Annotated in this window: 61 protein-coding genes (2 of these 61 cut by a window edge); 31 read left to right on the forward strand and 30 right to left on the reverse strand. The window is 51.9% G+C overall.

All coding sequences use genetic code 11. From position 1 onward, the window contains the following. The 3 genes from fliD to OGV79_RS10640 all read right to left on the reverse strand — a co-directional run. Nucleotides 1–952: the 5' portion of a flagellar filament capping protein FliD gene (gene fliD / locus OGV79_RS10630; RefSeq protein ID WP_286468305.1), read on the reverse strand. Its footprint begins 377 nt before the window's first position; 952 of the gene's 1,329 nt are visible here — the first part of the coding sequence; its start codon is at nt 950–952; its stop codon lies beyond the left edge, outside the window. 204 nt (nt 953–1,156) lie between these two features. Then, nucleotides 1,157–2,050, reverse strand: coding sequence for a flagellin N-terminal helical domain-containing protein (locus OGV79_RS10635; RefSeq protein WP_058668671.1), 894 nt, complete (start codon nt 2,048–2,050; stop codon nt 1,157–1,159). A 246-nt stretch (nt 2,051–2,296) separates the two neighbouring features. After that, nucleotides 2,297–3,175: a flagellin N-terminal helical domain-containing protein gene (locus OGV79_RS10640; protein WP_024130628.1), complete on the reverse strand. Its 879-nt coding sequence runs from the start codon at nt 3,173–3,175 to the stop codon at nt 2,297–2,299. Nucleotides 3,176–3,918: 743 nt separating this feature from the next. Between OGV79_RS10640 and OGV79_RS10645 the strand changes: the two genes are divergently transcribed. Together OGV79_RS10645 and OGV79_RS10650 are read left to right on the forward strand one after the other, a co-directional pair. After that, nucleotides 3,919–4,872, forward strand: a complete 954-nt coding sequence (locus tag OGV79_RS10645; protein WP_012133688.1) for a winged helix-turn-helix domain-containing protein — start codon at nt 3,919–3,921, stop codon at nt 4,870–4,872. Then, nucleotides 4,844–5,314 (forward strand): hypothetical protein, encoded by a 471-nt coding sequence (locus tag OGV79_RS10650; RefSeq protein ID WP_012133689.1) that lies wholly within the window; start codon nt 4,844–4,846, stop codon nt 5,312–5,314. Before OGV79_RS10645 ends, OGV79_RS10650 begins: the two co-directional genes overlap by 29 nt. Nucleotides 5,315–5,354: 40 nt before the next feature. Here OGV79_RS10650 and OGV79_RS10655 read toward each other — a convergent pair whose 3' ends face one another. From OGV79_RS10655 to flgB, 12 genes are read right to left on the reverse strand one after another with little or no spacing between them, the layout of a single operon-like run. Then, the gene (locus OGV79_RS10655; RefSeq protein ID WP_049011795.1) at nt 5,355–6,359 is read right to left on the reverse strand and encodes a hypothetical protein; all 1,005 of its coding nucleotides are present in this window, start codon (nt 6,357–6,359) and stop codon (nt 5,355–5,357) included. A 5-nt stretch (nt 6,360–6,364) separates the two neighbouring features. Then, complete coding sequence (gene flgL / locus OGV79_RS10660) at nt 6,365–7,282, reverse strand: flagellar hook-associated protein FlgL (RefSeq protein WP_071818870.1); 918 nt, start codon at nt 7,280–7,282, stop codon at nt 6,365–6,367. Between the two features lie 22 nt (nt 7,283–7,304). Further along, nucleotides 7,305–8,690, reverse strand: a complete 1,386-nt coding sequence (gene flgK / locus OGV79_RS10665) for a flagellar hook-associated protein FlgK (RefSeq protein ID WP_012133692.1) — start codon at nt 8,688–8,690, stop codon at nt 7,305–7,307. Nucleotides 8,691–8,693: 3 nt separating this feature from the next. Further along, nucleotides 8,694–9,083, reverse strand: coding sequence for a rod-binding protein (locus tag OGV79_RS10670; RefSeq protein WP_012133693.1), 390 nt, complete (start codon nt 9,081–9,083; stop codon nt 8,694–8,696). A 9-nt stretch (nt 9,084–9,092) separates the two neighbouring features. Then, nucleotides 9,093–10,196 (reverse strand): flagellar basal body P-ring protein FlgI, encoded by a 1,104-nt coding sequence (locus tag OGV79_RS10675; protein ID WP_012133694.1) that lies wholly within the window; start codon nt 10,194–10,196, stop codon nt 9,093–9,095. Beyond that, entirely contained in the window at nt 10,196–10,861 is a 666-nt protein-coding gene (flgH, locus tag OGV79_RS10680) for a flagellar basal body L-ring protein FlgH (RefSeq protein ID WP_012133695.1), read from the reverse strand. The genes OGV79_RS10675 and flgH overlap by 1 nt, the downstream gene beginning before the upstream one ends. Nucleotides 10,862–10,887: 26 nt before the next feature. Beyond that, on the reverse strand, nt 10,888–11,673 hold the full coding sequence (gene flgG / locus OGV79_RS10685; protein ID WP_012133696.1) for a flagellar basal-body rod protein FlgG: 786 nt from the start codon (nt 11,671–11,673) through the stop codon (nt 10,888–10,890). Nucleotides 11,674–11,694: 21 nt separating this feature from the next. Further along, nucleotides 11,695–12,426 carry a flagellar basal body rod protein FlgF gene (locus OGV79_RS10690; RefSeq protein WP_012133697.1) on the reverse strand — a complete coding sequence of 244 codons (732 nt, stop codon included), beginning with the start codon at nt 12,424–12,426 and terminating at the stop codon, nt 11,695–11,697. Then, nucleotides 12,426–13,616 carry a flagellar hook protein FlgE gene (gene flgE, locus OGV79_RS10695; RefSeq protein ID WP_012133698.1) on the reverse strand — a complete coding sequence of 397 codons (1,191 nt, stop codon included), beginning with the start codon at nt 13,614–13,616 and terminating at the stop codon, nt 12,426–12,428. The genes OGV79_RS10690 and flgE overlap by 1 nt, the downstream gene beginning before the upstream one ends. Before the next feature lie 34 nt (nt 13,617–13,650). Continuing rightward, nucleotides 13,651–14,334, reverse strand: coding sequence for a flagellar hook assembly protein FlgD (flgD, locus tag OGV79_RS10700; protein ID WP_012133699.1), 684 nt, complete (start codon nt 14,332–14,334; stop codon nt 13,651–13,653). Nucleotides 14,335–14,336: 2 nt separating this feature from the next. Then, nucleotides 14,337–14,762 carry a flagellar basal body rod protein FlgC gene (flgC, locus tag OGV79_RS10705; protein ID WP_012133700.1) on the reverse strand — a complete coding sequence of 142 codons (426 nt, stop codon included), beginning with the start codon at nt 14,760–14,762 and terminating at the stop codon, nt 14,337–14,339. A 23-nt stretch (nt 14,763–14,785) separates the two neighbouring features. Beyond that, the gene (flgB, locus tag OGV79_RS10710) at nt 14,786–15,136 is read right to left on the reverse strand and encodes a flagellar basal body rod protein FlgB (protein WP_286463128.1); all 351 of its coding nucleotides are present in this window, start codon (nt 15,134–15,136) and stop codon (nt 14,786–14,788) included. Nucleotides 15,137–15,214: 78 nt separating this feature from the next. Here flgB and flgA point away from each other — a divergent pair, with 78 nt between their 5' ends. The 5 genes from flgA to OGV79_RS10735 all read left to right on the forward strand — a co-directional run bounded on the left by flgA (nt 15,215) and on the right by OGV79_RS10735 (nt 19,263). Beyond that, nucleotides 15,215–16,006, forward strand: a complete 792-nt coding sequence (gene flgA, locus OGV79_RS10715; protein ID WP_047458630.1) for a flagellar basal body P-ring formation chaperone FlgA — start codon at nt 15,215–15,217, stop codon at nt 16,004–16,006. A gap of 131 nt (nt 16,007–16,137) precedes the next feature. After that, nucleotides 16,138–16,410, forward strand: coding sequence for a flagellar biosynthesis anti-sigma factor FlgM (gene flgM, locus OGV79_RS10720; protein ID WP_286468306.1), 273 nt, complete (start codon nt 16,138–16,140; stop codon nt 16,408–16,410). A 2-nt stretch (nt 16,411–16,412) separates the two neighbouring features. Continuing rightward, nucleotides 16,413–16,850: a flagella synthesis protein FlgN gene (locus tag OGV79_RS10725; RefSeq protein WP_286468307.1), complete on the forward strand. Its 438-nt coding sequence runs from the start codon at nt 16,413–16,415 to the stop codon at nt 16,848–16,850. A 73-nt stretch (nt 16,851–16,923) separates the two neighbouring features. Then, the gene (locus OGV79_RS10730) at nt 16,924–18,171 is read left to right on the forward strand and encodes a class I SAM-dependent methyltransferase (protein WP_012133707.1); all 1,248 of its coding nucleotides are present in this window, start codon (nt 16,924–16,926) and stop codon (nt 18,169–18,171) included. An 18-nt stretch (nt 18,172–18,189) separates the two neighbouring features. Further along, on the forward strand, nt 18,190–19,263 hold the full coding sequence (locus OGV79_RS10735; RefSeq protein WP_219935917.1) for a glycosyltransferase family 2 protein: 1,074 nt from the start codon (nt 18,190–18,192) through the stop codon (nt 19,261–19,263). A 99-nt stretch (nt 19,264–19,362) separates the two neighbouring features. Here OGV79_RS10735 and OGV79_RS10740 read toward each other — a convergent pair whose 3' ends face one another. The 10 genes from OGV79_RS10740 to OGV79_RS10785 all read right to left on the reverse strand — a co-directional run bounded on the left by OGV79_RS10740 (nt 19,363) and on the right by OGV79_RS10785 (nt 29,423). Then, nucleotides 19,363–20,250: a glycosyltransferase family 9 protein gene (locus OGV79_RS10740; RefSeq protein WP_193757409.1), complete on the reverse strand. Its 888-nt coding sequence runs from the start codon at nt 20,248–20,250 to the stop codon at nt 19,363–19,365. A gap of 110 nt (nt 20,251–20,360) precedes the next feature. Continuing rightward, nucleotides 20,361–21,302 carry a hypothetical protein gene (locus OGV79_RS10745; protein WP_047458636.1) on the reverse strand — a complete coding sequence of 314 codons (942 nt, stop codon included), beginning with the start codon at nt 21,300–21,302 and terminating at the stop codon, nt 20,361–20,363. Between the two features lie 33 nt (nt 21,303–21,335). Further along, entirely contained in the window at nt 21,336–22,769 is a 1,434-nt protein-coding gene (locus tag OGV79_RS10750; RefSeq protein WP_286468308.1) for a glycosyltransferase family 2 protein, read from the reverse strand. A 5-nt stretch (nt 22,770–22,774) separates the two neighbouring features. Further along, nucleotides 22,775–23,218, reverse strand: a complete 444-nt coding sequence (gene fliJ / locus OGV79_RS10755; protein ID WP_012133712.1) for a flagellar export protein FliJ — start codon at nt 23,216–23,218, stop codon at nt 22,775–22,777. 6 nt (nt 23,219–23,224) lie between these two features. Next, the gene (fliI, locus tag OGV79_RS10760; protein ID WP_058668664.1) at nt 23,225–24,544 is read right to left on the reverse strand and encodes a flagellar protein export ATPase FliI; all 1,320 of its coding nucleotides are present in this window, start codon (nt 24,542–24,544) and stop codon (nt 23,225–23,227) included. Further along, nucleotides 24,531–25,289: a flagellar assembly protein FliH gene (gene fliH, locus OGV79_RS10765; RefSeq protein ID WP_049009546.1), complete on the reverse strand. Its 759-nt coding sequence runs from the start codon at nt 25,287–25,289 to the stop codon at nt 24,531–24,533. Before fliH ends, fliI begins: the two co-directional genes overlap by 14 nt. Before the next feature lie 3 nt (nt 25,290–25,292). Beyond that, nucleotides 25,293–26,330, reverse strand: coding sequence for a flagellar motor switch protein FliG (locus OGV79_RS10770; RefSeq protein WP_012133715.1), 1,038 nt, complete (start codon nt 26,328–26,330; stop codon nt 25,293–25,295). Continuing rightward, nucleotides 26,302–27,993, reverse strand: coding sequence for a flagellar basal-body MS-ring/collar protein FliF (fliF, locus tag OGV79_RS10775; protein WP_286468309.1), 1,692 nt, complete (start codon nt 27,991–27,993; stop codon nt 26,302–26,304). Before fliF ends, OGV79_RS10770 begins: the two co-directional genes overlap by 29 nt. A gap of 10 nt (nt 27,994–28,003) precedes the next feature. After that, nucleotides 28,004–28,372, reverse strand: coding sequence for a flagellar hook-basal body complex protein FliE (gene fliE / locus OGV79_RS10780; protein ID WP_012133717.1), 369 nt, complete (start codon nt 28,370–28,372; stop codon nt 28,004–28,006). Nucleotides 28,373–28,391: 19 nt separating this feature from the next. Then, a complete protein-coding gene (locus tag OGV79_RS10785) occupies nt 28,392–29,423 on the reverse strand; it encodes a sigma-54 interaction domain-containing protein (protein WP_101743927.1) in 1,032 nt (343 codons plus the stop codon). A gap of 510 nt (nt 29,424–29,933) precedes the next feature. Between OGV79_RS10785 and OGV79_RS10790 the strand changes: the two genes are divergently transcribed. The 7 genes from OGV79_RS10790 to OGV79_RS10820 are packed head-to-tail and all read left to right on the forward strand — an operon-like array spanning nt 29,934 to nt 36,229. After that, complete coding sequence (locus OGV79_RS10790; RefSeq protein WP_047458648.1) at nt 29,934–30,818, forward strand: FliM/FliN family flagellar motor switch protein; 885 nt, start codon at nt 29,934–29,936, stop codon at nt 30,816–30,818. Further along, nucleotides 30,811–31,209 (forward strand): flagellar motor switch protein FliN, encoded by a 399-nt coding sequence (gene fliN / locus OGV79_RS10795; protein WP_012133720.1) that lies wholly within the window; start codon nt 30,811–30,813, stop codon nt 31,207–31,209. The genes OGV79_RS10790 and fliN overlap by 8 nt, the downstream gene beginning before the upstream one ends. Continuing rightward, nucleotides 31,206–31,958 carry a flagellar type III secretion system pore protein FliP gene (fliP, locus tag OGV79_RS10800; RefSeq protein ID WP_047458650.1) on the forward strand — a complete coding sequence of 251 codons (753 nt, stop codon included), beginning with the start codon at nt 31,206–31,208 and terminating at the stop codon, nt 31,956–31,958. The genes fliN and fliP overlap by 4 nt, the downstream gene beginning before the upstream one ends. Before the next feature lie 2 nt (nt 31,959–31,960). After that, a complete protein-coding gene (fliQ, locus tag OGV79_RS10805) occupies nt 31,961–32,233 on the forward strand; it encodes a flagellar biosynthesis protein FliQ (protein WP_012133722.1) in 273 nt (90 codons plus the stop codon). A gap of 6 nt (nt 32,234–32,239) precedes the next feature. Further along, a complete protein-coding gene (gene fliR, locus OGV79_RS10810) occupies nt 32,240–33,013 on the forward strand; it encodes a flagellar biosynthetic protein FliR (protein ID WP_012133723.1) in 774 nt (257 codons plus the stop codon). Next, entirely contained in the window at nt 33,013–34,146 is a 1,134-nt protein-coding gene (flhB, locus tag OGV79_RS10815) for a flagellar biosynthesis protein FlhB (protein WP_115181945.1), read from the forward strand. Before fliR ends, flhB begins: the two co-directional genes overlap by 1 nt. Then, the gene (locus OGV79_RS10820; protein WP_110494623.1) at nt 34,133–36,229 is read left to right on the forward strand and encodes a flagellar biosynthesis protein FlhA; all 2,097 of its coding nucleotides are present in this window, start codon (nt 34,133–34,135) and stop codon (nt 36,227–36,229) included. Before flhB ends, OGV79_RS10820 begins: the two co-directional genes overlap by 14 nt. Before the next feature lie 60 nt (nt 36,230–36,289). Here OGV79_RS10820 and OGV79_RS10825 read toward each other — a convergent pair whose 3' ends face one another. Next, nucleotides 36,290–37,279, reverse strand: a complete 990-nt coding sequence (locus OGV79_RS10825) for a lysozyme inhibitor LprI family protein (protein WP_012133726.1) — start codon at nt 37,277–37,279, stop codon at nt 36,290–36,292. 168 nt (nt 37,280–37,447) lie between these two features. Here OGV79_RS10825 and OGV79_RS10830 point away from each other — a divergent pair, with 168 nt between their 5' ends. Further along, complete coding sequence (locus OGV79_RS10830; protein WP_024130634.1) at nt 37,448–37,705, forward strand: hypothetical protein; 258 nt, start codon at nt 37,448–37,450, stop codon at nt 37,703–37,705. Nucleotides 37,706–37,831: 126 nt separating this feature from the next. On the opposite strand, the gene OGV79_RS10835 is transcribed toward OGV79_RS10830, so the two are convergent. Together OGV79_RS10835 and OGV79_RS10840 are read right to left on the reverse strand one after the other, a co-directional pair. Then, nucleotides 37,832–39,292 carry an EAL domain-containing protein gene (locus OGV79_RS10835; protein ID WP_158661222.1) on the reverse strand — a complete coding sequence of 487 codons (1,461 nt, stop codon included), beginning with the start codon at nt 39,290–39,292 and terminating at the stop codon, nt 37,832–37,834. A 232-nt stretch (nt 39,293–39,524) separates the two neighbouring features. Then, nucleotides 39,525–39,869 (reverse strand): anti-adapter protein IraM, encoded by a 345-nt coding sequence (locus OGV79_RS10840; protein WP_286468310.1) that lies wholly within the window; start codon nt 39,867–39,869, stop codon nt 39,525–39,527. Nucleotides 39,870–40,180: 311 nt separating this feature from the next. Between OGV79_RS10840 and OGV79_RS10845 the strand changes: the two genes are divergently transcribed. Continuing rightward, nucleotides 40,181–40,711, forward strand: a complete 531-nt coding sequence (locus OGV79_RS10845) for a hypothetical protein (RefSeq protein WP_012133729.1) — start codon at nt 40,181–40,183, stop codon at nt 40,709–40,711. A 115-nt stretch (nt 40,712–40,826) separates the two neighbouring features. Here OGV79_RS10845 and cueP read toward each other — a convergent pair whose 3' ends face one another. Next, nucleotides 40,827–41,375 (reverse strand): copper-binding periplasmic metallochaperone CueP, encoded by a 549-nt coding sequence (gene cueP / locus OGV79_RS10850; RefSeq protein WP_049009532.1) that lies wholly within the window; start codon nt 41,373–41,375, stop codon nt 40,827–40,829. A gap of 423 nt (nt 41,376–41,798) precedes the next feature. Here cueP and OGV79_RS10855 point away from each other — a divergent pair, with 423 nt between their 5' ends. Beyond that, entirely contained in the window at nt 41,799–41,990 is a 192-nt protein-coding gene (locus tag OGV79_RS10855) for a hypothetical protein (RefSeq protein WP_012133731.1), read from the forward strand. Nucleotides 41,991–42,066: 76 nt separating this feature from the next. On the opposite strand, the gene OGV79_RS10860 is transcribed toward OGV79_RS10855, so the two are convergent. Then, nucleotides 42,067–42,822 carry a helix-turn-helix domain-containing protein gene (locus tag OGV79_RS10860; RefSeq protein ID WP_286468311.1) on the reverse strand — a complete coding sequence of 252 codons (756 nt, stop codon included), beginning with the start codon at nt 42,820–42,822 and terminating at the stop codon, nt 42,067–42,069. A gap of 106 nt (nt 42,823–42,928) precedes the next feature. On the opposite strand from OGV79_RS10860, the gene OGV79_RS10865 reads away from it, so the two are divergent. The 14 genes from OGV79_RS10865 to OGV79_RS10930 form a co-directional block, all read left to right on the forward strand. Beyond that, entirely contained in the window at nt 42,929–43,312 is a 384-nt protein-coding gene (locus OGV79_RS10865; protein ID WP_233599478.1) for a nuclear transport factor 2 family protein, read from the forward strand. A gap of 773 nt (nt 43,313–44,085) precedes the next feature. After that, nucleotides 44,086–44,664, forward strand: coding sequence for a fimbrial protein (locus OGV79_RS10870; protein WP_286468312.1), 579 nt, complete (start codon nt 44,086–44,088; stop codon nt 44,662–44,664). Nucleotides 44,665–44,845: 181 nt separating this feature from the next. Then, the gene (locus tag OGV79_RS10875) at nt 44,846–45,544 is read left to right on the forward strand and encodes a fimbrial biogenesis chaperone (protein ID WP_012133736.1); all 699 of its coding nucleotides are present in this window, start codon (nt 44,846–44,848) and stop codon (nt 45,542–45,544) included. Nucleotides 45,545–45,575: 31 nt separating this feature from the next. Continuing rightward, entirely contained in the window at nt 45,576–48,014 is a 2,439-nt protein-coding gene (locus tag OGV79_RS10880) for a fimbria/pilus outer membrane usher protein (RefSeq protein ID WP_286468313.1), read from the forward strand. A 15-nt stretch (nt 48,015–48,029) separates the two neighbouring features. Then, entirely contained in the window at nt 48,030–49,121 is a 1,092-nt protein-coding gene (locus tag OGV79_RS10885) for a fimbrial protein (protein WP_104869039.1), read from the forward strand. 317 nt (nt 49,122–49,438) lie between these two features. Then, nucleotides 49,439–50,221, forward strand: a complete 783-nt coding sequence (locus OGV79_RS10890) for a hypothetical protein (protein ID WP_286468314.1) — start codon at nt 49,439–49,441, stop codon at nt 50,219–50,221. 52 nt (nt 50,222–50,273) lie between these two features. Then, nucleotides 50,274–50,939 (forward strand): EAL domain-containing protein, encoded by a 666-nt coding sequence (locus tag OGV79_RS10895; protein ID WP_286468315.1) that lies wholly within the window; start codon nt 50,274–50,276, stop codon nt 50,937–50,939. 45 nt (nt 50,940–50,984) lie between these two features. Further along, nucleotides 50,985–51,572: a LuxR C-terminal-related transcriptional regulator gene (locus OGV79_RS10900; protein WP_115609580.1), complete on the forward strand. Its 588-nt coding sequence runs from the start codon at nt 50,985–50,987 to the stop codon at nt 51,570–51,572. 179 nt (nt 51,573–51,751) lie between these two features. Further along, complete coding sequence (locus tag OGV79_RS10905) at nt 51,752–52,633, forward strand: glycine betaine ABC transporter substrate-binding protein (protein WP_012133744.1); 882 nt, start codon at nt 51,752–51,754, stop codon at nt 52,631–52,633. Nucleotides 52,634–52,642: 9 nt separating this feature from the next. Next, on the forward strand, nt 52,643–54,187 hold the full coding sequence (locus OGV79_RS10910; RefSeq protein WP_286468316.1) for an HAL/PAL/TAL family ammonia-lyase: 1,545 nt from the start codon (nt 52,643–52,645) through the stop codon (nt 54,185–54,187). Then, nucleotides 54,187–54,810 carry an ABC transporter permease gene (locus OGV79_RS10915; protein WP_110494632.1) on the forward strand — a complete coding sequence of 208 codons (624 nt, stop codon included), beginning with the start codon at nt 54,187–54,189 and terminating at the stop codon, nt 54,808–54,810. Before OGV79_RS10910 ends, OGV79_RS10915 begins: the two co-directional genes overlap by 1 nt. Beyond that, entirely contained in the window at nt 54,807–55,439 is a 633-nt protein-coding gene (locus tag OGV79_RS10920) for an ABC transporter permease (protein ID WP_153258141.1), read from the forward strand. The genes OGV79_RS10915 and OGV79_RS10920 overlap by 4 nt, the downstream gene beginning before the upstream one ends. A gap of 12 nt (nt 55,440–55,451) precedes the next feature. After that, nucleotides 55,452–56,423: an ABC transporter ATP-binding protein gene (locus OGV79_RS10925; protein ID WP_286468317.1), complete on the forward strand. Its 972-nt coding sequence runs from the start codon at nt 55,452–55,454 to the stop codon at nt 56,421–56,423. Further along, nucleotides 56,420–56,518, forward strand: partial view of an ornithine cyclodeaminase family protein gene (locus OGV79_RS10930; protein ID WP_071260029.1) — the 5' end (the start) only. It continues 906 nt past the right edge of the window; only the first 99 of its 1,005 coding nucleotides appear in the window; its start codon is at nt 56,420–56,422; its stop codon lies off the right edge, out of view. The genes OGV79_RS10925 and OGV79_RS10930 overlap by 4 nt, the downstream gene beginning before the upstream one ends.

Raw genomic sequence — 56,518 nt, forward strand, 5'->3', positions numbered from 1 at the left:
TGTTGCTCAGATCGTTGGTTAACGAGGAGATACTGGCATCACCGGCAAACGCGCCGCGCGAATCAGAGCTGCTGCCGGTCGCCGTCAGCCCGGAGATGGTGTCCTGCAACGTGTTATAGGCATCGATAAAGGCCTGGATTTGCTCCTTTGTCCCCGCTGTATCCGTGTCGACTGAAATAACCAGCGGCTTGTTGGCTTCGGTGGTGCCGGTCAGTTTGATCGAAACGCCGTCTACCAGGTTATCCAGGGTATTGGAGCTGCTGGAGTAAACGGTGCTGGAATCGCCAACGGTGAATTTGGCATCTTTACCGGCGGTAATCACATTCTCGCCATTAAAGATATCCTGACCGTTGGTCATGCCGCTGGTATCCAGCTGAATATCGTATTTCTCGCCGCTCTGATCGCTGCTCATCATCAGCGTCACCTTGCCATCAATACGCATCAGCGAAGCGGTAACGCCGTTCTGACCGTCGTCAGAGGTCGCGGTGTCAGACGCGCTCGGGAAATCCGCATTATTGATGGCGTCGGCAAAATCAGCGAGGCTGTCTAAATCATCCATCTCAATTTCAAGGCTCTCGCCGTTGAGATTGATCTTCAGCGTACCGCTGGCGTTTTTAATCGCCTCATCATCAAGCCCGTCAAACCCTTTCTGCTGCGCAGAAGCCAGTTGGGTGACGTTCAGGCTGTATGTCCCTTTACGGGCAGACGCGCTGGCGGTGATGGTCGCGATCCCTTCCTGGTTCATGGTCGCGGTATTTTTCAGCACGCTGGTGCTGGAGGAATTCAGCCCGGTGATTGCCGAACGGAAATCCGACAGGGCGGTACGCAGCGAGGAAAGCGCTTTTTTCTGCGCTTCCAGCGTGGAAGTCTGTGATTTCAGCGAGGTTTGCAGCGCAAGAATGTCATAGCCTGCCAACTGTGTGGCCAGTGTCGTTGGATCAAAATCAGACATAGTGGGTTTCTCCGGGCACGCGCGCCGCTTTCAACATACAGTAGATAAAGCAACTATCGTGCCAATTTTTTAATAAGTATTTATCAATGAGTTACGTAAGAGGAGGAATGTCCCCTTCCGCAATTTCCGGCAGAAGGAAGCGCATTGCCGGATACAAAAACACCGCCATACAGCGGTGTTTTAGGGGCAGATATCCGCGAAGGATTAACCCAGCAGAGACATCACCATGCTGGACATGCTGTTGGACTGTTTCAGCATGGACATGCTGGTTTGCGCCAGCATCTGGTTACGGGTCATAGAGGAGGCTTCGCTGGCGAAGTCCGCATCCTGAATGTTGCTCAGAGCCAGATCGGTGTTGTCTTTCATGTTCGCCAGGTTAGCCGCGGTGTGGCCCAGGCGGTTAATGCTCGCACCCATTTTGGAACGCACGGCGCCGACGTCATTCAGCGTAGTTTCCAGGTTGTTCATCAGATCTTTCGCGCCGGCAGCGTCAGTAATGTTGATGCCGCTGGCCGAGTAGTAGCTGCTGCCTGTATCGCTAATCGTGCCAAAACCGCCGCTGGCATCAATCAGCGAGTCGGTGCCAGAACCTTTCAGCTCTTTAGACAGATCAACCTGCATGGTTTCATCGGTGGAAGAGCCAATCTGGAAGTTCATCGCTTCGCCAAACTTACCGGAAGCGCCGAACAGTTTGTCACCTGCATAGGAGGTGTTGTTCATGATGTTCTGCAACTCAGAGTTCAGGTCGTTCAGCTCGGCGTTGATGGCATCGCGGTCTTTGGTGGTGTTGGTGTCGTTCGCTGCCTGGGTGGCAAGGTCTTTCATGCGGTACATGATGTTGCTCACTTCGTCGAACGCACCTTCGGAGGTCTGTAGCAGCGCAGTGGCATCAGAGATGTTGCGCTGTGCAACGGCCATGCCGTTGGTCTGGCCCTGCAAACGGGTGGCAATCTGTAGACCCGCCGCATCGTCCGCTGCGGAGTTAATACGCTTGCCAGTACCCAGACGTTCCATTGCGGTGGACAGCAGATTGTTGGATTTATTCAGGGCATTGGTGGATGCCATGGAAGAAGCGCTGGTGAAAATAGAAAGCGACATAGATATTCCTTATTCATTCAGGTCATTCATTCGTTGTACTGACTCAAAACGACACATCCATTTCGAAAATTAAATCCGACGACGTTCGAATGACCATTTTTCAGGCAACCCGGGGAAAAAATGGCGAAGAAAGACGGCAAAAAGGAGCTGCACTGCAACAGCAGACACAAAAAAGCCGCACCCCGTGCAGGATGCAGCGTCATAAGAACACATCGCCTGCCTTTCCAGGCAAGCGGCGGCTTACTGTTAACCCAGCAGAGACATCACCATGCTGGACATGCTGTTGGACTGTTTCAGCATGGACATGCTGGTCTGCGCCAGCATCTGGTTACGCGTCATGGAGGAGGCTTCGCTGGCGAAGTCCGCATCCTGAATATTGCTCAACGCCAGATCGGTGTTGTCTTTCATGTTTGCCAGGTTGGCCGCGGTGTGGCCCAGACGGTTAATGCTCGCACCCATTTTGGAGCGCACGGCACCGACGTCATTCAGCGCCGTTTCCAGAGAGTTCATCATCGCCGTAGCGTCGGAGGCGCTCCCGATGTTGATACCGGAAGCGGTGTTGTTCCAGTCACCGATACCCGAGAAACCAGAAGCGCTAAACAGGCCACTCGCTGTACCGCCCAGTTCATCACCCAGGCTCACGGTCATGGTTTCTCCAGAGGAAGAACCAATCTGGAAGTTCAGGGAATCGGCAAATTTACCGCCGGTACCGAATAATTTATCGCCTGCATAAGACGTGTTGCCCATGATGTTTTTCAGTTCGGCATTCAGGTCGTTCATTTCAGCGTTGATGGCATCACGGTCTTTGGTGGTGTTGGTGTCGTTCGCTGCCTGGGTGGCGAGATCTTTCATGCGGTACATGATGTTGCTCACTTCGTCGAACGCGCCTTCTGCGGTTTGCAGCAGTGCGGTGGCATCAGAGATGTTACGCTGCGCAACGGCCATGCCGTTGGTCTGCCCCTGAAGGCGAGTGGCAATCTGCAAGCCGGCCGCATCGTCCGCTGCGGAGTTGATGCGTTTGCCGGTGCCCAGACGCTCCATTGCGGTAGACAGCAGATTGTTGGATTTATTCAGGGCATTGGTGGATGCCATAGAAGAAGCACTGGTGAAAATCGAAAGCGACATAATATATTTCTCCTTGGATTACCTGTCTGTTTTATCAGGTTCTTGTCGTTGCTGAATGATAAAAACGACCCACCACAACGAAAAATTAAATTCATTTAATGAAAATTTATTTAAAGATTTGTCACCCTCTTTTTTCAAGACGAAAAATATCCAATTAATTATTCTTATTATACCATCCTCAATAAACCACCTTTAGCCCGGCAATAAAACCAACCCCATAATTATGCAATCAAGCGACACAAACGATAAAAAAATTAACTCCGCTCCTTTATTTTTTCTTGTTTATTGTTTTAATCTACCAAAAAATATACCCACACCCCATGAAAGGAGATTGATGAACACAAATTTTTCACATTCGCAGGGCCTGATTTTACATAAGGATCTTTTAACTATTTCGATTAACTTTTAATCAGAAGAATTAATAATAAGGCGAATCTTTCACTGCAAATGAGGTTGCACATCACATTTTTATCGCGTAAAAAGAGCGCCAGGAAAAGATGATTCCGCGATAATCAGAACAACAGCAGGCCGCTGGTGTCTTGTTTCTGAGTGCTGTTCAGGCTGAAAAACAAACTCAGTCATCGGCAAAAGCGCTTTTCGTTTCCTCACCTCCCGCAGGCAAGCGGCATTCATTAAGAATTTCAAATGGAATTAACAGATAGTCAACATCCGTGTTCAGGCTATATTTTCTTGCGATATTTAGCCGTTGCATTTACTGGGGTGGTATATCCATCGATGAATAAATGAATAAACGCTATTACTCCGTTAATAACTGGCTGGTTGATATCCCCTCGGGATCTATTCTCCATTTAACAACAGGGGAACGTAAACGTCTGGGAGAATATCAACTCAAGCTCCTTGAAACGCTCATGCAAGATGCGGGAAAGATCTTTACGCGTGAAGAACTCACCACGCTGGTCTGGGAACGCCGCGTCATCGGTAATAACAGTCTGCCCAATGCCATCCACGCGCTGCGTACGGCACTGGAAGACGACGGCAAAAAGCAAAAAATCATCAAAACTATCCCTAAAAAAGGGTATTTGCTTGAGCCTGATTATTGCTGCTTTATCGAAAAAGAAGAGAGCGAGGTTCGCGATCCCGAAGAAAATCATCTTCCGCTGGAAGAAAACGCCCCCTCCGATTTAGCCGGGGAATATGAGGTTGTCGACGAGACGTCACTTCCTGTCGCGGAACAAGCGAACGATATCGTCCGCGTCACGCCGCCTGCAACGACCAGGCCAGTGAAAAAATCCATCCACTGGACCACCGTGTTTTTACTGCTCGCGCTGACGGCGATCGGCAGCATACTCTTTACCGGCTGGTACATGAAACTGAAAGGTCATGAGCATCTGGTCGCCCAGGAGATACAGCCTAACGTTTACAGCAACATCAACCTGTATTCCATTGGGACGAGCAGCGAGCCGTCTTATGACGCCAATAACTTGTACACCAAGCTGAAAGACACTTTTTATACCATTAATCAGCAGATCAAAATGCAGTCAGTCAGGATGAGCGTCTACTTTAGCATCACCAATTCATCGCTGAACTACACGTTCGCCCTTACCAGCCAGTGCGACAAAAAGCAGTTAGCGATGACGATTTATCACTGGCGTATCGATCCGACACGGCTGAACAACCTGATTATGCGTGAAACCCGGAGAAAACTGAATGAAATGGCAACATGCAAAGAAAGTTAATCTTGTGATTTTGTTGAGTATTTCCGTGCTTCTCGCCATCGCATTCGGCACCAGCACCCTCACAGGCGGCGCAGAGCGACCCAATACGGATGTGGAAGGGACTTTCCAGCTTGGTTTCTATGACCTGATGTCGCAGACGAAAGAAATTTATAATTCGCGGATGAAAACAACGAAAGGCACCATTCTGGCGACCATTACCAGCCCTGATGACAATCGTTTCGTACTAAAGGAAAAATTTACGCCGACGTCAGGGAAAAACGGCAAACTCTATTTTTACCTGACGCCCATCTACTACACCACCACGCACAAGGGGCTGATGATAGATGGTCTGGTCGATATGCTGATGAACACCAATTTCTGGATGGAGCCGCTGGCATTTAACGGGCAACCGTTAGTGGTAGGGCAAAGCGGGTCGATTTTTCTCTACCCTATCCAGCAGTAAGTCAAAACCGGAGGCGGAGGCCCGCTTCCGGTTACGATAATCACCCCAGCAAATTTTTTACCGTCGCCAGCCTGACGTTTGCCTGCGCGCCCAGCGCCCTGGAGAGGGTGCTGTAGCTGCTGGCGCTGCTCGCCAGCGCTTCCCCCAGGCCGCGCGCGGTTTCCCGGGCCTGCGCCGGGCTGTATACCGTCGCCATATCATTGATGCGCGACGCCACGCGCTCCTGCTGTTGGCGAAGCCTGCTGCGCTGGGTGGTAATGTGCTCCAGCGTATTTTGCAGCTTTACCTGGCTTTCCCTTTCCCGACGCGTCGCCAGCGAAACAACCTCATCACTGCTTGCCGTTTCCGCCTGTGGCGTGAGCAACGTAAACGCATCGGCGGGGAAATGCCTGCCCTCTCCGCGCACGGTGAGCTGTTGGCTGACCCGCTCCCAACGGCTTTCATCCACGCTGAACATCAGTTGCCCGTTTGCCGTCTGACGCGCATGAATCCCCAGACGGCCCAGCCCCACATTCAACTGGGTCAACGTCTGACGCGGCGTCGCCTCTTCCGGCAACGAAATGGCGGTCATCTCACGCTGCCGCCCGCCCAGTGAAAATACCAGCGTTTCTCCCCCCGGCTGGCTGAGAAGTTTCTCACTGCCGGGAAGCGTAAAGTTAACCGTGCTTTTTTGCTCCAGCGACGCGGTCAGATGGCGATCGACAGTGCCGCCGGAAAGCTGCGTCCGACGCATCAAATGTTTTTGCAGCGTATTCGCCGGCTGCGTCGCATCGCCGCGAAGCGACGACTGACGCACCTGCAACAATTGCGTTTCCGTCTGCGCCAGATAGCTGTCAGCCTGCTGCACTGCCGTGAGTTGTTGATTTAGCTGTACGTTGTAGCGCATCGGACGGCGGGACAACAGCGCCGATTCGGGGAACGCATTGCGGGTCGCGGTGATTTCTGGCGCGTTGACGCGGCCGACCGTTTGCGGCGCATCAATGCTTCCGCGCCCGGTTGCGGGCGCAGAAGTCGTAAGGGACGTTGTTTTTAAACCTACCTGCATAACAATTACAACAGACTAAACAAGTTAAGCTGACTCACCATACTGTAAGCCTTATTAGTGATCTGCACCGACTGCGTATACAGTTGCAGGTTGATACTGGTGGTCGCCCAGTCCGTTTCGGACAGGTCCCGTACAACCTGATCGTTCGCAAGGCTGACATCGCTGTGCGCATCGCTGAGCAGCGTCAGGCGGTTCTGACGGCCGCCAAGATCGGTGAAGAGGCTGGAGATGTTATCGCTGGTATTTTGCGCGACACCGATCATCTCCTCCAGTTCGTCTTTATAGTCAGCGTAATTCGCGTTCGGGTCCTGCATTTTGTCGCTGAGCGCTTTCAATTTATTCAGCATCTCAAGGTCGTTTCCTGAACCGGAGAATGCCTGAGCGACCTGGGTGTTTTCCGTAATAGAGACGCCGTTCGCGACAATCGTTTCGCGGCTGCTGTCATTGCCGCCGTACACATACTGCCCTTTCGCCTCGTCCCACGTTACCGTCTGGCTGTCAGTCTGCGTGCCGGAAAACAGATAGCTGCCGTTTTCATTTTTAGCGTTCAGGGTGGCGACCAGCGAATCCAGCATTGAAGAAAGCTCCATGCCGTAACCCGCCATATCTTTCTGGCTGAGCGTACTGTTATTCGCCAGCTTCAGCTTATCGCCGACCGCCAGCATCTGGTTACTGAGCGCGGTGATGTTCGACTCCTGAATCGACAGCGCGCCGCTCAGGCTGGAAATATTGCTCTGATACTGTTTAATCGCAGACTGCTCACGGTTCAGTTGCACCAGACGACTTGCGGAAACAGGATCGTCAGACGGCACATTAATGCGCTTTTGCGTCGACATCTGCTCCATCAACTTACTGATACGCGTGCCGTTAACGCCTAATTGCGCCAGCATGGCATTTGAGTTGTAAAGACTACTAATACGCATAATTTAAATTCTCTGATGGCGCTTAAAACATCCCCAGCAGGTCGCTGAAGATCTGATTTCCGGTGGAGATCACCTTCATGTTCGACTGGTAAGCCTGCATGTAGATCTGTAGATTAATCGCCTCTTCATCCTGGTTTACCGCGCTCAGGTTATCGCGCTGATTCTGCGCCTGGTCGCGCACCGTCGACGCCGCTTCCATTTCTGTTTTGCTCTGCTTACTGGCAATACCGATAGTGGAAATGATCGCCGCAGCCCCTTCGCTCAGGCTCATATTTCCCAGACCCGGAATATCCGTTTTCTGGTTTTTCAGTTCGATCAGCGCCTTCAGGTTATCGCCGTTGCCCGGTACGCCCGTGCCGTCGTCGGCCTGGATGCCGGACAGCGCCAGTTCTTCAGGCTTCAGATCCGTCACCTGCAACATGCCCGCAGGATTGCTTGGATCGAAAGTAAACAGCGGCTTACCTGAATTGCCATTCAGGTCATAGCCCTTCGCCAGCTGATCGTTAAACAGTTTTGCCACCGATTCCGCCATCCCTTGCACCGAATCTTTCATCTGTTGGAGGGTGCCGGTTTCATAATCATACAGCGCGCCAAGTTGACCGCCCGCCGACGGGTTCAGCGTGAACTCGCTGGTGGAAAATTTCAGCGTCAGCGTGGAGTTGCCGTTGGCGTCCTGCCCCGCGCTGAGCTGCCCGGCGACCTTACCGCTCACCAGCGGCTGACCGTTCGCCATTGAGACGGTGTACCCGCTGGAACCATCGTCCGTCACCTTCACGTCCGCCAGCGTACTTAACTGTTTTACCAGTTCATCACGCTGATCGCGCAGTACGCTGCTGTTACCGCCGGTTGACTCCATGTCGGTAATTTTTTTGTTGTAGTCCGCAATACTGGTACTCAGGGTGTTGATCTGGTCAACCATCGCGTTGCGCTGGGTGTTGATCGACTCTTTCTGGCTGGAGATGAAGTTGTTAACGTTATTGAAGCGGGTCGCCAGCGCGCCCGCCTGGTTAATAAGCTGCTGACGCAGCGCCGGGGATTCCGGCGTCTGGGTCAATGCGCTCAGGGCGCTGACAAAATCATCCAGCCCGTTACCAAGACTGGTAGAGTCGGTGCCGATCACCTGTTCCAGCGCGCCAATATATTGATTTCCGGTTTCGAAATAGCTGGCTTTCGAGTTGGTCTGCCACACCTGATTAACCAGATACTGACTGGAGATGCGGCGAATACTGTCGACCTGTACCCCGTTCCCGGCGGTAAAACCCGCTTCCCCCATTGGGCCGATGGAGCTTTGGATAATGCCCTGGCGGCTGTACCCCGGCGTCAGCAGGTTAGCGATGTTCATCGAGGTGACATTCATGCCCACCTGGGCTGCCTGCAAACCGCTGAAGGCAATATTAATCATACTCATGGCTTACTCCTGCCCGCGCATTACCGGAACCACAGGCGTTTTAAGTTCTTTCGGTTGCTCTTCTAAAGCGGTCATTTCATCCGTTTTCTTAAGCGGCGTATTCACCTGCGGCGAAAGCTGGTTGATGATCATCTGGGTAATCCCGGTGCTGCGCTGAGACGCCAGGTCAGACGCCAGTCGGTCATCGTAAAAATCACGCATCATCCGCTGCTGTTTGCTGTTGAAAGGGTTGTCTTCCCCCAGCACATCGGACGCCTTGCGCATTTGCGACAGCATGGAACGCAGCATCAGCGCCTCAAACTGTTCGGCGGCCTGTTCAAGATTCTGCGGCTTTACCTGCCCGGAGAGATCGCCGGGCAGAATCGCGGTTTGTCGGTTAATGGCATTCAGCATGGTATTTCCTTAAATCACGACCAGTTCAGCATCCAGCGCGCCGGCTTCATGCAGCGCCTGTAAGATAGCCATCGTGTCGTCCGGCGCCGCGCCAAGGCTGTTAATGGTATTCACGATGCTGCGCAGGCTGGTTCCCGCCGCAATAGTCACCATCTGACCCCGGCCACGATTAACGTTGACATCACTTTCCGGCGTGACGACCGTTCTTCCCTGGCTGAATGCGCCAGGCTGGCTGACGTTCGACGACTCGCGGATGGTGACGGTCAGGTTGCCGTGTGATACCGCCGCAGCGCGCACCACTACGCCATCGCCAATGACCACCGTTCCCGTTCGGGCGTTGAACACCACGCGTGGCGGCTGTTTACCGGCGTTAATCTGCACATCTTCCAGAGAGGACATAAAGGCCACCCGATCGCCCGCGCCCATCGGCGCACGTACCGCCACGTTAGTCGCGCTTTGCGCGGTCGCCGTGCCGGAACCAAAGGCGTTGTTCAGCGCGACTGCGACGCTGTTGGCAGTCTTAAAGCTGGGACGTTTCAGGTTCAGCATCACCACCGGCTCCTGCTGGAAATCGCTCGGCACTTCGCGCTCCACCGAGCCGCCGTTTGGCACACGGCCAACGGTCGCGGTGTTGATGGTCACGCTGGAGCCGCTGTTGCCCTCGGCTTTCACGCCGCCTACCACCACATTCCCCTGTGCCAACGCATACACTTCGCCATCGGCACCGCGCAGTTGAGTCAGCAGCAGCGTACCGCCACGCAGGCTTTTCGCATCGCCAATCGAGGAGACGGTTACATCAATACTTTGCCCACGCGCATAGCCCGGCGGCAGCGTGGCGCTAATCGCCACGGCCGCGACGTTCTTCACCTTCGGATCAATCTTCGCAGGCAACTGCACGCCAAACTGGCGCAGCATGTTGGTAACGGACTGGCTGGTGAATTTGACCTGGTTTTTATCCCCTGTACCGTCAAGCCCCACAACCAGGCTGTAGCCCACCAGCTGGTTGCCGCGCACGCCCTGAATATCGACCACATCGCCAAGACGCTGCGCCGCCGCGTTCATGCTGCAAATCAGCAGGAAAAAGAGTGCCAGTTTACGCATCATGGCCTCCATTAAATTGGGAACAGCGGGTGGTTGAAGAAGCGGGTCAGCCAGCCTGCCGCATTCGCGTCGCTGAGCGCGCCGCGTCCGGCATAGGAGATACGGGCATTGGCGATTCGCTGTGAAGAGACGGAGTTGTCGCGTTCGATATCTTCCGCGCGCACCAGGCCCGTCACCCGCATATACTCATCCCCCTGGTTGAGGGTGAGCCATTTCTCCCCGCGAATCGCCAGCACGCCGTTTGGCAACACTTTATAAACCGCAACGGTGATCGCGCCGCGCAGACTGTTCTGCTGCTGCGAGGTGGCATTACCGTTAAAGTTTCGGTTGCCGTCAATCGAGCCGGAAAGCTTATCGATTGAATGGCCGAATGCTTCCGGTATCCCCAGGGAAACATCGTTTTTCTTACCAAAGTTAGTGCGCGCCTGCTTGCTGGCCTGAGTAGACTCATCCAGCTTAACGGTCAGGATGTCGCCTACGCGATAAGCCCGGCGATCCTGGGTCAACGACCAGTTGTAGTTGCCGTTATATAACCCACCGCCGCGCACCTGCGTTTCAGGCACCACGATATCTTCCGGCGGCGCATACGCCGCATCGTCTTTTTTCACCAGCAACGCCGGGCTTTCGCAGCCCGACAAAAACAGCGCCAGTAGACTGATAACTAACTGCTTTTTCATTTCTCTTTCACTTTAAAGCCCTGTCGTTACATCGACTGGGTGACAAACTTCAACATGTCATCGGCGGCAGAGACCATCTTGGCGTTCATTTCGTAGGCACGCTGAACGGTGATCATGTCGACCATCTCTTCAACGACCTGTACGTTAGAACCTTCCAGAGAGCCCTGCTCCAGTTGTCCGAGCGCGTCCTCGCCGGGTACGCCTTCAACCGCTTCGCCGCTGGCCGCCGTTTCACGGTATAAGTTGCCGCCTATCGCCTCCAGACCGGCCGGATTGACGAAGTTCACCAGCGTCAACTGCCCCAGCTCCACCGGATCGGTTTCGCCTGCCACCGTCGCGGTAATGGTGCCGTCTTTACCAATCTGCAAATCTTTGACGTTCTCCGGCAATTCAATCTGCGGCACCAGCGGCAGCCCCTGCGCATTCGTCAGCACGCCATCTGGCGTTTTCTGGAAATTACCGGCGCGGGTATACGCGATATCGCCATCCGCAGTTTCCACCTGGAAGAACCCTTGCCCGGTGATTGCCACGTCGAAGGTTTGCCCGGTGTTCTGGATGCTGCCGACGGTAAACTCTTTCTGCGTCCCGACGATCTTCACCCCGGTGCCATACTGAATGCCGGTCGGCGCGATATTGTTCTGATCGAGCTGCCCACCTGGCGTGCGCTGATTCTGATAAAACAGATCGGCGAACATCGCACGATCGCGTTTAAACCCGGTGGTGTTGACGTTCGCCAGGTTGTTGGAAATCGCGGTCATTTTGGCGTCCTGCGCCGCCAGGCCGGTTTTACTGATCCATAAAGCGGGATTCATCTTTATTCCTTCTTATTGTTATCAGGTGCCACGAATCAGACGGTTGCCTGAATTAGCGAGATCTTCAGCGGCTTTCATCATCTTGATTTGCGCTTCAAACTGACGATTCAGCGCAATGCTGGCGACCATCTCATTAATGGCCGAGACGTTAGCGGTTTCCAGATGCCCGGACGCCACCATCACCTCTTCATCGCGTGGGTTAATCGCCGTGTTGCTCACCAGAAAGCCATCCACATTTTTGCTCAGGTCGCTTACCGGAATGTTCACCAGCTTGATGCGGTCAACATCAACCGGCGCGGCAATATCGCCGTCGTCAGGCACGATAGTGATCACACCGTCCTCACCGATGCTGACGGACGAGAACGGCGGTAAAACGATCGGGCCGTTGTCACCTTCAACCGGCAGGCCGTTGATCGACAGATCGCCCTCCGGGCTGACGTCGATCTGCCCGTTGCGGGTGTAAACCTCACGGTTGCCGCTGGCCAGCGCAATCAGCCCATCGCCTTTAATGGCGATATCCAGATTGCGCCCCGTTTCACGTACCGCGCCAGGCGTCATATCCACGCCGCCCTGAGTAGGCAGCGCCATATAACGCGAGGCATATCCCTCGCCGTTAACCTGCTGAGAAATCGCATTATCAAGATCGCTACGAAACCCCTGGGTATTCACATTCGCCAGGTTGTTTGCATGGATCTGCTGCTGCGACAAACTGCGCGATGCGCCGCTCATGGCGGTAAAAATCAAACGATCCATTACACCGCCTGGAAGAGAGCGTTCATCATGTTGTCGTTGGTGCTGATAACCTTCGTGTTCGCCTGGTAATTACGCTGCGCGGTCATCAGACCAACCAGCTCAGAGGTCAAATCCACGTTTGAGGATTCCAGCGCGCCGGATTTCACAGAACCCAGCAAACCGGTGCCCGGCGTTCCAGTCAGCGGCGCGCCGGAACTGGCGGTTTGTACCCACGTCGTGCCGTCTTTTGACGCCAGACCATTCGGGTTCGCAAAGTTCGCCAGCACCAGTTGCCCCTGCAACATCCGTTCGCCGTTGGAGAAGGTCGCGTAAACGCTGCCGTCTTCATCAATCGCCTGACCGGTACGTTCGCCAGACGCGTAGCCGCTGCTGTTGTTTTTGCTGACGGAGAAGTCAGAACCGTACTGGCTGGTGCCGTTGTAGCTCAGATCGATAGAGAGATCCGCCGCGCCGGAGATCGATGTGGTCAGGTTCGTCAGGCCAACCGGGCTTTTCAGGACGCCCTGCTCGGTAAATTCTATCGCCTGGCTGCTGTCCGGGATTTCCACGTCGTCCATGTAGTAGTGAACCTGCCAGGTGTTCTCGCCGGTTTTCACAAAATACTGGTTCAGCGTGTGCTCGCGTCCCAGGGAATCAAAAACCTGCGTGGTGTAGGTATTGTTATAGGAAGTGCTGTCTTTTGGGTTGAAAGGCGCCGTCTCCGGTTCGGCGGCGCGCGCGTCCAGGTTGGCGGTGAAGTCGAGGCTGTCGGTCGCCTTCGCCGGAATAGAGCCGCTGCTGATCGTCAGATTGCCGATCGTCCCCACTTCTATCTCGCCGTTAGCATTAACCGGGTAGCCCTGAAGATACATCCCCAGGTTGTTGATCAGGTTGCCGCTGCTGTCGGTGCCGAAGTAGCCCGCACGCGTATATGCCGTGGTCCCCGTGCTGTCACGCACCATGAAAAATCCGCTATCGCTGATCGCCAGATCGAGCGCATTTCCGGTGGTAGAAATGTTTCCGCCTCGGGTAATACTCTGGGTCACACCAGAAACCCCTACGCCCAGCGGCTGGCTTTCCGCATACAGTGAGGAAAATTCCGCACGGCCGGATTTGAATCCTACGGTGCCGGAGTTCGCAATGTTGTTGGAAATGGCGTTCAACTGCTCGGTAATTGCATTCAGACCGGAGGTCGCAATATTAAAACTCATAATAAATTCCTGTTAACTCAACGCTTAACCCGACTTACGCACGTTTCTGCGAGTCGCTGCCAAACTGGGTAATATTGTTGTAAGCAATCTCACCGATTCCGGTGATATTCAGTTGGATGGCGCTGCCATCAAGCGGGATGCGCACATTGTTGACGATACCGCCCACTTCAACAGGAATGCCTTCTTCGCCCGTATCGGTCACAACGCTAAGGGTGTATTTCCCTTCGCTCAGGCCCAGCTCCTGCGGGTCAATGGTGAAGTCCACCTGCCCGGCGTCCTGTTTCCCCAGCTCAATTTTGTGCTCGGTGCCGGCCGCGTCTTTGACGATGACCGTCGTCACACCGGAAGCGTGATCCAGCGTCAGACGTCCGTTAATCGTCGTTTCGCCGTCAGAGTTGATCGCGTCGGTCTGCACCATCACATGCTGCCCGACCAGGTTGCCGGTGGTGAGCGTTTGCAGGTTGTCCATCAATACGGAACTGTTCGCCATCAGTTGCGACATGGTTTCCATTGACTGAACCTGCGTCAGCTGCGCCAGCTGGCTGACATACTCGGTGCCATCGGTAGGGTTCAGCGGGTCCTGATTCTGGATCTGCGCGACCAGAAGCTGCATGAACAACGTGTTCATGCCGGCTGCGCTGCTGTTATTGTTGTTACTGGCAATGCTGCTATCCGACGTTCCTGTCTGGCTTCTGGTGGACGTGCCGTCTACATTCATCCTTATACCTCTCCGAGTCTCAGCAGACTTTGCTGCATGCTTTTAACACTGTTCAGAACATCAACATTGGTTTCGAAACCGCGCGACGCCGACATCATGTCCGCCATCTCCTCTACCACGTTGACATCCGGGTAGTAGACATAGCCATCCGTATTCGCCATCGGGTTATGCGGCTCATAACGCTGTACGGCATTGCCGGTTTCGACAACATCCATCACCTGGACGCGCGCGCCGGTTAACGCCCTGCTATTCATTAACTCATCATTCTTATAAACCGCAGCAAACACCGGACGACGGGCTTTATAGACGCCGTCTTCGGTGGCGGAGGCGGTTTCCGCATTAGCGAGGTTACTGGCGATGGTATTCAGACGAACGGTTTGCGCCGTCATCGCCGACCCCGAAACGCGATAAATATCGGTAAAAGCCATATTCCGTTATCACCTGCGTAGGATTACTTACCTTCAATGGCCTTTTTCAGGCCCGTGAATTTCATGTTTAAAAATGCCAGGCTCATCTGATAATCCTGGGTATTCTTCGCAAACTCAGCCTGCTCGACGTTCAGCGCAACAGTGTTGCCATCGGAAGAGGGCTGATAAGGCACGCGGTACATCTCTTGCGGCGCTGACGGATTCGAAAAACGCCACGATGAACGTTGCATCTCAGCGGCAAAATCAATATCTTTAGCCTGGAAATTGGGGGTATCGACGTTTGCCAGATTGGCTGACAGCAACTCTGCTCGGGAAAGTCGAAGCGCTACAGCCTGTGGATGAACGCCCAATGCTTTGTCAAAAGTAATACTCACAACTCACACCCTCGTGATGCTAAACCTGCAATGATCTGCTTCCCTGTATAGCAATATTCATGCCAAGGTTTTAACATCATGATTTTTAATGGATTTATTGGTTTTATCCCTACACGGGTGAAGCGTTGTTTCCGCCCTGGAACGTTATCCTTCCTGCTGATGCTTTTTACAGCGCTGCCATCCTTCGCCGCCCCGGAAAAAGTGCAGAGCGCGCGTAAGCAGGTCACTGCCGCCGTTCAACATCACGCAGCGCAAGCCCTTCGCCAGGAGGCCGGGCGCCGCAAGTGGCCCGAGTATCAGGCGAAGATGAACCTGTTTATCCCTTCCGACGTCTCCCGGTACGCTCCCTGCCCTGACGCGCTAACCGTGTCGCTGCCCGGCGGCGAACGCATCGATCTCAACCGCCTGCGTTTTGATGTGCGCTGTGAAGGGCCGCAAGGCTGGGATGTCGCCGTCACCGTCAAACCGGATGTCTATCTTCCGGTGGTGATCGCCAAAAATTCGCTGGAGCGCGGCCAGGTGTTATCCGCCAGCGACGTATCCATCAAAAAGCTCAACATCAGCAGCACGCGCGGCAACTACCTCACCGACCCGGATGAGGCCATTGGGCTGACCGTGAAGCGCCGCATTCGTGAACTACAGCCGATCACCCTGACGCAACTGGAATCTCCGGTGCTGGTTGAACGCGGTCAGCGCGTTCTGATGATCGCCGAACAGGGAGGCGTAGAGGCCCGTACGATGGGGGAAGCCATGAAAAAGGGACGTAAAGGCGAAATGATTAAGGTGAAAAATGAGAGCAGCGAGCGGGTGGTAAGCGCGATTGTCGCGGACGCTGGCGTCGTCAAAATGGTCTACGCCAGCGGAAACTAAAAATATTCATTCGCGGTTTAAGTTTTACCGGCAACAGGCCGCTCTTTAACGGTGAGGGCATCGGAAGTCCTCCTTCCGCAGGGCAGGATTCATCCGCAACCATAACGAAAAGATGAAAAAGAGGCGAAGCGATGAAAGTAGTAGCGAATCAATACAATCTGGCAACCGCAATCAACAAGAGTAGCGCCGTAGAACAGACCCGCACTGTCGCTCAGGAAGGCACGAAAATTGAGCGCAGCACCGCGATCGATCCGGTACTGGGCGATGCGCAAACACAACTCTCTGCGCTGCCGGAAGTGGATATGGCGCGCGTAGCTGAAATGAAAGACGCTATCAGCAGCGGTAAAATCGCGGTTAACCTCGATTCGCTGACGGATGCGATGCAGAAGTATTTCCAGAGGTAATTATGACTAACGCCGCTCAGAGCGTTAAAACACTGATACAGGACATGGCCGAAGACCGTAAGCATTACCATGTCCTGAATGATTTACTCATACAGCAGCGCGACCACATTATTGCGCGCCGCGCCGCAGAGCTTGACGTGCTGAACGCGCAAATCATGGCGTGCTACCAGCACTTGTCGCAGCACAGTCAGCAACGTTATCGCCTGCTTGAGCGGTTAGGCATTAACGCCAACGCGCAGGGCATGCAAACGCTCATTGCCCGCCTGCCTGCCGCCCACCAGCCTTCCGTTTCCGCTCTCTGGCAAAGTCTCCAGCAACAGGTCTCGCAATGTCAGGCCACCAATGAATACAACGCCATGCTGATGAATATGCAGCAGGAGATTCTGACCAATCTGTTGAATATCAGCGAACCCGAAAACTGGCTGTATCAGCAGGGGTAATGCGCTGTAATTTATTGATTTGTAGCTTTGTTCCGTTTGCGTTCTATCCGTAATTTTCATCGAGGCCAATATTATGGGGCAATTACGACGCTTCAACCTTCCCCACCTGATTCGTCACTATCGTGTCACTCATGTGATTGAAACGGGTTTTGGTAAAGGTGCATCAAGTGTATATGCCTTACGCTCAGGTGCTGAAGAAGTTTATTCCTGTGAAATCTATAAACCGTTATTTGATGCCGCGCCAAAAATAGACAATCTGCATCTGTACAATGAAGACAGCCTGACATTTTTGTCCCATGAAGAAATTAAACGCACTCTTTTCATCAAGCGCGCCGTTGTTTTTCTGGATGCACACTTCCCCGGCGCGGATTTTAAATTCGAGGACTACCAGAGCAATAAATACAATGAGGAAACGCGCCTTCCTCTGCTCAATGAGTTACGCCAGCTAAAAGAATTTGCGGATAATGCGCTGATTATTATTGACGATAGCCGTATCTATCTTCGCGTTATGCATGAGGCCACCGGCTGCAAAGCGCTCCCTCCTCCCACAGAAGACGCTGAGAACGCGTTTCTGGAAGCGCTTGAGGCCTATAGCGGGACGCATATCATCAAACATTACCCCGATGACCAGGGCTACGTTGTACTTTGGCCTAAAAGCTGGCGAGAATTCGGCGTTAACACCCATATTCTGGCAGGAGACCGGACTGCCGCCCCCGTATTTCGAACGGGGATACCAGGAACAACCTGTATGTCAATTAACAGGCGATTGCTTGATGCGCGTTTCAGTACTCGCTGGCTGTCAGGAAAAGGTCTGGATATTGGCGGCGGCGATGACAGTATTGCGTTGTATCAAAGCCTGTTTCCTTTAATCCAATCAATAACCGTATTCGATCTTCAACAAGGTGACGCGCAGTATTTAGCCAGAGTACCGGATAACGAATTTGATTTCGTTTATTCAGGGCATTGCCTGGAGCATGTTATGGACCCCTACGTCGCGCTGCCTCATTGGTTAAGGGTCGTAAAACCCGGCGGTCATCTGGTTTTAACCATTCCAGACGAAGATTTATACGAGCAAGGCGTTTGGCCATCAACCTTCAACGACGATCATAAACATACTTTTACGCCCTTTAAGCATCGGAGCTGGTCGCCTGTTTCCGTCAACGTATTATCGTTATTACAAACCCTGCCAGGGAACTTCAGCATTGAGAAAATAGAGAGGCTGAATCATAGCCATTTAAAAGGTATGCCTCGATTCGATCAAACGCGGACGGCGTTTGCTGAATCCGCAATTGAGATAATCATCCAAAAGCTGAAATCATAGCAACAGGGAGAGTAGCCAATGAATCACCCTGTCGTATCGATTATTTTGCCGGTCTACAATGTCAGCGCATACCTTGAGCGCTGCCTTGATTCACTCGTTGCGCAGACCTGGCGGCATCTGGAAATTATCGCGGTTAATGACGGTTCGACAGATAACTCCCGGGATATTCTGGCGCGTTATCAGAGCCGTCTGCCGGGTATGCGTATTGTTGACCAGGAAAACAGAGGACTCGCCGAGGCCCGCAACGCCGCGTTAGCAAGCGCATCAGGTGAATATATTTATTGCCTGGACTCTGACGATCATATCGCTTCGGATGGTATCGAAACCATTGTGTGCGAAATGGAAAAGCATCACCTGGATGCCCTGTTTTTCTCCACCCATCTGGAATTTCACCTGCACCATATCAGCAACAATATGGTTTCCGGGTATTATCAACGGCCGCGTAATCTGATTAATAAAACATTTCATGCCGAAACGTTCTTTAATCACTGCATTACCGAACGCGCCCGAACAGGACACGGTTACTCCGTTGTGGTCTGGGGATATGCCTGGCGGCGAAAAACGTATGCTCATATGCGGTTTAAGACACCGTTTTTTGAGGATGAATACTTCACCACCGAATTGCTGCTCAGCGTGCCCGACGCAAAAGTAAGATGCCTTGCCGACAGACTGTATTTCCATACCATTCGTAACGGCTCAATCACCACTTCCAGCAGCAAAGCAAAACGCGCGCTGGCTATCCTTGATACCTTCCGACTGCTGCTTCCCCGGGCCGGAAATATCAGCAATCCCCAAACCGTACAATGTTTAAACCGATATACGGGTATGCTATATCAGGATGCGATAATCCGTAATTTGCCCGAAACGCTGCCTTTATTTTCCGCACAGAAGATGATTCACTATCTGGCATCCATTTTTCATGAACTGTATGTAGACACGCCAACAGAGAATGGGCTTGTGTTGCTGCATGCCTTGATTAACCAAATTGCTCGCGACAGCAATATTATTGATGAGAGCGAATTCATCGCGCTATCAGGCAGAATTGAACTGGCGATAAAGAACAAAAGAAGAATATTAGCCGAAGGTTTTTAGTCTTCATACCACGCTATTTAGCAATACGATTGGCTATGCCGCATAGCCAATCGCTTTTACCAGATATTCCTTCAGGAACCGGCACGACAAGAAATAACGTTATTCCTGGAGCGATAAAACAAAACTGACCATTTGGGTATACAGCATCGCCGGTTCATATTGTCGCAGACAACGGAAAGGGGTTTTATGAACGCACCAGTTTGCAAATTCCTGAGTCGTCGGCACATCAAAAGGGCGTTTAAGCACGGTGGTGAAAATGACATCGTTCATCAGCAAACGCGCACATGGCCCATGACTACAGGCGAGATCAATCCCCATACAACGCCAGCCCGCTTCCCCATAACGAAACGGCAACCGGTGTTCCGCAGCCACGGTTGAATAGAGGGCTACCACAGGGATATCTGTTGCCGCCGCAAGCATGACCGGCCCTGAATCACAGGAAACCAGCATGTTCGCTCGCTGCATAAGCGCAACCGTTTCCAGCGCTGAAAAGCGGTCAATAGCATTGATAACCCCGGTCGGATACGCTTCCGCCATCGATTTTCCCGCCTCAGAGTTGTTATTGCTCCCAATGAACACAACTTGCCACCCCGTTTGCAGCCACATTTGCGCCAGCTCATGCCAGTTATTTTGCGGCCAGGTCCGGTTTGGGTGTCCAATATTAGGGTGCATTAATAACACCGGCGCGTTTTCTAATTTATGTTGCTGCCAGAACGCGTCAACGGCACTGTGGGCAGATTCTGGAATGACCAAATCGAGGTGTTTATCCGCTGCGGACGCCTCAAGCCCTGCCTGCGCGAGAAAAGCATCGATCATATGTAGCGGTCTGAGCGCATGGGCCCAATGCGTAAAGTCAAAGAGTCGCCCTTGCGCCTGCGCCCGCTGAATGCATTGATGCTGCTCCGCACTAAGAGAGTCCACCGGCCAGACCTCGCTGATATGCGGGCATGCCCGCGCCAGCGCGCTAAAGTGCGGCTGGCTCAACATAATGATGCTCGCGCCTGTTTTATTTTTGATGGCTCTGCACGCTGCCAGGAGATACAGGGTATCTCCCATTGCAGCATTAAGATGTAAATAAACAGTATCCATATTATTTATTACAACAGCGACAACCCGCACAGCAGGCTGTAGTCAGAGGTATGCGCCGCATTCGCGGAGAACGGATTCTGCTGCTGCCACCCCTTTAGCGCGTTAATCAGCAGCACGACATCATCCTGCGTCAGCGTTCCCTGTTCGCGGCGGATTGCGCACAGCATTTTGATCTGGAAGAACTGGTTGGCCAGCCCCAGTAGCGCCTCACCGTAATTGGTGCATTGAATGCCGGGGAATACATCGTTATACAGTTGATAAATCAGCGCATTACGCAGGATGTGCGGCTGTTCATCAAACAGCGGAATGGTTGACCAGAGCGATTCCAGTTGCTGAAGACGATCCGCCAACCGCGCCGGCTGCATCACCGACAGCTCGCTCATTTTCAGCGCCACGCTCATTTTTTCAGTCAGCGGCAGATTCAGATTCAGGCGTACCCGGCCCATCTCTTTTAGCGCGGCAATGCGGTTTTCAGCAATCGGAGGCAACAGCGCAAACTGCTGTGTCAGCACACCCTGCTCTGCCAGCATTGCCAGTTGCTCTCCCATAGAGGACAGCAGGGCCGGATCGTGCTCGCCGCCGTCCAGATACTGCTGCGCCTTACTCAGCAAAACGCCTATCGCATACAGGCTGCCTTCCAGCGACAGCGCAGGATGTACCGCCAGGTTAATACATTGCTGGTTCAGGGTTTCGCTCCAGGCGGATAACTCATCTTCGCCCTGCGCCTCCCCTTGCGAGGTGTGCAGGATAAAGGCCTCCGGGTTAAGCAGCATCTCTCTGGCCGCCGCTTCACAGGTGATATCCAGACTTTCACGCTGCTGGTTTTTCAGCTTCACGCTAATACGCGGCCAGTTTTGCTGCGCATGCTGGCAAGCCGGGCACTGGCACGGGGTTTCTCGCGCATCAAAGCGTGACACAAATTCAGGTTGGTAATGTTCTATCAGTTCCATGTTTGCTCTCTCCAGGCGTATTCTGGCCTGCGGTTAGCGGTGTTTACGGAAAAACCAGTGCGTACAATCGATGATTTCGCCACTTTTAGGGTCCGGGTGATGTTGCAGGAAGGCAAAGCTCGGGCTGAATCCCAGCCACAAATCCCCCTTATTCATTAATGCCGCCCAGCAGCGATCCAGGCTTGCCGGATAGTCCATCGCCTGGCGATAGGCGTCCAGCAGGGCATCGTAATAACCTGCGTTAACGGCATACGCGCAGCCGCAACCCGCGTTATAGATCCGCGCCACACCCTTCAATGACTGGGTGAGCGTAAAGTTTTCATAGCGCCCGCCGAGCAGAAGCACCTGCCAGTTAAGCTGGTTCAGGCCATTCAGCAGCTTGTTGATGTCGTTAACGGCGTTCTCTTTTTTGACGAACTGCACGTCGGCATCCAGCAGCAGCACATTTTTCCAGCCTTCTTTCTGCGCCCGCTCAAGCACCTGGCAGTGCGTTGCCAGTTCCGCCCGTTCCGCCGACGCCTCCGCGTTTTTCGCTACCAGCCAGATCTGTTCGCCGCGCAGGCCAAAATCCAGTAAAGCCTCGCAGCGACGAGCCAGCTCCGCCTCTTTTGCCGGGTCGTAGAGCACCGCCACCTTTTCAAAAGCCTGCCAGTTCACCTGAACATTCAGCGGCGCATGACTCAGTCGACGGTAGTGCGCCAGCAAGTTCGCGTCATCGACAATGTCTTCCAGCGTCAGATCCACCGGCGTGGAGCTGCCCATGATGAAATCTTTGTCATAGGTATTGCTGCTGTGCGAAATACAGAGAATGGCGCGCTTCGGATCTATCTGGTGAACCGGCGTGGTAAAGCCTTTCAGGAATCCCGTCTCTTCCGCTTTTGTCGCATTGTCGTCATAACGATTTTTTTTCAACAAATTGCGGTGATACCCAAAAGTGCCGTTCAGCGCATGTCTCGGCCCGAAAGGGTGCGTGATATAGATTTTGTCCAGATGGCTGTACCAGATATAAATCTGATCGCTGCCGGAGAATAGCGCGTTGCTGGCCTGCATCTGCGCCACCTGCCAGGAAATTTTATCCGGCGGGTAATAATCGTCATCGTCAAAACACAGGATGTACTCTCCCTGCGCCATTGCATTGAGCATGTTACGTTTTTGCCCCAGTACCAGACGCGCTTCACTGTGGACATAACGCACGTTGGGCTGCGACGGGTCCGTCATCATCTCAATCAGATCGGCATTGCTGACCGGAGAATCATCCAGAATAATCAGTTCGCGTTTGTCGGCCGGATAGTCCTGGTACTGCCAGATATACAGCAGATACGGCAGGAACTCGCGTCGGTTATACGTCGGGCAGACGACGCTAACGAACGGCGTGCTGTAAACGCGTGCCGTCTGCTGACGGTGAATCAGCGTCCCCATCAGAGAACGCGAAGACGTTTGCGGGAAACCCGGTTTGTTTCTTTTCATAGCGCTTATCGTTGACGAATCAGACGTTGTTGACGCAGCCAGCACTGGGCAGAGAGCGAATCGGTCATTTTCTGTTCCCGACGGTTGATTTCAGCCTGCCGGTCAGCGCGTTTAGCGTCGAGAACCAGCTCAATGCTTTTTTCCCGCTTCGCCTCCGCCAGCAGGTTGCCCTGAATTTTTTGCGCTTCCAGGTGCGCCAGCGCCTGCTCCTGTTTTTGCCAGTCGATAATGCGTTGAATGTTATGTTTATATTTCGACTGGTTAATCATCATGGCCGCACTGTTGGCGCTCTGGGACACCAGACCCGCAGCAAGTGACGTCAGCGTATCGATATTTTTCTCAAACCGTTGGCACAGCTGGTTTTGCGATGCCAGCTTCGTGCTTAAGTCTTCTACCGCGCGAGTGCGCAGCAGGTGAAGTTGCTCAAGCGTAGAAATCAGTTTGCTCATCGTGCATTACCCTGCCTGCGCCAGGGCGCACAGATCGCTGATTGTCGGCTCAAGCAGCGCGGCATCCTGGACTTCCTGTTGTAAGAATTGATTGATCGCGGGCGAAAGGCGTACCGCTCTGTCTGCCAGCGGATCGGCGCCTGCAACGTATCCCCCCAGCGGGATCAGCGGTTTAATACTTTGGTATTCGGCATACAGCTGTTTCAGCGTGCGGGCGGCGAGCTGGTGCTCACGCTCCGTCACCTGACTCATACAGCGGCTGATAGACTGGCCGACATCAATCGCCGGATAATGCCCGGCCTCGGCAAGGTGGCGCGAAAGCACGATATGCCCGTCAAGCACCGCGCGGGCGCAGTCCACAATCGGATCTTGCTGATCGTCCCCTTCCGCCAGCACCGTATAGATCGCGGTCATCGATCCCTCGCTTTCGCTGTTTCCGGCGCTTTCAACCAGCCGCGGGATCATCCCAAACGCCGACGGCGGATAGCCTTTGGTCGCAGGTGGTTCGCCAAGCGACAGGGCGATTTCGCGCTGCGCCATCGCGTAACGCGTGAGGGAATCTACCAGCAGCAGAACGTCTTTCCCTTTATCGCGGTAATAGCCAGCAATGGTGTGGCATAACTCGGTGGCTTTGATGCGCATCAGCGGCGATTCATCCGCTGGCGCGGCGACAATCACCGACTTCGCCAGCCCTTCAGCCTGCAAAGCATTTTCAATAAACTCTTTGACTTCACGACCTCGCTCGCCGATCAGCCCTACCACCACGACTTCCGCCCGGGTGTAACGCGTGATCATGCCGAGCAGAACGCTTTTACCGACGCCGCTGCCCGCCATCAGCCCGACGCGCTGGCCTTTACCGATAGTCAGCAAGCCGTTGATGGCGCGAACGCCAACGTCCAGCGGCGCATGAACAGGCTGACGCTTAAGCGGATGCACCTGCGGAAGCTGCTGCGCTAACAGCGTATCTCCGCCGAGTTTTCCTTTATTATCAAGGGGTTCTCCAAGACCGTTTACCACGCGCCCCAGCCACTGATCGCCGATCATAACCCCTTCAGTTTTGCCTGCGGGAAACACGCGTGCGCCAGCGATCAGGCCAGAGGGATGCTTGAAGGGCATCAGGTAGGTCACGTCACGATCAAAGCCAACCACCTGCGCATCCATCATCTCCTGATCGACGCTTTCAACATGGCACATCTGCCCTACCGCCAGACGACAACCGACGCACTCCAGCAGAATGCCGTTGACCCTGACCAACCGCCCGGCGACGCGCGCCAGATCGATCTGCTCGATAGAGCGCAGCGCCTCTTCAAAATCAAGGCTGCTCATGCGGCGATTCCGGCAGCAAACTGTTTTTCAGTACATCTACGCACTGATCGAGACGGTGCTGACAGCCCACATCCATCTCCGTGGTATCGGTGATAACGCGGCACTCTCCCGGCTCCAGAGAAGGATCGGCAACCAGTCCCCACTCACGCGCTTTCTCCGGTTCGGCCTCGCTGATGCGCATAAATTCTTCGCTGTTCAGCTGAACACGTACCTGCTCCGGCTGATGCGGCAGGCTGGTCAACGCCTCTTCCACCAGCGCCAGCAGTTGCGTCGGGTGCAACGCCAGTTCACAGCGGATCACCTGACGGGTCACTTTTTCCACCAGTTGCAGCAACTCTTCGCGGCGACGCTGCTCGTAACGCTCCAGGTAGTTCTGCACCTCTGCGGTCAGGCGCTCAAACGGGGCGGCGGCGTCCAGGAACTGTTGACGCGCCTGCTGTTTACCTTCAATCAGCCCTTTGCGCATCCCTTCGTCAAAACCAAGACGAATGCCTTCCTGGTAGCCCTCTTCCCGGCCTTCTTCCATCCCCTGGGCAAACCCCCGGTTCATCCCTTCCTGGAACCCCTCTTTTACCTGTAACTGGTAGTCGGCGGGGTCCAGCGTCGGTGCGGCGTCTTCATCAGCGACAACACCGGCAGGCATCCTGCGATTACGCAAGGGCGGGAAGCGGTATAAGCGCGGCTTAACCACCGCCTGGCGGCTGGCGGTCAGGGCATCCAGCGGTAAACTCCGTTTCTTGAACATGGTTTACTCCACCGTCTGCTCGGCAAACAGTTGCACCTGAATTTCACCTTCTTCAGCCAGCTGGCGCACAACCTGCATGATCTCTTTGCGCACCTGCTCTATACGGCTAATCGGCACTGGCCCCAGGCGGGTCGTGGTGCTTTGCAGCAGCGTGACCTGGCGTTTCGGCATCACGTTAAAGATGGCCTGACGCAGAACCGGCTCCGTCCCTTTCAGGGCTACCGCCCACTCTTCGATCGGGATTTCATCCATCAGACGCTGCAACGTCACCGGCGTCTGACGACTGAGAATGTAGAACTCGTACATCTCGTCTTTCAGATCTTCGACCACTTTCTCGTCGCGCTCGCGCAGTTGATCCAGCAGCTGTTGCTGATTGCTGGGGATACGGTTAACGATGTTGGCGGCATGTTTGAGGCCAATCACTTTTGAACCATGCTCGGAAAGCACCGCGACGCCGCGATCGATCAGTCTGTCCAGTTCGTCGATAACGTCACGGTTGATGTCGTCCAGACGCGCGACGCGATAGATAATTTCATCCTGCCGTTCTTGCGGCAGAACGCTTAACACGCTGGCGGCAATATCCGGCGGCAGGAAGGCGAGAAAAACGGCCTGGAGCTGGAGATGTTCCTGCTCAATCAATGCCGCCAGCTGTGGGATATCGACCCATTGCAGGCGTGCCATACGGTAGCGAATTTCATCGCCGTAGATACCGTTGATCACGCTGCGGGCAATCTCACCGCCCAACGCTTTTTCCAGAATACTGCGCAGATACGTGCGTGAGGCGCCGTTGATCCCGCTTTGTTCGCGGTAATCAGAGAAAAAATTGTTCATTGCCAGACGCGCCTGATGCACCTTCACATCATGGAGACGCGCCATCGTTTCGCTCAACAACATAACCTCTTCGCGGTTCAGCTTCTGCATCACCTGCGCGGCGGCCTCTTCGCCTACGCTCATCAGCAGGATCGCCGCCTGCTCCAGACGGCTGCGCCCGGCTGAGGCTGAGTGGTTTTTATCATTCCGGCTTACTGTTGCTTCGGTCATTGCTGTTGATCCATTGTTTCAGTACTTCTGCTACGCGCTCGGTTTCGCTCTGGGCCAACAGCTGGAGGAATTCCACTTTGGCTTCCAGGCCGGAGCTTTGCGGCGGCAGCAGATCTTCATTATTGTTGAACGCCGCTTTCGACAGGCTGGCGAACTCGTCATCGTTCATCACCACCCCATTGTCAGGCGCTTCCAGCTCTTTCTTCGTCGCCTCGCCATCAAGGGTGATCGGGTCGCGACGTCCAAAGCGCTGTACCAGCGGGCGAACGCCAAACAGCAATGTCAGCAAGGCCAGCAGCCCAATTCCGCCATTCTGTCCCCAGTACTGCATGGAAGGGTCTTGCCACCATTTCAGGTCTGGCATGACATCGTCTGCCGGGGCCGTGAAGGTCAGAACATCCAGCGTTAAAGCATCGCCGCGCGCTTTTTCGATACCCGCCGCGCTTTCCACCAGGCGCGTCATCGACGTCAGTTGTTCCGGCGTAATTTTCGCCAGCGCAGGAGCGGCCTGGTTCAGCACCACCGCGACACTCAGTTTTTCCAGCTTGTAACCCGGGTGGCGGATATGGCGAATATCACGATCAAACGCGTACTTACGCTGTTCCTGACTGCGGCTGGAAAGCGAGCGCGGGTCGGTGCTATTCGCGGCGTTTGCAGCGTTTTCAGTGGGCGGATTGCCCTCCGCCGGGTTGGCGGGAGCCTGCGGCGTCGGGTTGACCGGACGGTTACTCAGCGAGCCGGGAATGCCAAACGCCATTTCATTGGTGGTGTTTTCCTGGCTCAGTTGTTCATCGCTGACGCGCGGATCTTTACCCAGCCGTTCCTGAGTCTCTTCCACACGGCTTAAATCTACGGTCGGCGCGACGCTGATACGGAAGTTGCCCGGCCCCACTAACGACGTCAGCAGGCTGGTGATATTTTTCGTGGTATCCTCGCGAATGCGCTGCATGACGTCATCGCCCATGCGCTTGCTCGTCATGCCGCCATCCGGGCCTTCGATGCCGTCAGACAACAAATTACCGCTCTGATCGACCACCCGCACCGCGCCAGGTTGCATACCCGGTACGCTTCCGGCCACCAGTTGAATGACAGAAGCGACCTGCTGCTCATCCAGTTTTCTGCCATAGTGCAGTTGCACCATGACCGATGCGCTGCTGGTCGGTTTATTGGTCAATACAAAGGAGCTGGACTCGTTAAGCCCAAGATGGACGCGCGCGTTTTCCACGGGGTCCAGCGCCATGATGCTCTTCGCCAGTTCCCCTTCCAGGCTGCGTTTGTAACGGACATTCTGAATAAACTGGCTGCTGCCGAGCATCTCTTCTTTGTCCATCAACTCGTAGCCATCGGGCGTCGCCGCGCTGATGCCTTTTGCCGCCAGCGCCATTCGCGCCTGCGGCAGTTTGCTTTCGCTCACCAGAATCTGGCCATTGTCCGGGTTAATGCGGTAAGCGATGTTTTCTGCCCCCAGAACGTCCACCACCTGTGACACCGGCAGATGTTCCTGCGAACCATAGAGCGCGACATAACCCTGATTGCGGTTCCACAGCGACAGAATAATCGCGGCCGCCAGCACCACGCCGCCCACAATCGCCATGAGCTGGGGCTTATTCAGACCGGATGGCACCGACACGGAAGGGAGACGACTTTTAATCTTAGTAAGCACGGTTAAAACCTTAGAGCGGAATATTCATTACTTCGTCCAGTGCCGTGGTGAGCTTATTACGCACCTGCATCATGGCCGAAAAAGCCACGCTGGCTTTCTGACTTTCGATCATCGCACCGGCTAAGTCGTCGCTCAGCCCCATATCAATCGCTTTTTGCTTTGCGCCTGCGCTGTGTTGAATCGCATCGACGTTATCGATAGCGTTATTCAGCGCGCCCGCAAAGGAAATCGGTTCACTGACGCCAAACGCGTTGCTGGCGGGAGCGATAGTTAAAGAGACGTCAACCGAACCGGCTGACGCTAATGAAGCAGTTTGCTGCATTCTGTTCAGCAACGCCTGGTGTGTCGTGTTAATGCCTGCGGCAGTAATCTTATCCATTCATCAATCCTTCCTGGCCTCAGGAATAACATTCAATATCAATACCCTCGTCGCGCATGGAGGCGAGACGATAACGTAGAGCGCGTGGGGTGATGCCTAAAAACTCTGCGGTTTTGGATTTGTTGCCTTTATGGCGTTTAAGCAGATCGATGATGTACTGGTATTCCGCCAGCCGTCCGTGCAGTTTGACATCGCGGATCGACGGGTTGCCCGTCTCCTGCTCGCGATAGGCAGGCATCATTTCGATAACCGGCGCTTCAGGCTGGGAAGCGCGAACGGCCAGGCCAAAGTCGGCGGCGTGAATCTCTTCGCCGTTGCACAAAATCATGCCGCGCTGAATCACATTCTCCAGTTCACGGACATTACCCGGCCAGTCGTATCTGAGCAGGACGGTACGCGCCTCATCGCTCAGACGCAGATCGCCTTTATGAAAAGCGCGGTATTTAGTGATAAAACGCTGGGCCAACGGCAGGATGTCCTGCCTGCGTTCACGCAGCGGCGTAATATGAATAGGCACGACGGAAATACGGTAGAAAAGATCCTGGCGGAAACGGCCTTCGGCAATTTCCTGCTGCAAATCTTTATTTGTAGAAGCGATCAGGCGAATATCCAACGGAATACGCTTATGGCTTCCCAGACGTTCAACTTCCTGCTCTTGCAATACGCGCAGTAATTTTGCCTGCAACGCCAACGGCATATCGCCAATCTCATCAAGCAGCAGCGTGCCGCCATTAGCCTGCTCAAATTTACCGGCAACGCTCGCAACAGCGCCGGTAAACGCGCCTTTCTCGTAACCAAATAAAATGGCTTCCAGCATACTCTCTGGAATAGCTGCACAGTTAACGCCGACATACGGGGCGTCACTGCCGCAGGCATTCTCGTGAATGTATTTGGCGATACACTCTTTCCCTGTTCCCGTTTCGCCCGTAATCAGTACTGATACATTATACTTAGCAACGCGACGCGCTAACGACATTACGCTAACGCTGGCAGGAGAAACGGCGATAAAGCCATTTCTATTACGATCTTCGCATTCAATGATAATACTCATTTAGGTGTACCAACAGAAAAAACAAAATAAGAAATATGCTGTTCAGCCATTATTCAAAGCATCTTTTAAAAACATCACAAACCCAGTTTGTTAATGGGTTTTTATAAGATGTTAATAAAAATAAACAGTTTTTTTAAATCATGAATCAGGCAACTTTCATAAAGTAAAGGCAGTATACGTAGCGAATAGGAATTGTCTTGTTTTTAATGGGTATTAAAATATTAATCTATAAAAATCAATAAATTAAAAAAGTTATTAATGAGAAAATTCCTAGAGAAATAATGGATTAATAACCCCTGGATGCTTGCAATAGCAGGGTTAAGATTGTCTAATCTACATCCTGACGTAATGTGTGAGAGTTTTCGACAGCGACGTTTCTTCTGTGTTGTTCAAGAGCGACACATAATTTTTAAAACTCAAATACCTCCAGGAAATTTTACGGTTCACGCTACACAACAACCAAAAAGTGGCGTTATTTTTCATCTAAACTTTTGGTAACCCGGAATAATCATGAACCCTGCATCACAGCGAGTCAGAATTCATCAGAGAAAGGATTTACCTTCTCTGGTAAAGCTCGACACCAGTAAACTCGGTCGGCCGTGGCACAAGTTACCCAAGTTGATGAATGACAGTTTTGACATACTTGATGCACGCCTGAGCATTTATTTTCTGAAGAAACTCCGTGTTAATGCCGCGTTGAAGTCGATGACCTTCGCAATCGACCAGCAATATAAGAATGCGCAGGTTTTTTCGACGCCTTACGGAAATGTCGCCTTTGTTATTGATCGCATCTTATTGCTGAACATCCTTCATGATTATTACGGTTTAAGTAAAGACAGCAGCCATGTTGCGCCAGATGAATCGTTGCGTGTGACAAAAACAGAAGAGCGCCTGAGAAGTAAACTGGGTCAGGAACTCACGCAACTGGTGATTTGCAAAGAAACCTTTGGCGAAAATCTCGATATTAAGGTCGATTATTCAACGGTCATTAGCCACTGGTCCTGGTGCATTACCTTTACCCTCGAAGGGTACGATCACGGCTCTTTTACCATTCTGCTCGATCACCACCATGTTGATCAGATGCTGGCGATACTCCGTTCGCCAGATGCGGCCGATAGCCGCGCCGTGAAAAGCGTGCCGCTGAGCCCTGCGCAGATAGAACGGTTGTTCGACAGTCTGCCGTTAAAACTGAGCGGGCGTCTGGCCAGCCTGAACCTGACCGTCGCCCAGATTTCCGATATTAAACCCGGGGATATCATCCCCATCGCCATTAACGAACCTTTACCGGTATTTATCGGCAAAGAACAGATTTTTGAGGCTGCTATCGTTGAAGATCGTAGCAAGCTGTTTTTGTGCGATATCTATGATAAGACAACCGAGAAGCAATATGAGTGATTTGCAACACGAGCTAAGCCAGTCTCTTGACCTGGATGACCTGAACCTTAGCGATATGACGCAGGAAGACACCGTCGAAGGGAATATCCGCCTGGATTTGCAGCCTGAAACGCGCAACACCGCGATGACGGATATCCGTAAAATGGCGCTGTTTAGCCGCATTCCCGTGACGCTGACGCTGGAAGTCGCTTCCGTAAATATCTCGCTTGCTGAATTAATGTCAGTCAACAGCGATTCGGTGGTCGAACTGGACAAGATGGCGGGCGAGCCGCTGGACATTAAAGTGAACGGCATTCTGTTTGGTAAAGCAGAAGTGGTGGTGCTCAACGATAAATACGGCCTGCGAATCATTGAATTCAACGCCAAAGAACTCGGTGAGCTCACGCGATGAACCGCTTGTTTAACAGAAGCGGCATCGCTCTGCTGCTCCTGGGTCTGCTTGTCGCACAACCGGCACTGGCTGCAAATGGCGACATTACCCTCTTTAGCACCGCCGCCAACGGCGCAGGTCAGGATTACAACGTTAAAATTGAGATCCTGATCCTGATGACCCTGCTCGGCTTATTGCCGATCATGGTGCTGATGATGACCTGTTTCACCCGCTTCATTATCGTTCTGGCGATTCTGCGCCAGGCGCTCGGGCTGCAACAAAGTCCACCCAATAAAATTCTTACCGGGATTGCGCTGGCGCTGACATTGCTGGTGATGCGCCCAGTCTGGACCACGATTTATACTGACGCCATTGACCCTTTTCAAAAAGATGAAATCACGCTGAAACAGGCGCTGGCGAAGGCGGAAGTGCCGCTGAAGAACTACATGCTGGCCCAGACGAACAATAAAGCGATGGCGCAAATGATGAGCATCGCCGGGATCGAGGGCGATGCGCGCGAGCAGGATCTCACGATCGTGACTCCGGCCTATCTGCTGAGCGAACTGAAAACCGCCTTCCAGATCGGCTTTATGATCTATATCCCCTTCCTGGTGATCGACCTGATTGTCGCCAGTATCCTGATGGCAATGGGGATGATGATGCTCTCGCCGCTGATCGTCTCTCTGCCCTTTAAGCTGATGCTGTTCGTCCTGTGCGATGGCTGGACATTGATCGTCGGTACGCTGGCCTCCAGCGTTCAGGGTCTTTAGCGATGATGAACATGGACACGGCAGGCGACATCATGGCGACCGGCATCCATCTGGTGCTGCTGATTTCCGCCGTCGCCATTATTCCCAGCCTGATTGTCGGGCTGTGCGTCAGTATTTTTCAGGCCACCACGCAAATTAACGAACAGACGCTGAGCTTTCTGCCGCGACTGGTCGTCACTCTGGGCGTGCTGATCTTCGCCGGTAAGTGGATGCTGACGCAACTGGTGGATTTTACGATCCAGATCTTTCACCAGGCGGCGGCGCTGGTCGGTTAAGCGGCGATGGGAATCGATATACAGGCGCTGTTCACGCCGCTGATGGCTCTGGTGCTGCCCTTTTTCCGCATCCTGGCGTTTTTGCAGTTCGCGCCCGTGCTGGACAACCGGGCTTTTTCCCGTCGCATTAAGATTGCCGCAGCGCTGGCGCTGTCGATCATTATCACCCCCATGCTGCCCAATAATGTTGTGCTCAGCGAACTGCTTTCGATGCGCACCGTCTTGCTGATCGGCGAGCAGCTCCTGTGGGGATTCCTGTTCGGCATGGCGCTCCAGCTCGTCTTTGTCACGCTGCAAACCGCCGGGCATATTCTGTCGATGAACATGGGGCTGGGGATGGCGATGATGAACGACCCGGTCAACGGCAGCTCCACTACGGTGATTTCGCAGATCATTTATGTTTTCTGCGCACTGCTCTTTTTCATCATGGATGGGCACCTGCTGCTGGTCACGATTCTGTTCAAAGGCTTTAGCTACTGGCCTATTGGTCAGGCGATTAACCAGCCAACGCTGACGCTGATTGTTCAGGGACTGGGCTGGATTATGGCATCCGCGACGCTTATCGCGCTGCCGACGACGTTCGTCATGCTGATTGTGCAGGGCGGATTTGGCCTGCTAAACCGCGTTTCACCGACGCTGAACCTTTTCTCGCTAGGTTTTCCGATCAGTATGCTGTTTGGGTTGCTCTGTATCTCGATGATGGTGACCAACATTCCTGATCACTATCTCAATCTCACCAATGAAATACTGGCGAAGCTCGACGCCATAAGGGTGTCGTAATGTCCTCCAGCGGCGACAAAAGCGAAAAACCCACCCCCGGAAAACTGCGCAAAGCGCGTGAAAAAGGCGACCTCCCGCGCTCAAAAGATCTGACGATGGCGGCGGGACTGCTGGCGTCGTTTTTCACCCTCGCCGCATTTCTGCCCTATTACCAGCAGTTAATCCGTGAATCGTTTGCCGCTGTCGGTGAAATGGCGGGCAGGCTCGACGATCCCACGGCGCTAAATCAGTTTATGCTACTGAACGTCTGGGTTGTACTGCGCTTTATCGCAACGCTGATTCCGATTCCGCTGTGCTGCATAGTGGCAAGCCTGGTGCCTGGCGGCTGGATTTTTACCCCCACAAAACTGAAGCCGGATTTTAAAAAGCTCAGCCCCATTAGCGGCGTCAAGCGGATGTTTTCCGCCAGCCACTACACGGAAGTCGGCAAGATGCTGCTCAAGTGCGGCATTATTCTTACCGTGTTGTACATGATGGTTCATGACTCCATGCACGCTCTGCTGCACCTGCAACAGCTTTATCTTCGTCAGGCGATCGGACAAGGGTTTGCCATTTTTCGTCACGTCTTCAGCTACTTCATCGCCGTTATTGTCATTTTCGCCCTGCTGGATGTACCGCTCAGTAAGTTCATGTTCACCAAAAAAATGCGCATGACCAAACAGGAAGTGAAAGAAGAGTATAAAAACAACGACGGTAATCCACAGATTAAAGGACGCATCCGCCAGCTTCAGCGTCAGATGGCGATGGGGCAAATCGCGCGAACCGTACCAACGGCAGACGTTATCATCACCAACCCGACGCATTACGCCGTTGCGCTGAAATATGATCCACAGCGTGCCGAAGCCCCTTACATCGTTGCTAAAGGAATCGACGATGTTGCGCTCTGGATCCGTGAAGTGGGCGCTAATCACAATATCGAGGTGGTGGAATTTCCGCCGCTGGCGCGGGCAGTTTATTACACCACCCGCGTTAACCAACAGATTCCCACGCAGCTTTTCCGCGCTATTGCCCACGTACTGACCTACGTCATGCAATTAAAATCCTGGCGCGAAGGCAACGTGGAACAAAAGCCCCGCCTGAACAGGCAAATCAACATTCCTCAAGAGGTACTGAAAGCCAATGGCGAACAGTAAATTGCGCAACGCGCTGAGCGTGCTCCGTCAGGGGCAAGTCGGCGTGCCTATTCTGCTTCTCTGCGTGCTGGCAATGGTTATTCTGCCGTTGTCGCCGCTGATGCTGGATATTCTGTTTACCTTTAATATCGTCCTGGCGGTCATCGTGCTGCTGGTATCGGTGAATATGCAGCGTCCGCTGGACTTTGCGATTTTCCCGACGCTGTTGCTGATCACGACGTTAATGCGTCTGACGCTGAACGTCGCCTCTACCCGCGTGGTGTTGCTGCACGGTCATGAAGGCGAAGGCGCGGCGGGTAAGGTCATTGAAGCCTTTGGTCAGGTGGTCATCGGCGGCGATTTCGTCGTCGGTTTCGTGGTGTTTATCATCCTGATGATCATCAACTTCGTGGTAGTCACCAAAGGGGCGGAACGTATTTCCGAGGTTTCCGCGCGCTTTACCCTGGATGCGTTGCCGGGTAAACAGATGGCTATCGACGCCGATCTGAACGCGGGTCTGATTAACCAGCAGCAGGCCCGAAACCGCCGACAGGAAGTATCGAAAGAAGCAGACTTCTACGGTGCGATGGACGGCGCGTCGAAGTTTGTTCGCGGTGACGCCATCGCCGGGATCATGGTGCTGATCATCAACGTGATCGGCGGTATCTGTATCGGTATTTTTAAATACGATCTCGATGCCAGCCACGCGTTCCGCCAGTACGTACTGCTGACCATTGGTGACGGTCTGGTCGCCCAGATCCCGTCGCTGCTGCTGGCGACTGCCGCAGCGATTATCGTGACCCGCGTCAGCGAAGGCAATGACGTCAGCGATGAGATTAAAATCCAGCTTCTCTCTCGCCCGAAGGTGCTCTATACCGCCGCTTTCGTGATGTTTATTCTCGCGATTGTGCCGGGAATGCCGCACATCGCCTTCCTGAGCTTCACCGCCCTGCTGCTGTTTGCCGCCTGGCGGCAGAGCAAAGCGGTGCAGCCCGCCCAGGAAGAGACGGATATGGAGGCCATCACCGAAGCCATCGCGCCGGATGCGACGCCAGGCGTTTCCTGGGAAAGCATTCCATTGGTGGAGCCCATTGGCCTGAATCTCGGCTATAAACTGGTCACGCTGGTGGATGAGTCGAAGGGCAGTCCGTTGTCACAACGTATACGCGGCGTTCGCCAGGTCATTTCCGAGCACTGCGGCGTACTGCTGCCGGAGATCCGCATCCGGGAAAACTTCCGCCTGAAACCGGCGCAATACGCGATTCATATCAACGGCATTCGTACCGCGCTCGGCGAAGTCCAGGCTGAAAAACTGATGGCGATTCCCGGCACTGAATTGTACGGGGAGATCAACGGCATACTGGATACCGACCCCGCTTACGGCATGGCAATTGTCTGGATCGACCCGGAACAAAAGGCGAAAGCGCTGAATCTTGGTTATCAGGTGGTTGACTGCGCGAGCGTGGTGGCGACGCACGTCAACAAGGTCGCCCGCGAACATCTGCCAGATCTGTTTAACTATGACGATATTACCCACCTGCATGCGCGCCTGGCGCTCCAGGCGCCAAAGCTGGCGGAGGATTTAAATGCCGCGTTTAGCTACAGTCTGCTGCTGCGCATTTATCGCCAGTTATTGCTGGAGCAGATTTCACTGAAGGATATCGTCACCATCGCGTCCACATTGCTGGAAAGCGTCACCGTGACGAAAGATCCCGTTCTGCTGACCTCCGACGTGCGCTATGCTCTGCGCCGCGCCATCGTTCACACCATTAACGGCGATCGTCAACAACTCGCGGCCTACACCATCGACAGCCAGCTGGAGAATATGCTGCTGGGCGCGCTCAACCAGGCGCAGCAGGCCGGAAAAGTGGCGCTGGATAGCTTCCCTGTCGATCCGAACATTCTGACCCAGTTGCAGACGACAATGCCGATGATTTACGAGCAGATGAAGGCGAAAGGGCTGCCGCCGCTGCTGCTGGTAACGCCGCAGCTACGTCCAGTGATCTCCCGCTATGGCCGGCTGTTCGCCAGCGGGCTGCATATTCTTTCTTATAATGAAGTACCGGATGACGCGGATCTGAACGTCGTAGGGACGCTGGCATAACCGGCAGGAGATCGACAAAGGAGATCGCGATGACGATCTCCTTTCCCATAACGACAGGTTTTATTGATCCAGGTAACGCAGTTTCCAGCCAGCGAGCGTACGCGGCATTTTCTTGATATCGTTACCTCTGGTGCTGAAGTAGTACAACTGCATTTTTCCGGCGCTGTCGCGTTCTACCCTCGCCGCCCAGATATTGCTTTGCGTGTACATAATAATGGCCGTATGGTTGTTCGCCGCGCCACGCACCCACATAGAGACGACCGTTGCGCCGATGTTATCTATATCATCCTGATAAATGTAAACGTTGGCGGTATCCACAAACTTCTGGTAATCATCCCCCACCAGCGCGCGGAAGCGCTCATCCATTTTGGGGTCGGAGAAAATTCCCAGCGAGTACAGCGTCGCCTTCGGGCGAGGATCGTGATCCGAGCGCAGATAACGCCCATCAATAAATGCCCCCGTCGGCATCGAAATCCGGCATCCCCAGTCCGCGTTGCTGTAGACCTGAAGCGCGCCGCTTTTACGGGGGATAAACAGCAGTTTGCAATTACTGGTATCGGCAATACGTTCGACCAGCGCCATGCCGTACAGTTTTCGGGCTTCAGCCGTAAACTCATCTTTATTTAATCCCGACCAGACACGAATATCCGTCGTGACTGACCATTCCGCGCTCCGGCTGAACTGGATCATTCCGCCACTTAAATTGGACACACTGGTGTTCCACCACAGCCCTTCCCAGTCAAAATCCGGGGCAACGTCTGAAATAGAACTGATGCCCTGATAGTAGGCACGCTCAATGCAGCTGTCGGAGGTACACGCCTGTAGCGACTTTTCCCATTCCTGGTACTTCTTGTGAACCTGTTGAGAAGGGTTTCTAACCAACATCGTGTGATAGATAACCGTCATCGTGCTGTCCAGCCAATGAAGATTGTCGTTGTTACAAATGGTGTTTTCTAAAGGCATAGAAGCACGCTGACAGTTAACCGCATAAGCGCTGGCAGCGGAGAATGACACAAGGAGTATCAGACAGTTAATCAGGCGACCAATCATTATGAATAATCTTTAACCAATACAGGGGCTTATTTTGGCTAAATTATGTTTTATTTGCAATAAGTCACAAGATTTTATTCACATTATGAATAATCACCTCCCTGATTTAAGTTGTTGCCGGTAAATGCCGCTTGATAACAATATGTGTTCCTCATGGATTGTTAGGTTATGAAGATAGACAGTAGTAATTACATGCTTTCGACACTCTCCTCAGGTTCGTCACAAAACGATGCCAGTCGCAAACCTCTCGGCATCACGCGTAACAGCGGGCAGGCCAGTCCACAAAGCGGCTACTGGCAATTGTCCAGCACCGCGGTATCGGCTGTAGTGAACCTAAAAAAAGGGGAAATGATGCCTTATTATCAGGGCTCGCCCGTGCAATGGCAGTTAATTCAGTATGATTTAGGTAAAGAGACGCCAGTCTAAATCATCGCTATACAGCATAATTATTATGAGCGGTAATCTGTCACGCACTTGAGATAGCTTATCGTTCATATCACGCCCCCTCCCCCGCGCTGAGTCCTTCAGGATATAATTCCTATAATCAGTATGTTACGTGACAACCTGATAACCTCTGATAAAGCGGATAAAATTCGCGAATGAAAGTGGCCGGGAGAAGAAATAGCCCTGGAAGAAATCAACATTTTTAGATCGAAGATAATCAACCTGGTACTTATGCTCCACCCCTTCCGCAGTCGTTTGAATACGCATTCTTTGTGCCATCTCGACCACACAATCAACAAGCGGCGTATTTTTCCCTTCCGAAATCAGATTAATAAACATGCGACCTATTTTAATATTCTCTGGCCGCAGGCCAGTGATATAAGACAGGTTAGAAAATCCCGTGCCAAAGTCATCCAGCGACAGCCCGACATTATGAATCTTCATATAATCAATTTTATTGGAGATATCATCATTCACTTCGATCTCTCCACGCTCGGTGATTTCAAAAACAAGTTGCAGGTTCTGTTCGCGAAACACACCTGAATACGTCCCGATGAATGAATAAAAAGAGTCCTTCACCAGATGAGCATGGCTGATGTTCAGGTTAAATTTAAAACCCGGTTTAAATACCGTGACCGAGCGTTGAATATCGATAACCACCAGATCCAGTAATCCTTTCGTCAGGTCGGCAATCAACCCGGCACGTTCTGCCACCGGGATAAAGATATCGGGAGAAACAGAACCCGCTTCACAATGTTGCCAGCGGGCCAGAACTTCCGCGCCAATCACGCGGTTTGTTTTGGCGCATACAATCGGCTGGTAGTAAGGCTGGATTTCATTTCTTCTGATGGCCACCGCAAGGTGATGAGGTAATGATGCCCGATGCGATAACAGTAACCAGAGCAATATGGATGATACGAGCGCACTGGCGATAATCATCGCAATATAGCGCCATGAGTGGGCGATCACGACCAGCGCATCCCCCAGTTCGGTTTTTCGCCAGGCAATCGTATAAAGTTTGTTATAACTTTCCGCTTTTATATAGTGTGAAAAATGCGACTCCTGCAAACTCCCCGGTTTAACGCCAGAGGCGGTTAAAATTTTATCGTTCATGCGTAAAACAATACGATCGCTGAACGCCATATTTTTGATGCGCTCAACAATAATGCGCACATCAGAAGCCGCAAATATTCTTCCCGCCGGATAAGAAACATAAAGCATCATGATGAAATCATGCGGAGAGGTGATCACCCGATCAACCCTTATGCCCTGCTGTAAAGAGAGAGCAGGACTCAGGGTGTACCCTTTGTTGTAGAGTAGCGAGGAACAATAAATCGTATTGCCCTGCGTAAAGTTAAGCGACTGAAGATGCGGGTAGCGTGTGGGGATAATATTGAGCTTTTTTTCCAGTGTCGTATTACAGGGCTGACCCAGTAACGGTTGCGCCTGCGCAATCGCCAGTCGGGCATCGCCTAATACTTTATCGACGACAAAAGCCAGACTTTTGACCTCAGATTGCAGCAGCGCCTGCTTACTTTGCTGTACGCTCGTTAACTCCAGCCACAGCACGCTGGCAAATACCAGAAAAAACAGAAAGACAGAAGCTGTAAGGATTCTTTTATCTGATTTTGTTATAAACCTTAAAGACATATCAGGTCGCTTCTTTTCTACTCAGGGCACTCTGTATTCAGGCGACACAGAACCGGCCCGTCTTAAATGACAGCAATAAAAAGGATGGATACCCAATTTGCATGTAACGACGACGTTCTGCGATGCCAGAATAGTCACGCCATAAATTATTTTATCCGGTGACAGTCCTCGCGCCATACGGACAAAACGTGAATACGCACTGCTGCTGTCGCGCACAGTGATTGATGGTAACAACGCCATTTCCCGGGCAATCAATTCGGTTATGAAAAGAGGCCCATAACGCATTGCTGTAGGGGAAAACGTGCAGGATTTTGATGTTCCTTTTTTTCCCGTTCGCCAGGACGCCTGAATCCTCCGGGGAGATAACGGAACCTGTGCGTAAAAAATAATCGCCCTTATACCACAGAATGAACTTAAGATTTTCCGCTCCGCTGGTCAGCGCAAAGGCGGTTCCCGTTGTCGGGCACACCAGGTTATTTTCGACGCTCCACTCCATAACAAACTCCTTTTGTTGTATGTTCGTCCATTAACGCCCTAAGAGAATTACTAATACTCTGCCTCATGTCTAACAGAAATAAGAAAAATCAAAAACCTTACGCTTGAACAGAAAACAAATACTTTATTTACACATTGACAAGGCGATCTGATTTGACTTAATGAAACATATCAGCTAACTCTGCATCTATTTTTTAAAATATCAACAGAATTTATAGCAATCACACAACATAAGATTTAAGTACAGGCCGGATTGTGTCGCAATGGTACTCAGGCAATTTGAGCAAAATAACAAATGAAGGAGTCTGATGTATGGATATAATATTTATTATCTCCTTAATCATAATTGGCTGCATCCTGGCACTGTCTGGAGGATGGATACTCATTCTGAAAGCCGAAGCTAAAATAGAACAAAAAATAATGGATGGGCTGGAACTCAAAAGGAAAGAGGATCAGAATAATAAAATTCTGCAAAAATATGAGGAGCTGTTAGCAATGGAAATCGAATGGCATACGTATCGAATATCCACCATTGAGTTTTTCATTACAAAAGTGAAGAGTAAAAGCGCCACAGAAACGCCGATAACACAACCGACAATAAGCGGCGACAGCAAACTTTACTCCAAAATAAAAGCATTAATATCTATTTACTTTCCGCATCTACAGGATGATTATAATACGCTGTGTAAAGTTTCAAACTGCTCTATCTATTTTGACTTTATCTACGGCAGATGTACCAGCAGCAATAAAGTCATTACCACACTGACAGAAAAGCGAGCGCAATTTAAATCGCTGTCTACGGAATTTCAAAACAAAATCCGAAAAGAAGTCACCATTACATGATACGTGATTCGCACCCGATGCGGGGCTGAGTCACCGGCAAGGGAATCGCCCTGAAGATAGAGACTGGCGAAGAATGCAGCACATCGTCAGTCATCTCTTCAGGCTGTTTATCTCTTTACGAGGCAGCGCGTAATTGCAGGTCGGTCAGGCAAGTCTGACTGTCATTCGCGGTTTTAAACGAATAAGCCGCTTTTTTCCCCTCATGACTGATTTCAATCATCCCCTCAGTGTTACGCGGCAGCCATAACCCGATAAAGCCATTCTGATAACTTTTCATTTTCTTATGTATCAACACCGTACCGTTCCGATCTGTCACGTTCACATCAAACCAGGTGTCCGGCATTTCTCCCTGGCAACCTGAAAGACTGTGGTTAAAACAGGGATGGGTTTGATATTCATAAGGCGCCAGCGAGAGATAAAATTTCTCACCCAGCGGAAAGGTGTACGTTTCGCCATTCGCCGACAGTTTCAGATCCGTGCTGGTCACAGAAGCGGTATACGGTAAAGGACGCGACTGAGGGTTTTGATCGATAGCATCCACCATTTGCTCAACCGATTTTCCCGCCAGCCCGCGTTCAGCCAAAAACGCCGTTTCCTGCGTCGATGCCATTGAGATATTACTTAGTGCAATAAATAATAATAAAGACTGAATGATTTTCGGCATAATTATTATCCTTGTACGAATTGTGTTTCACAATTATACGTCTTTTCAGGAAGAAGAAGACAGGCGCACATCAGGTAAAGTTTAGAAAAGATCTGTATGAGCGTGCTAAATAAGCAAAAAAATGAAAGACATGCAGTCCAATAAAAAAGAGTTCAAGTGACCATATCACAATTATGAACTTTTCCCTGTAAAATATATGTTATATAAACAACTAACTGATAACATGTCAACACTGATAAAAGCGTAATACATCAATGTAAACAGAACACACCTGAGTCCAGAGTCTCATTTATTCTCTCCGGTACATTGTCCTTGCATCTTAAATCCAATGAGAAAAAATAATAATCTTGACAAGATAATTACACAGCATAAATATGGGCAATAAGAAATAAAGGCATAACCTTATAAGCATAAGGAATATTTATGAAAAGGGAACTGTTAAACATAAAAAAAACAGGAAGAAATAAAATAGACCACGACCTTAACTTAAAAATTAATGTCTTTAAAACGTTGCGACAAGAAAATGTCCTGATGAAGGATTATATTAATCTGCTGGAAAACAGAATTATTTTTCTGGAAGGCGTCATTCTGGAGAAAACGAAGAACAAATCATAAGATTCTATTATACAGGCAGGGATGTCTGACTCCGTGTGCCTTGTCGCATAAGTAACTCTATTTATGCGACCTTTTTTTAAACCACATTCGTACCATGACCGAAACGCAGATAGAACTGCCCTGGCGTCATTCCCATAAAACGCCTGAACACGGCAATAAATGCACTCACATTCTCATAACCCGCTAATTGCGCGACAAGGCTGACAGGCTCTCCGCGCAGTAAATATTCCAGCGACAAAATGACTTTCGCTTTTTGCTTCCACTGACCGAATGTTAATCCCGTCTGCTGTATAAAAAGGCGGCTCAACGTCCTGACGCTCAGCCCGGCCTGTTTCGCCAGCTCTGCCTGACTCAGCGTATAGGCCCTGTCGGCCAGTATTTTTTGCGCAATCTGTCTGACCCTTCTGTCGTCGGGAAGGATCAATTGTGAAGAGAGCGCATCAGCATAGCGAATCTCATCGACCATAACCTGCAACAGGTGAGCCAGCCGCTCTGAAGGCTCTCCGATGGTTCCCTCCCCACAAATTTTCTCAAGCAACAGCAGTAAAAAAGGCGACGCTGCCCGAATGCACGGCGAGGAGGGAAAGGCCCCGCAATATTCCGCGCTGAAGTGCAGACTGGCGCCATATGCACTCACCGGCATCCACGCACAATGGGGTAACGACGGCGGAATCCACCCTACCGAACCGGGCGTCAACGCCCACTGCCCTTGTTCCGTTTCGACCATCACCATGCCACGCGTGATCCAGTACAACTGCCCGCCAGGGTGATGGTGCCACTGAGTCGTATGCTTAGAGGAGTGATGTAAAGGTTGAATGCTTTCTATCATCATGGCCGATTTAGCGTATTTATTGTCTTACTACGGTTACTTTGCCGCTTCAGTCTAAGGGTAATCTTCCCTGTACGCAATCACGATGAGGAAGAGAACATTGGAAAATATGATGCAACGCGTTGCTCAGGCGCTTGATGCCGTTATTTCCCGACCTGGGCACGATGAACACACTATCGAATCATTTTTCACGCCCGATTATCGCCAGACGGTAAATGGCATCGACCTTGATTACGATAACTTCGTCGCGCACATGGCAAAACTAAAACAGGTTACTCGTACCATGAAGGTGAACATTCTGGCCATCGCTCAGCAGGGCAATCACGTTCTGACCCATCACCTGGTGACCGTCATCAAAACGAACGGCGAACAGGCACAAACCGAAGTCTTTGCCTGTTTCACATTAGAAAATGGCCGTATTGCTGCCTGTCAGGAATTAACCCGGTTAATCAGCGGCGCCGAAGAAGATAAAATGCTGGGAAGTCTGCGGTGATCGGGAGCGAATTAAGGGACAGATAAAGACCGGAATGCAACGACAGAACGCAGCCCCGCCTATAAAAATACGGAGTTTGCGGTATATAACAGTCCCCATATGGCAAAGCCGTACACTCTGCTCCCCTGCCATTGCGCTATTTAGTTAGCGTCAGTGCGTACCTGCAAGAATAAGCAGCAATCCCCCTCTGCTCTCCTTTTTATTAAAACGCCATTTTATATTGCATGCCAGGGCGTTTTTATCCCTTTTGCTCATCCTCTTCACCCACTTTCATTTTAATAAATCTTATTAATTAAAATAATTCACCCCGAACAATGAAACAAAAACAAAACAAATAAAGAACATTTAACCACTTTTCTTTATAAATATAACATTGGCGAGCAAAATATTCTCTTTTTTTGTCGTTACCTGATTATGTAAATCAATATTACTGAATGTAAGCATCAGATTTTTTCCATTTTACCTTTCGTTTTATAAGAATTTTAAAATTTAAAGTTACATCTCAGTTACACGATCAGTGCCATATGCTGATAAACAAGAAAAAAAACCAAAACAGCAGACTAATACACTTAATTTAAGTAAATTCTTAAACTGATATTTTAAGATTGTGTTACATCAATTAGGATCATCACCTAACCTGATGGAAATAATGATGCAGGCTCCATTTTTCCGTTTTCAGGGATTTTACGGATGTAGACAGCAAGACCAGGACGGTTTTGTGACATGAAATGTTCGTCCCCAGGACGGGAGCAAACATACTGGAGTTAATATCAATGAAAAAGCTCGCTATCTCTTCTTTCGTTATCGCGTCATCCTTCGCAGCCTTTAATGTCAGCGCTGCAACCGAGGCTTCTGGCGGTACTATCACCTTTACCGGCCAGGTTACTGATACAACCTGTACAATTAACGGCGGAAACTCTGCTGACCTGACGATTCCATTAGATCCCATCGCCGTTAGCGATGCATCTACCGCAGGTCTGATCCAGAAAAACCGTAAACAATTTACTCTGGAATTTACCGGCTGTACTTCTGCTTCCCTGGGGCAGGACGATGGCGTGGGAAATAAAAATACCCTGAATCTGATCCTGAGTTCAGACAGTATTTCTAACGATGGTCTGTATCTGAACAACACACAGTTGAGAACCGACGGCACGAAGAAAAACGTGGGTATCGCACTCAGCACGCTGGCCAATAGCCAGACGCCGCTGAACCTGCATACTAACCTTGATACAAATGTTGAAGGTGATAGCGCCACTGTCGATCTGTATGCGAACTACTATAAAGTCGGTTCAGACGCTGCCGATACCGGTGCCGTTAACACCATGCTGACTTATACCGTCGCGTATTTATAAGCAACGGGTTAATTTACTCATATAAATAAAGAGCCTGATCCGTCATTATTGACTTATTGTATTAGCGAATTATTTTCACCTTCTGGTGAGGTATTCTTATACCTGCAATTCAGGAGGAAAGAGAGAAAATAAACGCGACCAAGTATATTGATTAGATTAGGCTCTCTTTTTTCAGGTTAATATGAAACGTTCTCTCATTTTTCTAACGCTTATTGCCTTCAGCTTTAGCAGTCTGGCGAATGTTATTATTAGCAATACCAGGGTTATCTATCCTGAAGAACAAAAAGAAACAACGGTTCAGCTGATTAACCGTGGCAACAGTCCGGCGTTAATTCAGGCCTGGATAGACGAAGGTAATCCAGACTCTACGCCAGAAACCGCTCAGGTTCCCTTTTTGCTGACGCCGCCAGTGGTGAAAGTTGAAGGCGGTAGCGGCCAGCAGCTGCGCATTCGCTATACCGGTTCAGCCAACGCGCTGCCTCAGGACAGGGAATCCGTTTATTACCTGAATGTGCTGGATATTCCGCCAAAACAGGAAAATCTTGATGGCAAAAACACGATGCAAATCGCCATTAAGTCGCGCATCAAATTATTTTATCGCCCGACCGAACTCACGATTCCGGCCAGCGATTTACATAAGTATTTATCGTTTACCGCGCAGGGTAATCAACTTGTCGCCACAAACCGGGCTCCTTATTTCGCATCGATTGCCACAATGAGTTCACGAGGTAAATCTCTTACTGGCGAACCTAAAATGATTGCGCCATTGTCAACACTGACAATACCCACGACAGGGGCGGTTTTATCGGGGCAGGCTTTGGATATTCTGTTAGTTGATGATTACGGTTCATATCAAAAATATTCATTCACCACAAAATAATATAATAATGTCCAAATGAATGGGGATGGCAATGGCTGGTAAAAAGAGTCAATACGCATGTTTATTGCCAATACTGGCGATGATGTCTATTTATAGTCGGGCGTATGCCGTGGCTTTCAATACTGACTTTTTAGCCGGTGACTCTAAAAATGCCGATATGTCGCGTTTTTATCGTGCCTCTGCGCTTCCTCCTGGTGAATACCCGTTTGATGTTTTTATTAACGAGGAGTGGAAAGGTCGCCTTCCCGTTTATATCACGGATGAAGGAACGTTTTTCCAGCATGAGAATATTGCCCAGCTTGGGCTTCTTCCCTCAATAGTCCCTGCCACAAATAGCGCCAGCGAGCGAGTGGATGTGAATACGTTACTGCACGGAGGCAGTATGAAAGTCAATGCGGCCGATATGTCGCTACGTCTGACCATTCCCCAGGCGTATATTCGCCAGACGCTGCGCGGTTATGTCGATCCCGTCTTTTGGGATGAAGGCATTCCGGCGCTGATGCTGGGATACAATGCCAACTATAACTACAACGAAGCCAAAGGCGGCGGACGCAATCAGGAAAACGCCTATTTCCAGTTAAACAGCGGGCTGAATGCGTTTGGCTGGCAATTTCGCGATAGCTCCAGCTATAACAAAAGCAAGGGCGTGGAAGGATCATGGACAAACAATACACGCTACGTTGAGCGCGGGATCGCTGCGCTTAAATCGATCATCCGCATGGGTGACAGCTATTCCAGCAACGATCTTTTTGACTCTTTGCGTTTTCGCGGCGTCAGCATGGGCACGGATATGCGCATGTTACCCGATTCTCAGCAGGGCTTTTCCCCGATTGTACGCGGCGTCGCACAGTCTAACGCGCTGGTTAAAATTAGTCAGAACGGGCAGGTTATTTATCAGAAAAACGTGTCGCCTGGCCCATTTGAAATTGCGGATATCCTTCCTACCGGCTCAGGCGGCGATCTGAATGTCGAAGTCATTGAAGCAGACGGGCGCACCAGCAGTTTCATCGTCCCCTTTTCTTCGGTGCCAAACATGCTGCAAGAAGGGATTGGGAAATATGGTCTGTTGCTGGGGGAAGCGCGCACGGAAGAAAGCCGCTATCGCCCCCAGTTTGCCCAGGGCAGCTATCAATACGGGATCAATAACCTGATCACCGGTTATACCGGGGTAATTTACAGCGAAGACTATAACGCGTTTCTTCTCGGGAGCGGCCTTAATCTCCCGTTTGGCGCGCTGTCTTTTGACGTCACACAGTCACAAACGCAAATTCCGGCAGATAAAAAAGTCCGCGGGCAAAGTTACAAAGTCGCCTTTAGCCGTTTCTTTAATGTCACCGGGACGAACTTTGCGCTGGCGGCGTATCGCTATTCCACGAAAAACTATTACAGCTTCAATGATGCAATCGCTTTGCATAACTGGCAAAAAGAGAACGCTGACAGCCCTAATGCCAGATATATGCGCCAGAAAAACACTTTTAATATCAACCTGAGCCAGTCTCTGGGTGAAGAACTGGGTTCCCTTTACTTATCAGGAACCTGGCGGGACTACTGGAATGGTCATGGCACAACAAAAGAGTATCAACTGGGGTATTCCAACCACGTTGGCGCCGTAAGTTATACCCTCTCAGCCAGCAGCATGCGTAATGATAATCAGCGCGAAGAGCGACGTTATTACCTCACATTCTCGGTGCCCCTGAGTCTCTTTGAACGGCCCGTCTTCCTCAACAGCAGCGTTACATTTAATCGTGACGGCTATTCCGACACGAACGTGGGGATCAGCGGAACCGCAGGCGAATTTAATCAGGCGACCTATAGCGTCAGCGGCAGCAACCGTCGCGGTGGGAATAACTCGGCCAGCAGCAGCCTGAGCTATCGCACTGCGTTTACCACCTTAAACGGCAGCTATAGCGAATCAAGAGACTATCGTCAGATCGGCGCGGGAGCCAGCGGTAGTCTGGTGGCTTATCGGGGCGGCCTGCTGACGTCCAGCCAGTTGGGCGATACCTTCGCAATTATCGACGCGCCAGGCGCTCAAGGGGCCACGCTGGGCGGCGACGGCACACGCACCACGAATACCGCCGGGAAAGCGTTGGTTCCTTACCTGTCCCCGTACCGTAAAAACCGAATCCAGTTAGATACCACCCATATGAAGGAAGGCGTTGAGCTGAAAGGCAATATCCAGGAAGTGGTGCCTTATGCGGGTTCCGTCACCTATGTGCGCTTCGATACCGACCAACGGCGGCAGTTCATGTTGCCAGCACGGACCGTTAACGGGCGCCCTCTCCCCTTCGGCACCGAAATTTTTGACGATGCTGGCGCCAGCGTCGGATATGTCGCCCAGGGAGGAATGTTGTACCTGAAAACGGAACAGCTCCCGTCACGTTTACATATCAAAACCAGCAGTGACGGCCGCCAAAGCTGTGTTATTAGCCAGCCGACCCACGATGGTCAGATAAATATTTGCCGCTAATGGCAGGAGCAGAGGATGAAAATCACTATGCGTACAATAACGTTAATTCTTGCCTGGCTACTGGGATCGATAAGCTATGGCGTACAGGCCTCCTGTAAAAGCGATTCCGGCGCGCAAAAAGAGAGCAATCTGGTGCTCAACCTGGATTCACTTTCCCTCAGCAGCGAAACCACAGGTTCGCAGAACCTGTCGCTGTCATCCGGTACGTTTAGCTGTAGTGGCGAATGGATTGGTTATGTTAACCGTGTTGCTATTATCTCTGAAATGGCCAACAGCACGGCCTATATCAATTATGGTAACTATGTATTGCAATTCACCATCGGCAATATTGTACCCACGAAAAAAGACTATAGTCGCTCTGGAGAAAGTCATATTCCCGGTACTTCGCTGAATAACGTGGTCTATACCTATAAGGCTAAGTTACTCAAAAGCGTACCGAGCGGCGCCAACCCGGCCTATGTCTATAACGTTGGCCCGGACGCAACCAGTATTACTCTTGCTCACGCTATATCCGTTGTTGATGCTTCAGGTATCGATTTCTGGTTTCCCGGCGTTAATTTAGCCGAATTCATTAAATGGATATTAGGCCTTATCGGTTCTGACGAAGAGAAACGCCTATTCTACCAGAATATCACGATCAATTATCGTCCTCATGTCAGCACCTGTAGCATCCCGGATACGACGGTCACGCTACCGGAAACCGATCTTACCAGCCTGATATCCGCAGGAAAGGAAGCGCAGTTTTATGAAAACTTCACTCTGCATGCCGAATGCAGCGACCTGTTAGAAGGCATGAGCACACGCACCATTCAGTTTTATCTCAGTAGCGCCAGCGTCGATACGGATAAATACACCCTGAAAAACACCCAGGGAACGGCAAGGAATATTGGGGTGCGAATTATGCGTGCCGATACCAGTAAAAAAATTGCCATCAGCCAGACAGAGCTTACCGCAGGTAATATTACCAGCGAGTATGAACTCTATAAGATTGCGCAGTGGGGAAGCAATTTTGATATTCCACTGAGAGCATATTATTACATCTATGGTGCCAAACCGACGGAAGGCAGAATACAAACCACGGCGAAAGTAAACATCATTTACCCATGATAAAAGGCGAGAAACAGAATAGTCATCTACTGAAATAATCAGAAGCCTCAACAAAAAAAGAAAGATATTTATACACAAAATCATTTGAGAGGCATCAAGGCGGCAAGTGAATGAGTCCCCAGGAGCGTACACGTAGTACGTGACCGGGGTGAATGAGCGCAGCCAACAAAGAGGCAGCCTGAAGGATGAAGTGTATATCAACGCCTTATCATGGTGTGTTTTAATAGCATCACTATTATTTTCTTATTTTATAAATAGTTACAGTTAAATTTTACATCTTGTCATTATTGTAAACGATATGCGGATCGAAAAATATAATGCGTACACTACAGAACGATCAATTTCTTTATCTCAGCAGTGAGGACTCCCCCTGTAATCCTTCCACTGCAAGATTTGATTTAGTCATGATAGAAAACTCTGTCAAGTCATTAAATAGCGTTACGCAGCCGCTCCATTCAACGTTAATTATTGATACCGATAACTATATGATTAATTTTCTTTGCAAACACCTGATCAACCCTTTGGTACTACACACCAGCCCGACATTCAGAGAAGCAAAATACAAAATAGAAAACCATATTATTGATAATATCGTCATGGAAGTTTTTACGCTGGAGGAGAGTGCGCTGGAGGCGCTTAATTTCATTTATGATATGCAGATAAACTATCCTGGCATTCGCTTAACGGTGTTTACTTTTACGCGTAACAGTTACCTGCTTCAGGTTTTGCGAAGTTTTCATTATATCAATATCGTTTCTAAGTATGAATCCATGTCTGAGCTTAATCATGCCGTTCATGCCTGCTGGCTGGATGAGGCTTTTTACAGCCAGTACATTAACGATCTCATGGCTGAAATAGAACAGCCGGATTCTTTTGACGACATTGAATGGACCGTGCTGACCGAACTGGCCCACAGCACGCCTACCCATGATATCGCAAAAATAATAAATAAACGCTATCACACGCTTTTTTACTACATCAAAAAGATCAATAAAAAGCTGCATCTAAGCACTAAAAATGAACACATAAAAATGCTGAAAGCGATAAATAGTAATCCACTAAAAAGTGCAAGCATATCTTATCGCGACCGATTTAATTAATCCCAGAAAAGCCTGATGCACCGTTTATAATTAAAAAGGATATGCCATTATTATGAAACTCATGTGCCGTATCGAACCTATCATTCATGTCCAGACCGGTAGACGGATTGGCGGTGAGGTGCTCTGCCAGCCGGAAGGGGCAGATCCAGAGCTATTTTTCCGCTCTGTTTCGCCAGAACTCCTGTCACATATTGTTCAGGAACAGATATGCACGGGAGTAGCAAATCAGCACGATCGCAATGGCATTTTATTTTTGAATATTACGATTCCATTGCTTATGGATCTGGTGTGGCTCAGATCGATTCTTGCCATGTTACCCGGCCCAAAGGTTATTGAAATTGATTGCCAGCAAAGCGAGTCTTATTTTCCGCGACTTGTGCCACATATTGATGCAATTCTGACCCTAATGCGCGCTTTTAATACTCAATTTTGGCTGGACGATCTCTATGTCAGGCATATTCCGTTAATTGCGCAACTCCCCTTTCGCTTTGATGGGATTAAGATTGATAAACATGAACTCTGGAGAATATCCGCTGAACAGGATACCCCAGCAATGACAACGCTGGTAAAGCAGGTGGAATATCTGACGGATCATGTTCTGGTGGAAGGCGTTGAAAATGAATACCAGCACCGCTTTATTTCGGAGAGCGACGTACATTATGTCCAGGGATTTCTCTGGCCCGTTGATGAGCGAGAATCATTCGTAATAACGATTTAAATATTAAGGAAACCAGCATATTTCAAATATAAAAAAGGGATTCAAATGAAGTCGAAAATAGTGATAGTGTCTGATGACGTCTATTATCTGACGGGTATATCGAAAGGGATGAAAGAGTCAGGTACGCGTGTTGAGAGCATTTTTTTAAGCGATGCTGCCGAGTTTGAACGTTTCACGCTAACCACCTCTTTTTCGCTATCAAAAGATACCGTTGTGTTGCTCTCCGTCAGAGAGCCGGGTTTACTCGACAGGTTAATAACCTTTTTCTTTAGTAAGGTTACGCTGTGCATATCACCGTCAGGCCTGCATTCCCGTCGCCATTTCTTTTGCCAGTACGGTGTATATTACTTCAATAAAAACAAAACATTATCAGAATTAAACGATATTCTGATAGCTATTTCAAATAGAAAAAATACGGAAAGTAACACCATCACTGACAAAGAGTTTTTTATTCTCAGCGAGTTAGTCCGCGCCGGGAATGTGAAACGAATGTACAGCGCAATAAACATCTCTGAAAAAACGGTCTCTTACTACAAGAGGTCGGCATTAAAAAAGATGGGATTACTGAGCAGCCAAAATTACTTATGTATCCACCCGGCGTTCTCCGCCGTTAAGACCATTCAACGGCACTGAGCCCCACCTGAAACTTGTCTGACGATGCTGGTACGAGGAGAAGTCAGCCAAATAGTAAACATTTAAAGTTTCGTTATAAGAAAGAACGAATCCCTATTTCATGCGCCGTCAATATGCTGCTAGCTTCGCTGGTTTGTATATACAAGTAAATTCATGCATTTCTTTGCGGGGAAACGGGGATGAGCATAAAAAACAAACTGGCAGCCTCCTGGCTGGCGCTGGGGTTGTTCGCAGCGCAGGCGCAGGCAGCGGATTTCGTTGTGGGCAGCAAAAACTTTACCGAACAATATATTCTGGCGGAAATCTATGCCCAGGCACTGGAGCAATCCGGTCTTTCCGTTGAACGCAAAACAAACCTGGGCGGGACGTTAATCGCCCACGCCGCGCTGCTGAAAGGCGAAATTGATATGTACCCGGAATATACCGGTACGGCGCTCAGCGCAGTGGTCAAAGGAAAGCCTTCCTCCGATGCCGCACAGGTGTTTAAGCAGGTCAGCGACGCCTACCAGCAGCAATATCATCTCACCTGGCTGCAACCAGCCCGCGTGAACAACGGCTACGCACTGCTGGTGAGCAAACAAACCGCAGAGAAATACCACCTGAAAACGCTCTCCGATCTCGCCAAAGCCGCGCCGGAACTGACCATCGGTGCAGGTGCGGAGTTTGGCGACCGTCAGGACGGCCTGAAAGGGCTGGAGCAGACCTACGGCATTAAATTTAAAGCTTTCCGCCAGTTTGCCAAAGTCGGCCTGCGCTACGACGCCCTTGCTGCCGGGCAAATAGACGTCGCAAACGGCTTCGCAACCGACTGGCAAATCGCGGAAAACCAGTATGTCGCACTGGAAGACGACAAACACCTCTTCCCTCCCTACGAAGTTGCGCCGGTCGTGCGCGATACAGCACTACAGGCACATCCCCAGGTTCGCGACATTTTAAATAACATCAGCCAGTTGCTTGATAACGCCACGATGCAAAAACTGAATGCGGAAGTGGAAAAGAATAAAGAAGAACCGCGCGATGTGGCGGAGGACTTTTTGCGCGCAAAAGGCGTAATTAAATAGGGTACAACCGTGACAACGACACTTTTTCTGGGCGACGCGCCGCTCACGCTTGATGACGTGCGAGCTGTCGCTGACTGCGGCCAGACTGTCGCGCTGGGGGCGCAGGCGCAGCAGGCCATCAGCGCGTCCTTTGATTTTCTGCTGCACAGCATCAGCGCCGGAAAGCATATCTATGGCGTCACCACCGGGCTTGGCGCTAATGTCGATACGACGCTGCTGCACACGCAAAATGACCGTCACGATGAGGATCTGCTACAGGCGATTCAGCGACGAATCCCGCTAGCGCGGGCGGTCGGCGTCGGCCAGCAGGCAACGCCCGCACAGGTTCGCGCGATCATGCTGGCGCGTCTTGCGGGTTTCGTGCAGGGCGCATCGGGTATTTCTCTGCCCGTGGCGCAGACGCTGTTGGCCTTTATCAACGAAGGCATCCATCCGCGCGTTCCGCTTATCGGATCTATCGGCGAAGCGGATCTCGCGCCGCTGGCGCATATCGGATGCGCGCTCATCGGCGATGGCGAAGCGGAATATCAGGGTACGGTGGCGCCGGTCTCCGCACTGTTGAACCAGACGGGTCTGACGCCTGCGCCGCTGCGTGGAAAAGACGGGCTGGCGCTAGTGTCGTCTAACGCCGCCAGCGTCGGCCTCGCCGCGCTGCTGCTGCACGACGCCGCCCGGCTTATGAACGCCCACGCGGGCGCTATCGCGCTCTCGTTTGAAGCGTTTCGCGCTAATATCTCGCCGCTGACGCCCTGGGCGGCGCGGATGCGCCCCGCACCGCAACAGGCCAGGACCGCCGCGTATCTGCTGGCACTGCTGGAAGGCAGCCCGCTACTCCAGCCCGGCTGCGCGCGTTCGTTGCAGGACCCGCTCAGCTTCCGCTGCGTCGCGCCGGTGCTGGCCTGTGTTTGCCATGCCTGGCTGAATGCCCGCGCGGCGGTGGAACTGGAACTCAACAGCGCCGACGACAATCCCGGCCTGCTGGCTGAGTCTGAACAGGTTCTGGCAAATGCCAATTTTGATGCCACGCATCTGGCGCTGGCGCTGGAAAGCCTCGGGCTGGCTCTCGCCCGCCATGCCGCATGCAGCGGCGAACGCATCATGAAACTGATGTCACCCGCCGCCAGCGGCCTGCCGCGTTTTCTCACCCGCCACGCCGGGCAGACGGGCTTCGCCACGCTGCAAAAAACGGTTTCCGCGCTGGTCAGCGATATCGCCCATCATGCCCAGCCGCTCTCCCCGCTGACGATGCCGGTAGCCGATCGGATTGAAGATTACGCTTCGCAGGCAATGGGGGTGGTCGCCAAAACCACACGACTACTGGAAAGCCTGCGCTATCTGGTGGCCATTGAACTGCTGGTCGCCGCGCAGGCGCTGGATCTTCAGGCGTCGCCACGGCCAGGACGCTATGCAACGGCATTACACGACAAGATTCGTGCTCGGGTGGCGCCGCTGGATGAAGATCGCGCCAGCGCTGGCGATATTTCCGTTCTGGCCGACGCGATAATGCAGCCGGAATGGCTTGCAGGCCAGGCCGTATTGCTGGAGACCTCCTGATGCGCTGGGCGACGCGACACTATGACGACATTCTGCTGGCGCTCTGGCAGCATCTGGTACTGGTCGGCACCGCAATGCTGATGGCGTTCGCTATTTCACTGTTTCTCGGCATTACCACCGCCCGCCGCCCGCGACTGTATGCGCTGGTGATGGCGGTCACCGGCATGATTTTTTCCATTCCAGGGCTGGCGCTATTCGCACTGCTCATCCCGTGGCTCGGCATCGGAATGCTCCCGGCGATTGTCGGGCTGACAGCCTATGCGCTGATGATCCTGACCCGCAATATTGCCACCGGTTTTCATGCCATTCCGCTGGACGTCCGCGAAGCGGCGCGCGGAATGGGATATGGCGCCTGGCGCAATCTGCGCGAAGTGGAACTGCCGCTGGCGCTACCGTTCATCATCACCGGACTGCGCATTGCCACCACCACGCTTATCGGCATCGCTACGGTCGCGGCATATATCAACGCCGGTGGACTTGGCGCAATTATTCTCGCCGGGCTGGATCAGCGCTATCCAGAGAAAATATTTATCGGCGGCGGCCTGACGTCGCTGCTGGCGATCGGCGCGGATCTGTTTTTTGTCCGGCTACAGCGGCGCGTTTTACAGGGGAGAGACCAATGATAACCCAGGCATGCCTATGGGTGCTGGATAACCAGCCGCTGTTCTGGCAGGCAGTGTGGCAGCATCTGATGATGTGCGGGCTGGCGCTCAGCATCGCCCTGATTATTGCTATCCCGACGGGTGTGCTGATCGCGAACATCCCTCGCCTCGCTTTTATCATCACCAGCGGCGCCAGCACGCTGCGGACGATCCCAAGTCTGGCGATCCTTGCGGCGGTCATGCCGTTTCTCGGTATTGGCCTGCTGCCTTCAGTCGTCGCGCTGGTGGTGCTGGCCGTGCCGCCGATTTTGCTCAACACCTGCACCAGCATTCAGTCCGTGAACCCGGATACGCTTTCAGCGGCGCACGGCATGGGGCTGACGCCCTGGCAGGTCACAGGCAAAATCGTACTGCCTCTGGCGGCTCCCGGCATTCTCGCCGGCTGCCGTACCGCCGCCGTACAGGTTGTCGGCGGCGCGGCTCTGGCGTCATTTATCGGTGGTGGCGGTCTGGGGGATTTTGTCACCACCGGCATTGCCATCATGGACATGTCGCGCCTGCTGGTCGGCGCGGTGCCGATTATTCTGCTCGCTGTGGCTATCGAAGCGCTTTTCGCCCTGCTTGAGCGCCTGTTTTCTCAGCCGACGTAAAGGGCTAATACAATGATTACACTGGAAAATATTAGCAAAATTTATCCTGGCTCGCCGCGTAAAGCGCTTGACGATCTCTCCATGACGTTTGAAGAGGGAACCACCACGGCCCTGATTGGCCCTTCCGGCTGCGGTAAAACCACCACCATGCGCTTAATCAACCGGCTGGAACAACCCACTTCCGGGCGTGTCCGGGTAAACGGGCGCGACGTCGCAACGGAAGATCCGGTGATGCTGCGTCGGCATATCGGCTACGTTATTCAGAACGTCGGACTGTTCCCGCATATGACCGTCGCGGACAACATCGCCACGGTGCCGCGCCTGCTGGGCTGGAGCGCCTCGCGTATTCAGGCGCGAGTGGAAACATTACTGGAACTGGTCGGGCTGGATGCCCGGCAATACGCCAGCCGATTTCCTGCCGCGCTTTCCGGTGGTCAGCGGCAACGAGTCGGCGTTGCCCGCGCACTGGCGGCGGACCCGCCGGTCATGCTGATGGATGAACCGTTCGGCGCCATCGATCCGCTGGTTCGCGGGCGATTACAGACCGAGTTTAAGCAGATTCTGCAACGCGTGAAAAAGACGGTGATTATCGTCACTCACGATCTTGATGAGGCCATCAAAATGGGCGATCGCATCGCCATTATGCGCGAAGGACGCCTGTGCCAGTATGCCCCGCCCGCTGAAGTGCTCTCGGCCCCGGCAGATGAGTTCGTCGCGGCTTTTGTCGGCAGCGATGCGGCGCTGAAACTTCTTGCTATTACCCCGGTCGCCCAGGCGATGGAAACGTCTCTGAACGCTGACCATCCACAACGGCTTGACGTCAACGCTACTCTGAAAGACGCGCTGGCGCTGATGCTTTCCCAGCGCGCCGACAGCATCACCGTCACCAAATGCGGCGCGCCCGTTGGCGTATTAACTCGCCAGCGGCTTTTCACCCACGTACGACCCGATGCGAACCATGCTACCAGTGAGAGAAATTTATGACTCAACCCATCCATTTAACCTGGCTAAACGGCCCCGACGTTGACCAACTGAAGCTCACGGATACGGAAATCCTCACGGCGGTGGAGGACGGGCTG

The sequence above is a fragment of the Citrobacter sp. CK185 genome (genome assembly GCF_030333565.1).
GTDB classification, from domain to species: domain Bacteria; phylum Pseudomonadota; class Gammaproteobacteria; order Enterobacterales; family Enterobacteriaceae; genus Citrobacter_B; species Citrobacter_B koseri.

Excerpts from the sequence above, each read along its gene's own strand:
- OGV79_RS10635 (WP_058668671.1), bottom strand. The coding sequence starts at position 2,050 with ATGTCGCTTTCTATTTTCACCAGCGCTTCTTCCATGGCATCCACCAAT.
- OGV79_RS10640 (WP_024130628.1), bottom strand. The coding sequence starts at position 3,175 with ATGTCGCTTTCGATTTTCACCAGTGCTTCTTCTATGGCATCCACCAAT.
- OGV79_RS10645 (WP_012133688.1), top strand. The coding sequence starts at position 3,919 with ATGAATAAACGCTATTACTCCGTTAATAACTGGCTGGTTGATATCCCC.
- OGV79_RS10650 (WP_012133689.1), top strand. The coding sequence starts at position 4,844 with ATGAAATGGCAACATGCAAAGAAAGTTAATCTTGTGATTTTGTTGAGT.
- OGV79_RS10655 (WP_049011795.1), bottom strand. The coding sequence starts at position 6,359 with ATGCAGGTAGGTTTAAAAACAACGTCCCTTACGACTTCTGCGCCCGCA.
- flgL (WP_071818870.1), bottom strand. The coding sequence starts at position 7,282 with ATGCGTATTAGTAGTCTTTACAACTCAAATGCCATGCTGGCGCAATTA.
- flgK (WP_012133692.1), bottom strand. The coding sequence starts at position 8,690 with ATGAGTATGATTAATATTGCCTTCAGCGGTTTGCAGGCAGCCCAGGTG.
- OGV79_RS10670 (WP_012133693.1), bottom strand. The coding sequence starts at position 9,083 with ATGCTGAATGCCATTAACCGACAAACCGCGATTCTGCCCGGCGATCTC.
- OGV79_RS10675 (WP_012133694.1), bottom strand. The coding sequence starts at position 10,196 with ATGGAGGCCATGATGCGTAAACTGGCACTCTTTTTCCTGCTGATTTGC.
- flgH (WP_012133695.1), bottom strand. The coding sequence starts at position 10,861 with ATGAAAAAGCAGTTAGTTATCAGTCTACTGGCGCTGTTTTTGTCGGGC.
- flgG (WP_012133696.1), bottom strand. The coding sequence starts at position 11,673 with ATGAATCCCGCTTTATGGATCAGTAAAACCGGCCTGGCGGCGCAGGAC.
- OGV79_RS10690 (WP_012133697.1), bottom strand. The coding sequence starts at position 12,426 with ATGGATCGTTTGATTTTTACCGCCATGAGCGGCGCATCGCGCAGTTTG.
- flgE (WP_012133698.1), bottom strand. The coding sequence starts at position 13,616 with ATGAGTTTTAATATTGCGACCTCCGGTCTGAATGCAATTACCGAGCAG.
- flgD (WP_012133699.1), bottom strand. The coding sequence starts at position 14,334 with ATGAATGTAGACGGCACGTCCACCAGAAGCCAGACAGGAACGTCGGAT.
- flgC (WP_012133700.1), bottom strand. The coding sequence starts at position 14,762 with ATGGCTTTTACCGATATTTATCGCGTTTCGGGGTCGGCGATGACGGCG.
- flgA (WP_047458630.1), top strand. The coding sequence starts at position 15,215 with ATGATTTTTAATGGATTTATTGGTTTTATCCCTACACGGGTGAAGCGT.
- flgM (WP_286468306.1), top strand. The coding sequence starts at position 16,138 with ATGAAAGTAGTAGCGAATCAATACAATCTGGCAACCGCAATCAACAAG.
- OGV79_RS10725 (WP_286468307.1), top strand. The coding sequence starts at position 16,413 with ATGACTAACGCCGCTCAGAGCGTTAAAACACTGATACAGGACATGGCC.
- OGV79_RS10730 (WP_012133707.1), top strand. The coding sequence starts at position 16,924 with ATGGGGCAATTACGACGCTTCAACCTTCCCCACCTGATTCGTCACTAT.
- OGV79_RS10735 (WP_219935917.1), top strand. The coding sequence starts at position 18,190 with ATGAATCACCCTGTCGTATCGATTATTTTGCCGGTCTACAATGTCAGC.
- OGV79_RS10740 (WP_193757409.1), bottom strand. The coding sequence starts at position 20,250 with ATGTTGAGCCAGCCGCACTTTAGCGCGCTGGCGCGGGCATGCCCGCAT.
- OGV79_RS10745 (WP_047458636.1), bottom strand. The coding sequence starts at position 21,302 with ATGGAACTGATAGAACATTACCAACCTGAATTTGTGTCACGCTTTGAT.
- OGV79_RS10750 (WP_286468308.1), bottom strand. The coding sequence starts at position 22,769 with ATGAAAAGAAACAAACCGGGTTTCCCGCAAACGTCTTCGCGTTCTCTG.
- fliJ (WP_012133712.1), bottom strand. The coding sequence starts at position 23,218 with ATGAGCAAACTGATTTCTACGCTTGAGCAACTTCACCTGCTGCGCACT.
- fliI (WP_058668664.1), bottom strand. The coding sequence starts at position 24,544 with ATGAGCAGCCTTGATTTTGAAGAGGCGCTGCGCTCTATCGAGCAGATC.
- fliH (WP_049009546.1), bottom strand. The coding sequence starts at position 25,289 with ATGTTCAAGAAACGGAGTTTACCGCTGGATGCCCTGACCGCCAGCCGC.
- OGV79_RS10770 (WP_012133715.1), bottom strand. The coding sequence starts at position 26,330 with ATGACCGAAGCAACAGTAAGCCGGAATGATAAAAACCACTCAGCCTCA.
- fliE (WP_012133717.1), bottom strand. The coding sequence starts at position 28,372 with ATGGATAAGATTACTGCCGCAGGCATTAACACGACACACCAGGCGTTG.
- OGV79_RS10785 (WP_101743927.1), bottom strand. The coding sequence starts at position 29,423 with ATGAGTATTATCATTGAATGCGAAGATCGTAATAGAAATGGCTTTATC.
- OGV79_RS10790 (WP_047458648.1), top strand. The coding sequence starts at position 29,934 with ATGAACCCTGCATCACAGCGAGTCAGAATTCATCAGAGAAAGGATTTA.
- fliN (WP_012133720.1), top strand. The coding sequence starts at position 30,811 with ATGAGTGATTTGCAACACGAGCTAAGCCAGTCTCTTGACCTGGATGAC.
- fliP (WP_047458650.1), top strand. The coding sequence starts at position 31,206 with ATGAACCGCTTGTTTAACAGAAGCGGCATCGCTCTGCTGCTCCTGGGT.
- fliQ (WP_012133722.1), top strand. The coding sequence starts at position 31,961 with ATGATGAACATGGACACGGCAGGCGACATCATGGCGACCGGCATCCAT.
- fliR (WP_012133723.1), top strand. The coding sequence starts at position 32,240 with ATGGGAATCGATATACAGGCGCTGTTCACGCCGCTGATGGCTCTGGTG.
- flhB (WP_115181945.1), top strand. The coding sequence starts at position 33,013 with ATGTCCTCCAGCGGCGACAAAAGCGAAAAACCCACCCCCGGAAAACTG.
- OGV79_RS10820 (WP_110494623.1), top strand. The coding sequence starts at position 34,133 with ATGGCGAACAGTAAATTGCGCAACGCGCTGAGCGTGCTCCGTCAGGGG.
- OGV79_RS10825 (WP_012133726.1), bottom strand. The coding sequence starts at position 37,279 with ATGATTGGTCGCCTGATTAACTGTCTGATACTCCTTGTGTCATTCTCC.
- OGV79_RS10830 (WP_024130634.1), top strand. The coding sequence starts at position 37,448 with ATGAAGATAGACAGTAGTAATTACATGCTTTCGACACTCTCCTCAGGT.
- OGV79_RS10840 (WP_286468310.1), bottom strand. The coding sequence starts at position 39,869 with ATGGAGTGGAGCGTCGAAAATAACCTGGTGTGCCCGACAACGGGAACC.
- OGV79_RS10845 (WP_012133729.1), top strand. The coding sequence starts at position 40,181 with ATGGATATAATATTTATTATCTCCTTAATCATAATTGGCTGCATCCTG.
- cueP (WP_049009532.1), bottom strand. The coding sequence starts at position 41,375 with ATGCCGAAAATCATTCAGTCTTTATTATTATTTATTGCACTAAGTAAT.
- OGV79_RS10855 (WP_012133731.1), top strand. The coding sequence starts at position 41,799 with ATGAAAAGGGAACTGTTAAACATAAAAAAAACAGGAAGAAATAAAATA.
- OGV79_RS10860 (WP_286468311.1), bottom strand. The coding sequence starts at position 42,822 with ATGATGATAGAAAGCATTCAACCTTTACATCACTCCTCTAAGCATACG.
- OGV79_RS10865 (WP_233599478.1), top strand. The coding sequence starts at position 42,929 with ATGATGCAACGCGTTGCTCAGGCGCTTGATGCCGTTATTTCCCGACCT.
- OGV79_RS10870 (WP_286468312.1), top strand. The coding sequence starts at position 44,086 with ATGAAAAAGCTCGCTATCTCTTCTTTCGTTATCGCGTCATCCTTCGCA.
- OGV79_RS10875 (WP_012133736.1), top strand. The coding sequence starts at position 44,846 with ATGAAACGTTCTCTCATTTTTCTAACGCTTATTGCCTTCAGCTTTAGC.
- OGV79_RS10880 (WP_286468313.1), top strand. The coding sequence starts at position 45,576 with ATGGCTGGTAAAAAGAGTCAATACGCATGTTTATTGCCAATACTGGCG.
- OGV79_RS10885 (WP_104869039.1), top strand. The coding sequence starts at position 48,030 with ATGAAAATCACTATGCGTACAATAACGTTAATTCTTGCCTGGCTACTG.
- OGV79_RS10890 (WP_286468314.1), top strand. The coding sequence starts at position 49,439 with ATGCGTACACTACAGAACGATCAATTTCTTTATCTCAGCAGTGAGGAC.
- OGV79_RS10895 (WP_286468315.1), top strand. The coding sequence starts at position 50,274 with ATGAAACTCATGTGCCGTATCGAACCTATCATTCATGTCCAGACCGGT.
- OGV79_RS10900 (WP_115609580.1), top strand. The coding sequence starts at position 50,985 with ATGAAGTCGAAAATAGTGATAGTGTCTGATGACGTCTATTATCTGACG.
- OGV79_RS10905 (WP_012133744.1), top strand. The coding sequence starts at position 51,752 with ATGAGCATAAAAAACAAACTGGCAGCCTCCTGGCTGGCGCTGGGGTTG.
- OGV79_RS10915 (WP_110494632.1), top strand. The coding sequence starts at position 54,187 with ATGCGCTGGGCGACGCGACACTATGACGACATTCTGCTGGCGCTCTGG.
- OGV79_RS10920 (WP_153258141.1), top strand. The coding sequence starts at position 54,807 with ATGATAACCCAGGCATGCCTATGGGTGCTGGATAACCAGCCGCTGTTC.
- OGV79_RS10925 (WP_286468317.1), top strand. The coding sequence starts at position 55,452 with ATGATTACACTGGAAAATATTAGCAAAATTTATCCTGGCTCGCCGCGT.